Annotated in this window: 53 protein-coding genes and 2 rRNA genes (1 of these 55 running past the window's edge); 11 read left to right on the top strand and 44 right to left on the bottom strand. The window is 41.4% G+C overall.

The genetic code is table 11. The annotated features are described in order from the left end of the window. A protein-coding gene (locus tag FTU75_RS00275; RefSeq protein ID WP_180114669.1) for a hypothetical protein crosses the window boundary here: on the top strand, nucleotides 1-273 show its 3' portion. Its footprint begins 102 nt before the window's first position; only the last 273 of its 375 coding nucleotides appear in the window; its start codon lies off the left edge, out of view; its stop codon occupies nucleotides 271-273. A gap of 38 nt (nucleotides 274-311) precedes the next feature. Here FTU75_RS00275 and mscL read toward each other — a convergent pair whose 3' ends face one another. Together mscL and typA are read right to left on the bottom strand one after the other, a co-directional pair. Further along, a complete protein-coding gene (gene mscL / locus FTU75_RS00270; RefSeq protein WP_078192339.1) occupies nucleotides 312-743 on the bottom strand; it encodes a large conductance mechanosensitive channel protein MscL in 432 nt (143 codons plus the stop codon). Between the two features lie 290 nt (nucleotides 744-1,033). Then, nucleotides 1,034-2,869, bottom strand: a complete 1,836-nt coding sequence (gene typA / locus FTU75_RS00265; protein WP_078192340.1) for a translational GTPase TypA — start codon at nucleotides 2,867-2,869, stop codon at nucleotides 1,034-1,036. A gap of 173 nt (nucleotides 2,870-3,042) precedes the next feature. Between typA and FTU75_RS00260 the strand changes: the two genes are divergently transcribed. The 3 genes from FTU75_RS00260 to FTU75_RS00250 all read left to right on the top strand — a co-directional run bounded on the left by FTU75_RS00260 (nucleotide 3,043) and on the right by FTU75_RS00250 (nucleotide 6,977). Further along, nucleotides 3,043-4,413 carry a uracil-xanthine permease family protein gene (locus FTU75_RS00260; RefSeq protein WP_078191151.1) on the top strand — a complete coding sequence of 457 codons (1,371 nt, stop codon included), beginning with the start codon at nucleotides 3,043-3,045 and terminating at the stop codon, nucleotides 4,411-4,413. Nucleotides 4,414-4,479: 66 nt separating this feature from the next. After that, on the top strand, nucleotides 4,480-5,514 hold the full coding sequence (locus tag FTU75_RS00255; protein ID WP_180114667.1) for a methyltransferase: 1,035 nt from the start codon (nucleotides 4,480-4,482) through the stop codon (nucleotides 5,512-5,514). Next, the gene (locus FTU75_RS00250) at nucleotides 5,514-6,977 is read left to right on the top strand and encodes an amino acid permease (RefSeq protein ID WP_180114665.1); all 1,464 of its coding nucleotides are present in this window, start codon (nucleotides 5,514-5,516) and stop codon (nucleotides 6,975-6,977) included. Before FTU75_RS00255 ends, FTU75_RS00250 begins: the two co-directional genes overlap by 1 nt. Before the next feature lie 241 nt (nucleotides 6,978-7,218). On the opposite strand, the gene ligA is transcribed toward FTU75_RS00250, so the two are convergent. The 5 genes from ligA to FTU75_RS00225 all read right to left on the bottom strand — a co-directional run bounded on the left by ligA (nucleotide 7,219) and on the right by FTU75_RS00225 (nucleotide 15,520). Further along, complete coding sequence (gene ligA / locus FTU75_RS00245) at nucleotides 7,219-9,252, bottom strand: NAD-dependent DNA ligase LigA (RefSeq protein WP_180114662.1); 2,034 nt, start codon at nucleotides 9,250-9,252, stop codon at nucleotides 7,219-7,221. Between the two features lie 98 nt (nucleotides 9,253-9,350). After that, nucleotides 9,351-10,403: a cell division protein ZipA C-terminal FtsZ-binding domain-containing protein gene (locus FTU75_RS00240; RefSeq protein WP_180114661.1), complete on the bottom strand. Its 1,053-nt coding sequence runs from the start codon at nucleotides 10,401-10,403 to the stop codon at nucleotides 9,351-9,353. Nucleotide 10,404: 1 nt separating this feature from the next. Then, the gene (smc, locus tag FTU75_RS00235; RefSeq protein ID WP_180114658.1) at nucleotides 10,405-13,854 is read right to left on the bottom strand and encodes a chromosome segregation protein SMC; all 3,450 of its coding nucleotides are present in this window, start codon (nucleotides 13,852-13,854) and stop codon (nucleotides 10,405-10,407) included. A gap of 10 nt (nucleotides 13,855-13,864) precedes the next feature. After that, nucleotides 13,865-14,560 (bottom strand): GntR family transcriptional regulator, encoded by a 696-nt coding sequence (locus FTU75_RS00230; RefSeq protein ID WP_078191157.1) that lies wholly within the window; start codon nucleotides 14,558-14,560, stop codon nucleotides 13,865-13,867. Nucleotides 14,561-14,707: 147 nt separating this feature from the next. Next, nucleotides 14,708-15,520, bottom strand: a complete 813-nt coding sequence (locus FTU75_RS00225; protein WP_180008514.1) for a sulfite exporter TauE/SafE family protein — start codon at nucleotides 15,518-15,520, stop codon at nucleotides 14,708-14,710. 29 nt (nucleotides 15,521-15,549) lie between these two features. Between FTU75_RS00225 and FTU75_RS00220 the strand changes: the two genes are divergently transcribed. Both FTU75_RS00220 and FTU75_RS00215 read left to right on the top strand, forming a co-directional pair. After that, nucleotides 15,550-16,305, top strand: coding sequence for a biotin--[acetyl-CoA-carboxylase] ligase (locus FTU75_RS00220; protein WP_180114656.1), 756 nt, complete (start codon nucleotides 15,550-15,552; stop codon nucleotides 16,303-16,305). 23 nt (nucleotides 16,306-16,328) lie between these two features. Next, a complete protein-coding gene (locus tag FTU75_RS00215; RefSeq protein WP_180114653.1) occupies nucleotides 16,329-17,060 on the top strand; it encodes a type III pantothenate kinase in 732 nt (243 codons plus the stop codon). A 1-nt stretch (nucleotide 17,061) separates the two neighbouring features. Here the strand turns inward: FTU75_RS00215 and FTU75_RS00210 are convergent, their stop codons facing one another. From FTU75_RS00210 to ffh, 3 genes are all read right to left on the bottom strand, one after another. Further along, the gene (locus FTU75_RS00210; protein ID WP_180114651.1) at nucleotides 17,062-17,628 is read right to left on the bottom strand and encodes an alpha/beta hydrolase; all 567 of its coding nucleotides are present in this window, start codon (nucleotides 17,626-17,628) and stop codon (nucleotides 17,062-17,064) included. 390 nt (nucleotides 17,629-18,018) lie between these two features. Beyond that, nucleotides 18,019-18,114, bottom strand: a complete 96-nt coding sequence (locus FTU75_RS18635) for an alpha/beta hydrolase (RefSeq protein ID WP_180114649.1) — start codon at nucleotides 18,112-18,114, stop codon at nucleotides 18,019-18,021. A gap of 470 nt (nucleotides 18,115-18,584) precedes the next feature. After that, entirely contained in the window at nucleotides 18,585-19,988 is a 1,404-nt protein-coding gene (gene ffh, locus FTU75_RS00200) for a signal recognition particle protein (protein ID WP_180114647.1), read from the bottom strand. A 138-nt stretch (nucleotides 19,989-20,126) separates the two neighbouring features. Between ffh and FTU75_RS00195 the strand changes: the two genes are divergently transcribed. Further along, complete coding sequence (locus FTU75_RS00195; protein ID WP_078191164.1) at nucleotides 20,127-20,936, top strand: inner membrane protein YpjD; 810 nt, start codon at nucleotides 20,127-20,129, stop codon at nucleotides 20,934-20,936. Between the two features lie 134 nt (nucleotides 20,937-21,070). On the opposite strand, the gene FTU75_RS00190 is transcribed toward FTU75_RS00195, so the two are convergent. Continuing rightward, entirely contained in the window at nucleotides 21,071-21,280 is a 210-nt protein-coding gene (locus FTU75_RS00190) for a cold-shock protein (protein ID WP_067761877.1), read from the bottom strand. Between the two features lie 449 nt (nucleotides 21,281-21,729). Between FTU75_RS00190 and FTU75_RS00185 the strand changes: the two genes are divergently transcribed. Further along, nucleotides 21,730-22,662: a tRNA-dihydrouridine synthase gene (locus tag FTU75_RS00185; RefSeq protein ID WP_180114645.1), complete on the top strand. Its 933-nt coding sequence runs from the start codon at nucleotides 21,730-21,732 to the stop codon at nucleotides 22,660-22,662. 92 nt (nucleotides 22,663-22,754) lie between these two features. Here the strand turns inward: FTU75_RS00185 and FTU75_RS00180 are convergent, their stop codons facing one another. From FTU75_RS00180 to rpe, 9 genes are all read right to left on the bottom strand, one after another. After that, complete coding sequence (locus tag FTU75_RS00180; protein ID WP_180023108.1) at nucleotides 22,755-23,123, bottom strand: SseB family protein; 369 nt, start codon at nucleotides 23,121-23,123, stop codon at nucleotides 22,755-22,757. Nucleotides 23,124-23,185: 62 nt separating this feature from the next. Beyond that, nucleotides 23,186-23,839, bottom strand: coding sequence for a nuclease-related domain-containing protein (locus tag FTU75_RS00175; RefSeq protein WP_180048993.1), 654 nt, complete (start codon nucleotides 23,837-23,839; stop codon nucleotides 23,186-23,188). A gap of 39 nt (nucleotides 23,840-23,878) precedes the next feature. Continuing rightward, the gene (locus FTU75_RS00170) at nucleotides 23,879-24,361 is read right to left on the bottom strand and encodes a methylated-DNA--[protein]-cysteine S-methyltransferase (RefSeq protein ID WP_168378519.1); all 483 of its coding nucleotides are present in this window, start codon (nucleotides 24,359-24,361) and stop codon (nucleotides 23,879-23,881) included. Nucleotides 24,362-24,398: 37 nt separating this feature from the next. Continuing rightward, nucleotides 24,399-24,716 carry a quaternary ammonium compound efflux SMR transporter SugE gene (gene sugE / locus FTU75_RS00165; protein ID WP_078191206.1) on the bottom strand — a complete coding sequence of 106 codons (318 nt, stop codon included), beginning with the start codon at nucleotides 24,714-24,716 and terminating at the stop codon, nucleotides 24,399-24,401. A 55-nt stretch (nucleotides 24,717-24,771) separates the two neighbouring features. Beyond that, nucleotides 24,772-25,089 carry a multidrug efflux SMR transporter gene (locus tag FTU75_RS00160; protein ID WP_078191168.1) on the bottom strand — a complete coding sequence of 106 codons (318 nt, stop codon included), beginning with the start codon at nucleotides 25,087-25,089 and terminating at the stop codon, nucleotides 24,772-24,774. A 302-nt stretch (nucleotides 25,090-25,391) separates the two neighbouring features. Further along, complete coding sequence (locus FTU75_RS00155) at nucleotides 25,392-26,330, bottom strand: copper resistance protein B (protein ID WP_180114643.1); 939 nt, start codon at nucleotides 26,328-26,330, stop codon at nucleotides 25,392-25,394. Beyond that, complete coding sequence (locus FTU75_RS00150) at nucleotides 26,317-28,299, bottom strand: multicopper oxidase domain-containing protein (protein WP_180114641.1); 1,983 nt, start codon at nucleotides 28,297-28,299, stop codon at nucleotides 26,317-26,319. The genes FTU75_RS00155 and FTU75_RS00150 overlap by 14 nt, the downstream gene beginning before the upstream one ends. A gap of 46 nt (nucleotides 28,300-28,345) precedes the next feature. Then, complete coding sequence (locus FTU75_RS00145) at nucleotides 28,346-28,861, bottom strand: hypothetical protein (RefSeq protein WP_180114639.1); 516 nt, start codon at nucleotides 28,859-28,861, stop codon at nucleotides 28,346-28,348. A gap of 614 nt (nucleotides 28,862-29,475) precedes the next feature. Further along, nucleotides 29,476-30,162: a ribulose-phosphate 3-epimerase gene (gene rpe / locus FTU75_RS00140; RefSeq protein WP_078192356.1), complete on the bottom strand. Its 687-nt coding sequence runs from the start codon at nucleotides 30,160-30,162 to the stop codon at nucleotides 29,476-29,478. Between the two features lie 245 nt (nucleotides 30,163-30,407). Here rpe and FTU75_RS00135 point away from each other — a divergent pair, with 245 nt between their 5' ends. After that, the gene (locus tag FTU75_RS00135) at nucleotides 30,408-30,704 is read left to right on the top strand and encodes a DUF2218 domain-containing protein (RefSeq protein ID WP_180114637.1); all 297 of its coding nucleotides are present in this window, start codon (nucleotides 30,408-30,410) and stop codon (nucleotides 30,702-30,704) included. Between the two features lie 31 nt (nucleotides 30,705-30,735). Here the strand turns inward: FTU75_RS00135 and FTU75_RS00130 are convergent, their stop codons facing one another. The 9 genes from FTU75_RS00130 to FTU75_RS00090 form a co-directional block, all read right to left on the bottom strand. Further along, a complete protein-coding gene (locus FTU75_RS00130; RefSeq protein ID WP_180114635.1) occupies nucleotides 30,736-31,797 on the bottom strand; it encodes a M48 family metallopeptidase in 1,062 nt (353 codons plus the stop codon). Nucleotides 31,798-31,811: 14 nt separating this feature from the next. Continuing rightward, entirely contained in the window at nucleotides 31,812-32,918 is a 1,107-nt protein-coding gene (locus tag FTU75_RS00125) for a YjgN family protein (protein WP_180114633.1), read from the bottom strand. Between the two features lie 130 nt (nucleotides 32,919-33,048). Then, on the bottom strand, nucleotides 33,049-33,894 hold the full coding sequence (gene fghA, locus FTU75_RS00120) for an S-formylglutathione hydrolase (RefSeq protein WP_180114631.1): 846 nt from the start codon (nucleotides 33,892-33,894) through the stop codon (nucleotides 33,049-33,051). A gap of 28 nt (nucleotides 33,895-33,922) precedes the next feature. Continuing rightward, a complete protein-coding gene (locus FTU75_RS00115) occupies nucleotides 33,923-35,314 on the bottom strand; it encodes a C13 family peptidase (RefSeq protein ID WP_180021433.1) in 1,392 nt (463 codons plus the stop codon). A 125-nt stretch (nucleotides 35,315-35,439) separates the two neighbouring features. Next, nucleotides 35,440-36,258 (bottom strand): class I SAM-dependent methyltransferase, encoded by an 819-nt coding sequence (locus FTU75_RS00110; protein WP_218948292.1) that lies wholly within the window; start codon nucleotides 36,256-36,258, stop codon nucleotides 35,440-35,442. After that, nucleotides 36,252-37,076, bottom strand: a complete 825-nt coding sequence (locus tag FTU75_RS00105; protein WP_078191179.1) for an undecaprenyl-diphosphate phosphatase — start codon at nucleotides 37,074-37,076, stop codon at nucleotides 36,252-36,254. Before FTU75_RS00105 ends, FTU75_RS00110 begins: the two co-directional genes overlap by 7 nt. Nucleotides 37,077-37,088: 12 nt before the next feature. Next, entirely contained in the window at nucleotides 37,089-37,754 is a 666-nt protein-coding gene (gene tsaB / locus FTU75_RS00100) for a tRNA (adenosine(37)-N6)-threonylcarbamoyltransferase complex dimerization subunit type 1 TsaB (RefSeq protein WP_180114629.1), read from the bottom strand. 162 nt (nucleotides 37,755-37,916) lie between these two features. Continuing rightward, a complete protein-coding gene (locus tag FTU75_RS00095) occupies nucleotides 37,917-38,447 on the bottom strand; it encodes a gamma carbonic anhydrase family protein (protein ID WP_180114627.1) in 531 nt (176 codons plus the stop codon). Between the two features lie 35 nt (nucleotides 38,448-38,482). Beyond that, nucleotides 38,483-39,091, bottom strand: a complete 609-nt coding sequence (locus tag FTU75_RS00090; RefSeq protein ID WP_180114847.1) for a CoA pyrophosphatase — start codon at nucleotides 39,089-39,091, stop codon at nucleotides 38,483-38,485. 126 nt (nucleotides 39,092-39,217) lie between these two features. Here FTU75_RS00090 and FTU75_RS00085 point away from each other — a divergent pair, with 126 nt between their 5' ends. After that, nucleotides 39,218-39,766: an NUDIX hydrolase gene (locus FTU75_RS00085; protein WP_078192366.1), complete on the top strand. Its 549-nt coding sequence runs from the start codon at nucleotides 39,218-39,220 to the stop codon at nucleotides 39,764-39,766. A 67-nt stretch (nucleotides 39,767-39,833) separates the two neighbouring features. Here FTU75_RS00085 and FTU75_RS00080 read toward each other — a convergent pair whose 3' ends face one another. The 6 genes from FTU75_RS00080 to FTU75_RS00055 all read right to left on the bottom strand — a co-directional run bounded on the left by FTU75_RS00080 (nucleotide 39,834) and on the right by FTU75_RS00055 (nucleotide 48,172). Further along, nucleotides 39,834-41,849, bottom strand: a complete 2,016-nt coding sequence (locus FTU75_RS00080; protein WP_180114625.1) for a hypothetical protein — start codon at nucleotides 41,847-41,849, stop codon at nucleotides 39,834-39,836. A gap of 22 nt (nucleotides 41,850-41,871) precedes the next feature. Then, complete coding sequence (filE, locus tag FTU75_RS00075) at nucleotides 41,872-43,221, bottom strand: putative pilus assembly protein FilE (protein ID WP_180114623.1); 1,350 nt, start codon at nucleotides 43,219-43,221, stop codon at nucleotides 41,872-41,874. Between the two features lie 14 nt (nucleotides 43,222-43,235). Continuing rightward, a complete protein-coding gene (locus FTU75_RS00070) occupies nucleotides 43,236-44,900 on the bottom strand; it encodes an OmpP1/FadL family transporter (RefSeq protein ID WP_111884775.1) in 1,665 nt (554 codons plus the stop codon). A gap of 12 nt (nucleotides 44,901-44,912) precedes the next feature. After that, nucleotides 44,913-46,112, bottom strand: coding sequence for a hypothetical protein (locus tag FTU75_RS00065; protein ID WP_111884774.1), 1,200 nt, complete (start codon nucleotides 46,110-46,112; stop codon nucleotides 44,913-44,915). A gap of 60 nt (nucleotides 46,113-46,172) precedes the next feature. Next, the gene (locus FTU75_RS00060) at nucleotides 46,173-47,006 is read right to left on the bottom strand and encodes a C39 family peptidase (protein WP_111884773.1); all 834 of its coding nucleotides are present in this window, start codon (nucleotides 47,004-47,006) and stop codon (nucleotides 46,173-46,175) included. A gap of 197 nt (nucleotides 47,007-47,203) precedes the next feature. Continuing rightward, nucleotides 47,204-48,172 (bottom strand): DUF6160 family protein, encoded by a 969-nt coding sequence (locus FTU75_RS00055; protein ID WP_111884772.1) that lies wholly within the window; start codon nucleotides 48,170-48,172, stop codon nucleotides 47,204-47,206. Nucleotides 48,173-48,427: 255 nt separating this feature from the next. Between FTU75_RS00055 and FTU75_RS00050 the strand changes: the two genes are divergently transcribed. Then, nucleotides 48,428-49,768 (top strand): anthranilate synthase component I family protein, encoded by a 1,341-nt coding sequence (locus FTU75_RS00050; protein ID WP_180114621.1) that lies wholly within the window; start codon nucleotides 48,428-48,430, stop codon nucleotides 49,766-49,768. Between the two features lie 104 nt (nucleotides 49,769-49,872). Here FTU75_RS00050 and hisC read toward each other — a convergent pair whose 3' ends face one another. The 9 genes from hisC to FTU75_RS00005 form a co-directional block, all read right to left on the bottom strand. Beyond that, nucleotides 49,873-50,970: a histidinol-phosphate transaminase gene (hisC, locus tag FTU75_RS00045; RefSeq protein ID WP_111884770.1), complete on the bottom strand. Its 1,098-nt coding sequence runs from the start codon at nucleotides 50,968-50,970 to the stop codon at nucleotides 49,873-49,875. Between the two features lie 181 nt (nucleotides 50,971-51,151). Continuing rightward, complete coding sequence (hisD, locus tag FTU75_RS00040; protein WP_162689747.1) at nucleotides 51,152-52,453, bottom strand: histidinol dehydrogenase; 1,302 nt, start codon at nucleotides 52,451-52,453, stop codon at nucleotides 51,152-51,154. Between the two features lie 201 nt (nucleotides 52,454-52,654). Next, entirely contained in the window at nucleotides 52,655-53,356 is a 702-nt protein-coding gene (gene hisG / locus FTU75_RS00035; RefSeq protein WP_111884768.1) for an ATP phosphoribosyltransferase, read from the bottom strand. After that, nucleotides 53,356-54,612: a UDP-N-acetylglucosamine 1-carboxyvinyltransferase gene (gene murA / locus FTU75_RS00030; protein WP_180114619.1), complete on the bottom strand. Its 1,257-nt coding sequence runs from the start codon at nucleotides 54,610-54,612 to the stop codon at nucleotides 53,356-53,358. The genes hisG and murA overlap by 1 nt, the downstream gene beginning before the upstream one ends. A 6-nt stretch (nucleotides 54,613-54,618) precedes the next feature. Further along, nucleotides 54,619-54,870, bottom strand: a complete 252-nt coding sequence (ibaG, locus tag FTU75_RS00025; protein WP_078191194.1) for a BolA family iron metabolism protein IbaG — start codon at nucleotides 54,868-54,870, stop codon at nucleotides 54,619-54,621. Between the two features lie 135 nt (nucleotides 54,871-55,005). After that, on the bottom strand, nucleotides 55,006-55,338 hold the full coding sequence (hpf, locus tag FTU75_RS00020; RefSeq protein WP_078191195.1) for a ribosome hibernation-promoting factor, HPF/YfiA family: 333 nt from the start codon (nucleotides 55,336-55,338) through the stop codon (nucleotides 55,006-55,008). Nucleotides 55,339-55,507: 169 nt separating this feature from the next. After that, nucleotides 55,508-56,962 (bottom strand): RNA polymerase factor sigma-54, encoded by a 1,455-nt coding sequence (locus FTU75_RS00015; RefSeq protein WP_180114617.1) that lies wholly within the window; start codon nucleotides 56,960-56,962, stop codon nucleotides 55,508-55,510. A gap of 290 nt (nucleotides 56,963-57,252) precedes the next feature. Next, nucleotides 57,253-57,367 (bottom strand): 5S ribosomal RNA (rrf, locus tag FTU75_RS00010). Nucleotides 57,368-57,563: 196 nt separating this feature from the next. Continuing rightward, nucleotides 57,564-57,671 (bottom strand): 23S ribosomal RNA (locus tag FTU75_RS00005); the annotation flags it as partial.

Genomic DNA, 57,671 nt, shown 5'->3' with positions numbered 1-57,671 from the left:
GATCAAGATATGAACCCTCATAGTGAAGTCCAGTTGGCACTAGATTTAGATGGGAATCGTAACGATGAATCAAAATGGTATGATGCGATACAGCAAATTAGCAAATTATCCAAAAATCACCCTTTAGTCTTATTTATATTAGGTCAACAAGCCTGCGCACCCGAATCACCTGAAGAAGCAAATGAAGTATTTACAGGCATTCGAAATGGCATTGTTTTTTCGACATCAGAACCTAAGTTTATGAAAATGACGCCTCAACAAAATTCACAATAAAAAACGGCGCTTTAAGCGCCGTTTTCACTGCTAAAGGATTAACCTTTACGTTTTAATTCATCACGAATTTCACGAAGTAATTCGATATCTTCTGGAGTCGCCTCTGGAGCTGGCTCTTCAACTTTTTGACGGCGCAATTTGTTCATCAATTTCACTAACCAGAATACGACCCATGCCAAAAGCAAGAAGTTGATTAAGATAGTTAAGAAGTTACCGTAAGCCAACACATTAAGGCCTGCATCTTGTGCAGCTTTGAGCGTGGTGAGGTTATTTGGATTATCGCCCAATACTAAGAACCAATTTGAATAATCAACGTCACCACCAAGGATCCAAGAAATAAAAGGCATGATAATGTCTTTTACCATTGAATCGATGATTTTACCGAAAGCACCACCAATGATGACACCTACAGCCAAGTCCATCACGTTGCCTTTTACGGCAAATTCTCTAAATTCTTGAATAATACTCATGTGATCTCCAGAAATTTTTTCAGCTTTAATTTTGTGACGAAGTATACATTATATCTGTATAACTATTTCCACCTAATTTACTTGGTTTTTATTAGATTCTAAATGCCATGTATAAAAATTCACACAAAACATTTTTGATTTTGGTAATACATTCTATTAAAAAGGATTTATCAAAATTATGCATGTCGAATTAAATGAATAAAGTCATTCAATTTTTGCATTTTTATTCAAAACGCCCATGCATAAAAAAACCGCTAACCTAAGTCAGCGGTTTTTTTGAAACTGTAAAATTAAACGTTACGGTTACGTTTACGTTCGTTTTCAGTCAACCAGCGTTTACGGATACGGATTGACTTAGGCGTTACTTCAACTAATTCGTCGTCTTCAATAAATTCAAGCGCTTGTTCAAGCGTAAATTCAATGTGCGGAACAAGAGTCAACGCATCATCAGTACCAGAAGCACGTACGTTAGTTAGCTGTTTCGCTTTAGTTGGGTTAACAGTCATGTCGTCTGAACGTGAGTTAATACCAACGATCATACCTTCATAAACTTCTAACTGAGGTTTAGCGAATAGACGGCCACGGTCTTGTAAGCTGAATAGTGCATAGCCCAAGCAAGTACCTTGAACCATAGAAATCAACACACCGTTTTGACGTTTCGCAACAGTACCTTGTTTCATTGGACCGTAGTGCGAGAAGCTTGAAGTCATGATACCTGTACCTGAAGTCATAGTTAAGAATTCAGAACGGAAACCAATCAAACCACGTGAAGGAACTGTTGCTTCAATACGGATACGGCCTTTACCGTCAACTTCCATATTGGTCATTTCACCTTTACGGTGACCCATTTGTTCCATTACAGCGCCTTGGTGCTGCTCTTCAACGTCAAACGTTACGTTTTCGTATGGCTCTTGTTTTTCACCATCAATTTCTTTGATGATTACTTGTGGACGTGATACGCCCATTTCGAAGCCTTCACGACGCATGTTTTCAATAAGAACTGAAAGGTGAAGCTCACCACGACCAGATACTTTGAAACGGTCAGGACTGTCAGTATCTTCAACACGTAATGCTACGTTGTGAATCAATTCGCGATCTAGACGTTCACGGATATTACGTGAAGTTACGAATTTACCTTCTTTACCAGCAAACGGTGAGTTGTTTACTTGGAAAGTCATCGATACTGTAGGTTCGTCTACAGAAAGTGCAGGTAAAGCTTCAACTGCTTTTGGATCACAGATTGTGTCAGAGATATGAAGTTCATCAATACCCGTTACACAAACAATGTCACCAGCAGAAGCTGATTCAACATCGATACGCTCTAAACCATGGTAACCCATGATTTTTAAGATACGACCGTTACGTGTTTTACCGTCTTTGTCGATTACAGTTACAGGAGTGTTTAATTTCACTGAACCACGTTGAATACGACCAACACCGATAACACCTACGAAGCTGTTATAGTCAAGTGAAGACACTTGCATTTGGAATGGACCGTCAACGTCAACCGCTGGTGGTTCAACGATGTCTACAATTGTTTCGAACAATGGAGTCATGTCTTCAGCAAGTTCTTCTGGAGATGGACCAGCCACACCACGAAGACCTGAAGCATATACGACTGGGAAGTCTAACTGTTCGTCAGAACCACCAAGGTTGTCGAACAAATCGAATACTTGGTCAATTACCCAGTCTGGACGAGCGTTTGGCTTGTCGACTTTGTTAATAATTACGATTGGTTTCAAACCACGTGCAAACGCTTTTTGCGTTACGAAACGAGTTTGTGGCATTGGGCCTTCTTGAGAGTCAACAAGAAGAAGTACGCAGTCAACCATTGACATTACACGTTCTACTTCACCACCGAAGTCGGCGTGTCCCGGGGTATCCACGATATTGATACGGTATTCAGTGTTAGTACGCTTGTCTAACCATTTGATTGCAGTGTTTTTTGCAAGAATGGTAATACCACGTTCACTTTCAATAGCGCCAGAATCCATTACACGTTCGATCTCGCCTGCGCGATCGCCAAGAGCACCTGATTGCTGTAAAAGTTTGTCTACAAGAGTAGTTTTACCATGGTCGACGTGCGCGATGATGGCAATGTTACGGAGAGTTTTAATATCTGACATGTGAATTCGATACGCCTAAAGTTTGAGGGCAAATTATACAGAAAAAATATAGATTTTAGTAGTGACAGTTTATTGACAATCGCATTTTTTTTGACGACTGGCACGCTTTTGGTTTTGTAAAGCTGTGTAAACAGATTAGAATAGCGCCACCTAGCCTTAATTTTCAGTGCCGCATGTCTGATTTAAACCAATCTCCCGAAGCAAAAGATCAACTCGATTTAGTCTATGGATTGAATGATCGACCAAAACCTTTTATTGCTTTTCTCGCTGCGTTCCAACATTTATTGGCCATTATTGTCCCAATTGTGACGCCGGGTCTGCTGATCTGTTTGGCACTTGGTGTGTCAAAAGAAGACACCAATATGATTCTGTCGATGTCATTGGTGATCTCTGGTATCGCAACCTTTTTACAATGTAAAAAAGTCGGTCCATTTGGTGCAGGTCTCCTGATTGTACAAGGAACCAGCTTTAACTTTATTGGTCCTATTATCGGTATTGGTTCTGCAATGGTTGCGGCAGGTACACCTGTAGAAGCAGTTATGGCATCTATCTTTGGTGTGGTGATCGCGGGTTCATTCATTGAAATGGGTGTATCACGAATCTTACCGTGGGTGAAAAAACTGATTACCCCATTGGTAACAGGTATTGTGGTGCTATTGATTGGTCTGACTTTAATTAAAGAAGGCCTGATCAGCATGGGTGGTGGTTATCAAGCCATGGGCGATAAAACATTTGCCAATGCAGACAACCTCATCATGTCATGTACCGTTTTGGCACTGATCATTTTATTGAACCGTGTGCGTATTACATGGGTAAAAAGTTCTGCCATCCTAATTGCCTTAGTCGTGGGTTACATCCTTGCAGGCTTTATGGGTCATTTAAACTTTGATGGTTTAAAAGATGCGCCACTGGTTCAAATTCCAACACCGATGCACTTTGGCTTAAGCTTCTCGTGGAGCTTGTTTATTCCAATGGCATTTATCTACCTTGTGACATCTTTAGAAGCGATTGGCGATATTACCGCGACTTCTAAACTTTCAAATCAAGCTGTAGATGGCCCTGAATGGATGAAGCGTATTAAAGGTGGTGTATTGGTGAATGGTGCAAACTCATTCCTTGCCGGTATCTTTAACACGTTCCCTAGTTCTGTATTTGCGCAAAACAACGGTGTTATTCAGTTAACAGGTGTTGCAAGCCGCTATGTAGGGATTTGGATTGCTGCCCTCTTAGTTATTTTAGGCTTACTTCCTGCTGTAGCAGGTGTCATTCAAGCGGTTCCTCAAGCTGTACTTGGTGGGGCTGTAATGGTAATGTTCGGTGCTGTGGCTGCATCAGGTATTAATATCTTGTCAGGCATTCATTTAGACCGCCGCGCACTATTAATCATTGCGATTTCATTGGCATTGGGTCTAGGTGTTGCACAAGTACCACAAATCCTTGAACATCTTCCTGAATTGTTCCGTAATATCTTCAGTTCAGGCGTTGCCACTGGTGGTATCGCTGCCCTTATTTTGAATATTGTTCTTCCTGAAGTGAAGAAGTAAGTTCATTTGTCAAAGAACACTGCCTAGGTTCCGCCCTAGGCAGTGTTTTTTATGATGGAGAAATCTATGGATCTCACAAGTGAAGTCGTTATAAGACAGATCGATTTATTACAAGATCGCGTGCTTTTCGTAAATGCACCGACAGATGACTTACTCAGTCAATTGAATGACAATATTAAGCCATCGATTTGGTGCTGGAATTTTAATGATTTTCAGTACTTTCAAAATCAACAGTCAAACGTCCATTTTGGTGTCGATTATCCTGAAGGTCAGTTTGATCAAGCAGTTATTTTTGTTCCGAAATCAAAAGAGCTGCTAAATTATTTATTACACAATGTCGCAAGTCACCTTGCTCAAGGTGCGTCTATTTTCCTCGTGGGTGAGAAAAAAGGCGGTGTTGAACGCGCTGCAAAACAATTACAGCCCTTTGGTAAAACCCTAAAAATTGATAGCGCGCGTCACTGTCAAATGTGGCAAACCCTCTTAGAAAAAACTGTAACACTCAAGCCACTACAAGATTGGGTGCAAAAATATCCAGTTGAGACTCCAAATGGTGAGCTTACGATTTGCGCACTGCCGGGTGTATTTAGCCAGAACCGTTTAGATGTGGGTACGGCTACCTTATTGCCTTATTTATCACAGGTGACTTCGGGCAAAATTGCAGATTTTGGCTGTGGTGCGGGTGTTATCAGTGCTTATTTAGCCAAACTAAATCCTAAAAATCGTATCTTTGCCATGGATGTAGATGCCTTTGCACTGGCGTCTACACAAATGACATTTGAACAAAATTTGCTTGAACCTGAACAACTTGAGATTAAAGCGGTCACAGGAATCGAGGATGCTCCATTATTTTTACATGCCATAGTCAGCAATCCACCCTTCCATCAAGGGATTCAAACCGACTACAATGCCAGTGAAAATCTATGCAAAACTTCGCGCAGACATTTGAAGTCTGGGGGTGAGCTTTGGATTGTTGCCAACCGATTCCTCAATTATCCGACTTTAATTGAGCAACATTACGGTCAATGTACAATCAAAGCCGACCAACAAGGATTTAAAGTCTTGTTTGCGAGCACGCAAAAAAATCTTAAGGAACAATGATGAGCGAAACTCAAAAACCAGCTCAGCTTCAGCGTAAGTTGGGTGCTCGCCATCTCAACATGATTGCAATTGGTGGATCAATTGGTACAGGTTTATTCCTTGCCTCAGGTGCAACCATTGCCAATGCAGGCCCAGGTGGCGCCCTGCTTGCATACTGCTTAATTGGTATCATGATTTACTTCTTGATGACCAGTCTAGGTGAGCTTGCAACACATAACCCAACTTCGGGTGCATTCTTTACCTACGGCACCAAATATGTCGAGGGTGGTTTCGGCTTCGCTTTGGGTTGGAACTATTGGTATAACTGGGCAATTACCGTGGCATTTGAATTGGTTGCAGTCCAATTCATTATGAAATTCTGGTTTCCAGATATTCCGGGCTTCTACTGGAGTGCGATTTTCCTCGCAATCGTCTTTGCCATTAATGCGCTGACCGTAAAAGGCTTTGGTGAATCAGAATTCTTCTTTTCCCTAGTTAAAGTGCTCGCAATTGTTGCCTTTATCATTATCGGTTTGTTTATGATTGGCAAAATCATGCTGACACCGGGCGTAGAAACATTTGCCAACTGGACCAAGGGTGAAGCCCCATTTGTCGGCGGTTTATCTGCCTTGATAGGTGTGGCCATGATTGCCGGTTTCTCTTTCCAAGGGACTGAAATGGTTGGTGTGGCTGCAGGTGAATCGAAAGATCCTGAAAAGACCATTCCTATTGCCATCAAGCAAATTTTCTGGCGTATCTTGTTGTTTTATATTGTGTGTATTTTCATTATCGGCACTCTCATTGCCTATGATGACCCACGTTTATTACAAGCAGCATCTACTGAAAATATTGCACTATCACCATTTACCTTACTGTATGAAAAAGCAGGTTTTGCTTTTGCTGCATCGGTGATGAATGCGGTGATCTTGACTGCGATTTTATCAGCGGGTAACTCTGGTATGTACTCCTCTACTCGTATGCTCTTTGATATGGCACGTAAAGGCAGTGCGCCGAAAGTCTTTGGTCGCTTAGATGCACGTGGCGTACCAATGAATGCGCTTTATGCAACTACAGCGATTGCGGCACTGTGCTTCTTAACCACATTTATCGGTGAACAAGCGGTCTTTAACTGGTTACTGAACATGTCAGGTATGTGTGGCTTTATTGTGTGGCTCGGTATTGCAGTTTCACATTATCGCTTCCGTAAAGGCTACTTGGCTCAAGGCAATAAATTAGAAGATCTTGCTTACCGTGCAAAATTCTTCCCATTTGCACCGTGGTTTGCCTTTGTTTTGTGTGCCATCGTGGTCCTTGGTCAGAACTATCAAGCCGTTTTAGATGGTGAGTGGTTAGCCGTTGTTTCTACCTATATTGGTATTTTCTTATTCCTTGCCATTTGGTTCGGTTATAAGTGGAAACACAAAACTAAGTTTGTTTCATATCAAGAAATGGATGTAAAACCGATGAAAGTTGATCAAGAATAATGTGATCACTGAATAAAAAAAGCAGCTCCTAAGCTGCTTTTTTTATGGCTAAAATTGTATCTCAATACATTCACGCTTTAACAAAATATTTCGTGAGTGATGTTGAGGAATGATGTCTGATCTATCATCAACAACTGATAGGCTGACGCAATCATGTTAAGCAGCAAAATAAAAATGCCCAATGCAATGCATCAGGCGTTTGTTCAAAAGTAACTACGTTTTCAGGTTTGATTTTCAATACTTAAGAAGCATTATGCTGTTGTACAAAGGCAATAAACTCGTCTTCGCTCATCACAGGTACACCCAGCTTTTCAGCCTTTTCTAATTTAGAACCTGCCTTTTCACCTGCAACTACACATTTGGTTTTACCCGAAACACTACCACTGACACGTGCGCCTAAGGCTTGAAGCATTTGCGTCGCTTCATCACGCCCCATGGTACTCAATGTTCCAGTAATCACCCAACTCTCGCCATTCAGCGGCTGACGACTTGGTGCAACAGGTGCATCCCAATGAATCCCAGCTGCCAACAAACGATCAACCACTTCGAGGTTATGCGGCGCTTGGAAAAAGTCGACAATCCATTCAGCGGTAATATCACCAACGTCTGGCGTTTTTTTCAAGGATTTGAGATCTGCATGACGAATCGCATCAAAGGTTTGGAAGGTATTGGCGAGCATGCGTGCCGTGGTTTCACCCACGCCTCGAATGCCAAGTGCATAAATAAATGCGCCTAGTGTCGTTTTCTTACTATTTTCAATAGAATCGATGAGGTTTTGAACCGACTTCTCGCCCATTTTTTCAATAGTCAGTAATTTTTCACGATGCGCATGCAAGCTATAAATATCAGCAACATCTTTGAGCAGATCCAAATGTAAAAGTGATTCCGCCCAACGGTCGCCTAAGCCCTCAATGTCCATAGCTTTACGCGATACAAAGTGACGAATCGCCTCAATACGCTGTGCAGCACAGTACAAACCACCTGAACAACGTGCCAAGGCTTCACCTTCGGGCATCACCACTGGAGATGAGCAGACTGGGCAATATGCAGGTAACTGAACTTCTACCGTATCTACAGGACGGAATTCAGGCCATACTTTTTCCACTTTTGGAATCACATCGCCACTACGGTAGACACTGACTGTATCACCCACACGGACATCTAAACGGTGAATTTCACCAATATTATGTAGAGTGACATTGGAAACCGTTACGCCACCGACTGCAACAGGATTTAAACGTGCGACTGGAGTTAAAGTCCCTGTACGCCCCACTTGCCAATCAATATTTTCAACCGTCGTGAGCGCTGCAACTGCAGGGAATTTATATGCCGTTGCCCAGCGCGGTTCACGACTTAAAAAGCCCAGTGTTTGCTGCTGTTTCAAACTATTCACTTTAATCACCATGCCATCAATTTCAACACTCAGGCTTGGTCGATCAATGATCATTTGCTCATATGCAGCTTGTACGTCCTGAATGCTGTCACATATAAAGTGACGTTCACCGACAGCAAAACCAAACTGTGTCAGCCACTCAAGACTTGCAGACATGGTGGTTTGCCCATGATGTGGTTCACACTGTGCAATGCCATAGGCATAAAAAGCCAAAGGACGCGAAGCCGCAATTGCAGGATCGAGTTGACGTAAGCTTCCTGCTGCTGCATTTCGTGGATTGGCAAAGGTTTTTTCACCTTTGGCTTCATTTTCAGCATTAAGCTTTTCAAAGCCTGACTTTGGCATCAGGACTTCACCACGGACTTCAAGCAGACTTGGAATTTCAGTCTGTGTAGAAGTCAGTACTTTAGGTAAATTACGAATGGTTTTTACATTTTGGGTAATGTCTTCCCCAGTTTCACCATCACCCCGTGTCACACCACGGACTAAAATGCCATTTTCATACCAGAGAGAAATGGCCAGTCCATCAAATTTTAATTCGACATCATATTCAATTTTTTGATTCGGTAAGCGCTCTTCCGCACGACGCGCAAAGGCAAATAAATCTTCTGCATTAAACACATTACCTAATGACAACATAGGCACTGCATGGGTTACAGATTCAAACTTAGATAAGGCCTTTCCACCCACTTTTGTAGTTGGTGTATCAGGTTGTACTAAATCAGGGTATTGCTCTTCTAAAGCTTTTAATTGGTGAAAAAGTTGATCATATTCACTGTCCTCAATTTCTGGCGTGTCCATGACATAGTAGGCATGGTTATGCTTCGCCAAGAGTTGAATCAGTTGTCGCATCTGTGCAACGACAGTGGATTGTTGTGTCATACATTCACCATAAAAAAGGGCGGTTCATGCTCCGCCCTCAAATTTCATTATCTGTTGCTATTATAGAAACCCACTCGGTGAGTTTCAATCAAAGACACTTAGACTTCGATGGCTTGACCTTGACGATAATCAATCGCTTGATGACGCCAATGTTCACGCATCTGCGGTGTAAATTCTTGGTTATTTTGATCATACACAGTACCGTCAATTTCACGGGCAATTAGACGTGAAATGCTATCCATGGTATCAAAGGCATTTTGTACATCGCTGTGTGGCAGCGCTAAGAAGAAAGCCAAACCTTTTACTTCTTCAGTCGATAAAGTTTCAAGATCAAAACCTTGCGCAGCGCCATCATTATTCATTTGCAATACAGAGAATAATAACTTTGTACCTTCTTCATCATAGCGATGGAAACAGGCCATTTCGCCAAAACGCAGGCCGTATTTGAGTAACACTTTTAATGCTTTTTCCCCCGACAAGGCACGGCTATCCGGGAACACATTTAAGGCGATATAAGTTTCCGCAGTCGCTAAAGCACTTTCTTCATCAACAATTTTTTGTTCATGTAAATGCGCATCCAAAATACTGCTTTCTTCATCAAAATCGCTGATTTCAGCTTTTTCAATTGCGCTATTTACACTAAACTCTGGCGCTTTTTCAGCAGGAACAGCATCAGCCTGAACTTCCGTCGCAGCAGTCGATGCATGATTGGCATCGGCGGCTACAGATGCAACCGTTGTAGAGTCAGTTGCTTCTGTAGACAATGTACTGTCTTCTGTTGCAGTTTGAGCGTTTTCAACTGAAACGGGATCCGTCGTTGTCGTCTCAGTCTTTGCCGTAGCCTCAACGCTCTGCTCTGCTTGTTCCGTTGCCGTTGCTTCTGGCGTTACATTTGCTTGAACAGCTTCAGTCGTTTCAACCGCTGTGACTTTTTCCTCAGCCAAAGTCGGCTCTACACGTGGCGTGATTTCAGGTGTATTTAACTGATTGCGTACATGGCGCGGAATAACAGGTTGCTGACTATCAGGATCAATATGTAATTCGGTGTCAAGTGATGGCGCTGCATCTGCAGGTTTACGAAACATCATTCGAATGCCCACAACCATGATAATTACAGCGATTACAATCCCAACTATAGTGGTGATTTCCATGTTATGCCTCCGCAGCTAAACCGTATTCTTTGGCTTGCTCTATATTCACAGTCACTAATTTTGAAGTTCCTGGTTCTGGCATGGTCACACCAAGTAAGTCAGTTGCCATTGTCATAGCCAGTTTATTGTGTGTAATGTAGATAAATTGCACTTGTTCTGAAAGCTCTTTTACAAGATTACAAAATCTTCCTACATTTGCATCGTCTAAAGGTGCATCGACTTCGTCTAAAACGCAAAATGGTGCAGGATTTAGGCGGAAAATCGCAAAAACCAAAGCCAATGCGGTCAGTGCCTTTTCACCACCCGACAATAATGCCAAAGAGCTATTTCGTTTACCCGGTGGTCGTGCCATCAGTTTTACACCCGATTGCCAACCATCTTCAAGGCTTAAACTTGCTTCACCACCATTAAATACTTTCGGAAACAACTCTTGAAGTTCTGCATTGACCTTATCAAAGGTGGTCATAAACAACTTTCGCGTTTCCTGATCAATGCTTTTCATCGCAGCTTGCAGTTGCTCAACAGTCTTTTGCAAGTCATCGATTTGGTGGCTTAAATCATCAAAGCGTTTAGAAACTTCAGTATATTCTTCTGCCGCAGCCAAGTTGACTGCACCCAATTTATCAAACTGCTGCTGTGCTTTTTCTAGTTTTTGCTGATGGGATACCACATCAATGCTTAAACCTGTCAGCATTTCGCTGTTCATTTCTTTCAGCTGTTCAGAATAATGCTGTAAATCAGACTGCGCGGATTGCCAAGCCAGACGCTTTTCTTCCAATTGCGTACGCAATTTTTCATCTTGCTGTTGATGTGAATGGCGTTGTTCCGTCAATGTCTGTTGTTTGCTCTGAACATTATTGAGTTCAAGCTGCCAGTCATTCCAGGTTTTTTGTAAACGTTCAGTGACTTGGGCCTGTTCAGAATACTGTGACTCAAGCGCAGGCAATTCTAACTGTACTGGATCGACAAATTTCTTCGCCTGCTCCATCTGTCCAATAATTTGCTGAGTTTGCGCTTTTAAAAAGACCGTGTCTTTTTCTAATAATTCAATCTGTTGTTTCGTCTGTACAGACTGACGACGCACGATTTCCAATTCTTGCTGACTGTGTAATGCCACTTGCTGAGCACTTTCCAGCGCTAGACTCAATTCCTCAACTTGGAATTGCAAGGTCTTATAATTGGGCAAAGCTTGCTCAAGCTTCATCGTCAGCGCATGCAAATCAATTTCCAAATCGTCTTTTTGCATGGCATCTTCTTCAAGCTGTGCTTCAAGTTGCTGTAATTGATCTTCTAACTGCTGCTTTTGTAATGCAAAAGCCTGATTGGAACTTTGTACCTTCGCAATGGCAACATCAGCATTTTGAATGTCTTTTTGCCAATTTTTTAATTGGCTATGTTGCTGTTGCAGATTTTGCTGTAAAGCTTGTACGGCATTTTGCAACTCAGGCAATTGGCCTTCTAGTTGCGTTAGCTTTGGCTGCTGCTCTGCAAGTAATTCAGTCAATTCATCTAAGCGAATACGGTGGCTCAATGCACCTTGCCCTGCTTGGCTGTCCTCATCATAATCTAGACCAATCACCCAATCTGCACCGACATGATAACCATCGAGCGTGAGTATTGACTGACCTGCGGCCAGTTTAGCCTGATGGCTCAATGCCACTGTCAATGTTTCAGCAATCGCGACCTGCTGCCAGATCGAAAGTTGAGGGGCTTCAATCCACGTCGCCAAAGCGTCTAATCCAACGATTTGTACTGCGGTGTGGTGATTGCCTTTGACCTGACGTGCAATACTGTCTTGAAAATTATCACTGTGTCCCAAGACTTGGGCACTCAGCCATCTAGACAAAAATTTTTCGACCAGTTGTGCATGCTGTTTACCTTGTGTGCTCAACTGCAACTGCTGCATTAAATGTTGACGCTGGCTTTGCTGCTTTGGACTGGCTTTAATCATCAATTGATTTAGGTTTTTTTGCTCTGACAACAACACCTGTATTTCTGACTTTAGCTGCAGCACCATATTTTTATGCTGTGCCTGCTGTTCTTGTGCAGCTGCAAGCTGTGTCTGCGTTTCGGCAATCACCTGCTCTTGTTGCACAATTTGTTGTTCGAGCTGTTGCTTATTTTGCTGATACTGCTCCAACTCATCTTGCTGCGCCTGATGCTGAATTTGACCTCGTTGCTGTTGCAGAGTCTCACGTTGTTGCTCAATACGACCAATATTTTTGGTCAATTGTTCACTCTGCGCCAACATCTGTAGCTTTTGCTGTTGCTGCTTTTCGACTTGCCCACGGCATTGTTCAAATTGTTGAACCGCTTGTTGATGCTGAGCTTTCAAATCGGCTAACTGCTGGGCCTGTTCCTGACTACTGCTTTCTTGGCGCTGTAATTGCTCAACAAATCCATCTTGCTGTTCTTGCAGCGTTTCCAGTTGTAACTCCAATAACTGTAAACGTTCTTTGGTTTGAGCTTTTTGCTTTTCAAGCTCCACCAAACTTGCCGAATTTTGTGCAAATAAACCCTGCTTTTGCTCCAGCGTCATTTTCAACTCAGACAGTTTCTTTTCCGCCTGTTGCCATTCACTTTGTAAGGGGGTGGACTGTTGAATAAGCCGTTGAAATAAAGCACTGGTGGAAGATAAGTCATGTTCTAAGGTGTTCAGCTCAGAACGCACCAGTTTGAAAGTTTCCCCAAGCTCATTCATCTGAAGCGTGTATTCTTGCTGTAAACGCATACTTTGTTCACATTGGAAAGACAGCACTTCAATTTTAATCGTGCGAATTTGGGTTTCTAATTCTTTGTATTGCACCGCCGTTTCAGACTGACGTTTTAAGGTTTTCAACTGAGACTTCAGTTCTGATGCAATGTCTTCGAGGCGTTCTAAATTTTGAGTGGTGTGTTCCAGATGCTGTAAAGTTTCACGACGACGGGCTTGATAGCGAGAAACCCCAGCGGCTTCTTCAATATACACGCGCATTTCTTCAGGTTTGGCATCGACCAAACGGTTGATCATGCCCTGTTCAATAATCGCATACGAACGTGGACCTAAACCGGTACCTAAGAAAATATCGGTAATATCACGACGGCGGCATTTGGTGCCATTGAGGAAATATTCGGATTTACCATCACGATTGACCTGACGACGAACTGCAAGCTCAGTATAGGCATTATAAGCGCCACCTAACTTGCCATAGGTATTATCAAAACGCAGCTCAACACTCGCCATCCCGACTGGTTTACGCTTTGCCGTTCCGGTAAAAATAACATCTTGCATGGTGCCACCACGCAATTGACGGGCACTGGACTCCCCCATAACCCAACGAATGGCATCAATCACATTGGATTTACCACAGCCGTTCGGTCCAACAACCGCACTACGGTTGCCTTCAAATTTTAGAGTTGTGCTATCGGCAAAAGATTTGAAGCCGGAAAGTTTTAAACTGCTTAAACGCATAATGTCCTGATCAGCGGCGTGAACGTCTCGCCCACGCTAATTCGATTTGTTTCATCCGTGTTAGTGATTCCAACACAAGGTTGCGTAAGTGTCGACAAAAATCTTCCATAAATAAAGTGGCTTGATGTGATTTTCTGATTAAAACTGCATCAGTCACTAATTTAAACAAATCAAAAGATTCTTGCAGTTCACGTCGTGAAATATTCAGTGTCAGAAAATAACTGCGTCTGAGTGATGGCAACAATTCTTGGTAATAACGCATCAGGTAGGTATTTCCCACCATTTCATGCTGACGAGCCATGCCCTGAAAAATCAGATCATAAAACTTTTCGGTATTGCCTTGGCGAGTTTCTACATCTAATTGTTCAAGTAATAACTGAATACGCTCAGCTTCATGGCTGCGCCACGTTTCCGCCATACGATGCACAATTTGGCCCAACAATAATGCTGCAATATCAAATAATGAGCGCACTTGTAAAGCCGACATTTCAGAGACTAAGGCGCCACGTCGCGGGTAGATTTCAATGAGCTGGGTCCGTTCTAAAATCAATAAAGCTTCACGAACAGAGCCACGGCTCACATCCAATTCGGCCGCGATTCTGAGTTCCTGAATACGCTCGCCTTCAACCAACTCACCGCGAATGATTTGTTCACCGATGTGCTTGGCAATTTGTTCTGACAAACTGTCCGCTTCTTGTTGTTGCATACTGTTCCTATCTTTTTTTTATAAGATGCAATGTTCAGATTTACACTCAATCTATTTGCATTAGAAACGATAAGCAACCTAATTGAACATGACATTGTCTGACAATCTTGTGTCAACAAAGCCAATTTTTTCAGTCAAAACGGACAATCATGCGCCAAAGGCTTGCACACCTTGATAAATAAAATAGCAGCCGACTGTTGTTAATAAACATGCAAAACAACGCTTTAGCATAAATGGCGACAACATATGAGCCACTTTCGCACCCAATTTCGCAGTGATGAAGCTCATTACACTAATCCCGATAAATGCATAAATATGGATATAACCAATGGTATTGGGAACCACGATATCGGCTTGATGACCAAACCACATAAAGCCGAGTGCCCCAGCAATCGCAATCGGTAAACCACATGCAGCAGACGTTGCGACTGCTTTTTGCATAATGACGCCATTTTTATTCAAATACGGGACGGTTAAGCTGCCACCACCAATACCGAAGATCGCAGAGGCAATCCCAATGCCACCGCCTGCTGCCATTTGCATGGCTTGTGAGGGTAAATGTTTATTCGGATCGACAGGTGTCGCAGCACCTCGAAACATTTTAAAGGCCACCCAGACCGCAAAAAAGCCAATTAACAGTTGCAAACCCTGCCCTGATAAATAATCTGCAATGCCTGCACCGAGAAATGAACCGATCACCAAACCTGGTGCCAAATTCCGAAAGACATTCCACAGCACAGCACCTTTTTTATGATGCGCCGAAACCGAGCTGAGTGAAGTCACAATAATCGTGGCCAAAGAGGTGCCCACCGCCATGTGCATAATCACACTGGGGTCATACTGAAGTTGGGTAAAAACGATGAATAAAATCGGCACAATAATCAGGCCACCGCCAACACCAAATAGCCCCGCAGCAAAACCAGCGATTGCACCAATCAGTAAATATATGATTAACTCCATCAATATTATTCCACAACTCTCAGATTCAAATGGATTTAGAGACTAGACACTTACAGCAATTGCTGAGCACAGTACCTCAACCGCCTGAAGTTTTATTACTGAAGCCCATTACTACATCGACCAATGACGATGTCCGTGAGATTGCCAAAAAAGGCATTCAACATGTTTTGGTATGCAGTGAAGAGCAAACTCAAGGCCGTGGGCAACGCGATCATCAATGGGTCTCACCCGTTGGTAATATCTATTTAAGCACAATGCTGAATTTACAGACAGCGATAGATGGGCGGCTTGCACTCGAAATAGCCTTAAATATCTTACAAATGCCAAGTTTGAAAAATCTCGCATTACAAGTGAAATGGCCCAATGACCTATATAGCCCACAAGGCAAATGGGGCGGGATTTTGATTGAACCAATTTCGCCACATCAAGCGATTGTCGGCGTGGGCATGAACTTATTTCCGATTCCATCCACAGGAATTGAGCAACGCGCAACGTCGTTATCTGAACTCGGACTTCACTCGCCAAACCGTTTACAGTTAATCGCTGAACTCTATGCAGCGATTCAACTTGCAGGTGAATGGTTCGATCATAACTGCTATAACCTCGCTGCACGATTCAACCATTATGCTGCATTTATGCAACAGCCCGTTGAGCTTGAACACCTGCAAGGCAAAAGCCAAGGCCGCTTTCTCGGTATTGAAAATGATGGTTCGATCAACATCCAAACTTCGCAGCGCTTAGAAAATCATTTCCAAGGTCGCTTACGTTTAGCAGATCAATCATAAAACAGGATTGCAAAGGCCTACTGATGAAAAAATTATGGCTCGATGTCGGTAATACTCGGCTGAAATACTGGATTACTGAACACGATCAAATCATAGAACATGCTGCGGAACTGCATTTACAGTCGCCTGCCGAACTCCTACTCGGTTTAATCCAGCACTTTAAAAGTTTGAACTTAGATCAGGTGGGAATTTCCTCGGTACTCGACAAGAAGAATAATGATCGGATTCAAAAAATTCTTAAATTTTTAGCCGTTCCTGTCACCATTGCCAAAGTTCATGCCGAATATGCGGGCTTGCGCTGTGCCTACGAAGATACCAGTAAATTCGGGATCGACCGTTGGCTGCAAATGCTGGCTGTGGTCAAAGACCCTACACAAAAATACTGTGTGATTAGCTGTGGAACAGCACTCACCATTGACTTAACGGATGGATTACAACATTTAGGTGGCTATATTTTGCCAAATTTATATTTGCAACGTGATTCGCTCATCCAAAACACCAAAGGCATTAAAATTCCAGATGCCATCTTTGACGAGCTGTCTCCTGGTAAAAATACCATCGACGCTGTTCATCATGGCATATTGCTCAGTTTGGTCAGCACCATTGAAAAGGTGCTTGATAAATATCCCAGTCGCTTAATTTTAACTGGTGGCGATGCTGCGCTATTTGCCAAATACCTGCAGCGCTTTACGCCTGAAGTCCATAATGATCTGCTGTTAAAAGGCCTGCAAAGCTATATTGGCCAACAACCGTAGATTAAGCGCGGATCAAATACGGCTCCACAGCATCCCAGACTTCGGGCAATTCGGTACAGCCTTCAGAGTCAATAAAATGCCCCTGATGACGCGCTTCAATCACCTGTGCATCTAGGCTTTTTGCCTGAGCCAAGCTGAATTCAGGTTGCACTCGCTCATCACCTTTTGAATAGATCACTACCCGATGCTCAACCTTCTGTTTTAGCAAGTCAAAATCTATTTTAGCCGCATCAATAAAAGGATTCACCTGCTCTAGACGTCCCAAGCGGCCATTAAAACCGGCCGCAAGCACAAGAGCTTTTATGTTCTGATGCTGCAGTTTTTGCGACAGATAATGCAGTGCAGCGATACATCCCAAACTATGGGCAATTAATATAGAGTTTTCATTTAATGCGTCAATCTGCGTATCCATTTGCTTCATCCACACATTTAAGACCGGTGTTTCGGATGGATCAAGCCGAAGCACCTTGAGGCTGACGCCCGCTTTTTTTGCCTTTTGCGCGATCCACGGAAACCAATTCTCTTCAGGGCTCGCGGTATAGCCATGCACCACAATTACTTGCGCCATTTCATACTCCATTCCTCTTTTTGAATTCAGTCTGAAATAAAAATTAGAGATTGAGGGTAAACAATTGTGAATTTTTGCAAAGCTTGACTATTTGCTAGAACACTTTCATGAGCTGATTCAAAATATCCAGCAATTCTGGAAACATTATGAAGCCGTAAAAGTCCTGTATTATCCCTTCAGTGTTCTACCTTTGGATCACTATTGATAACTTCAGCGTGAACGGTGGTGGAACAAAAGGATCATTACTGGACAGCATGCGCACGGCCAACGGCAAATGCTGATGCAGCATATGACGGTTCAATTAGCATTTTAAAATAAAGCTGCCAAATTCAGAAAAAAATTAAAGGAATACACAAATCCAGAAATAAAAATGCCCGCTTAAATCTTGCCTTACCGCTGGCTGAAATGTGCTGTCAAATAATGCAGCACTGTCAGACAGCCTAAACTGTGCGCAATAATAATTTTGTTTTCATCGAGCTTAGGCATTTGCAGGAAAATAAATTTCTAACAATGGTCAAAATCTGGTTGTACTGCATTTGCCATATCAATGCGCCAAGAATAATGTCCTACCCCTTGCTGCTTTTGTCTCAATAAGGAAACTAATACTCATTCGGCGATGCATCATGACTATGAACCATATAGATGTTTTGGCTTTCGGGACTATGCAGTATATTTATTACTTGAATCTTATTTTGGGTGATTATTTTTAGTAAAGCTTTCAATTTGCAGTTCAGCAAATTTTCACCTCTGTTTTAAACCTGTCACCTACACGCTCTCAATGTCAATTTGGCATCTTTTTGTAATAATTTAGCTCAGTTCGGAATCTATCGGCTCATATAGTCAAATTTTTCCAGCATTTACTATCAAATACACTCGATCACTTTGCTTAAGCGCACAGTCTCGTCAAATTGCAGCCATAAAAAAAGGCGCTGAATGCGCCTTTTTTTAAGTCCAAATTACTTCGGATCTTTACTGCCGAACAATGGACCCATGCCACCGCCGCCAAATTGTTTTTGCATATTGCCCAATGATTTCATCATTTTTGCCATACCCGTTGGGTTGGCAAATTTCTTCATCATTTTCGCCATTTGCGCATGTTGCTTGATGAGTTTATTCACTTCTGCAACATCCATACCACAGCCTGCTGCAATACGTTTTTTACGGCTTGGATTCATCAAGTCTGGGTTACGACGTTCTTTAATGGTCATCGATTGAATAATCGCTTCCATTTTCTTCACTTGCTTTTCAGGATTTGCTTGTGCAATTGCATCTTGAATCCCTGAGTTGCTCATGCCTGGAAGTTTATCCAAGAAGCCCATCATGCCGCCCATTTTGTTCATTTGTTCAAACTGCATAAGCATATCTTCAAAGTTGAAGCTACCGCCTTTTTGCAGTTTTTTCGCCATTTTTTCGGCTTTTTCTTTGTCGATTTTACGTTCAACTTCTTCGACCAAAGAAAGTACGTCACCCATACCCAAAATACGCTGTGCGATACGTTCAGGATGGAATGGCTCTAGGGCATCGAGTTTTTCACCCATACCCAAGAATTTAATCGGCTTGCCAGTAATGGCACGAACAGAAAGTGCTGCACCACCACGTGCATCACCATCCGTTTTTGTCAGGATCACACCCGTCAAAGGTAAGGCATCATTAAAGGCTTTTGCCGTATTCGCCGCATCCTGACCAGTCATGGCATCAACCACGAACAATGTTTCAGTCGGCTTAATCGCTGCATGCAGCTCTTTAATTTCATCCATCATTTCGTCGTCTACATGTAAACGACCTGCTGTATCGACAATCAAGACATCAGCAAATTGAATTTTTGCTTGCTCAATCGCACGATTTGCGATGGTAATTGGTTTTTCTTCTGCGCTTGATTCAAAGAAAATCGCGCCAACTTCACCTGCAACCGTTTGTAGCTGCTTAATCGCTGCTGGACGATAAACGTCGGCAGACACCATTGCTACTTTTTTCTTTTGACGTTCTTGTAAGAAACGTGCAAGTTTTGCCGCAGTGGTTGTTTTACCCGCACCTTGTAAACCTGCAAGAAGCACAACAACTGGTGGTTTTGCCGCTAGGTCTAGGCTTTCATTCGCCTCACCCATCATTTTGGTCAATTCGTCATGAACGATTTTGACGAAAGCCTGCCCCGGTGATAACTGAGTCATCACTTCTTGGCCCAATGCTTCTTCCTTAACTTTCGCGATGAATTCACGAGTTACAGGTAACGCAACATCGGCTTCAAGAAGTGCCATACGTACTTCGCGTAACGTATCTTTAATATTGTCTTCGGTTAGCTGCCCTGAGCCAGTAACATTTCTTAAACTCTGCGTGAGTCGTTCTGTTAAGGTATCAAACATTGCAAAATCCGCTTAAAATAGCCATGAGCAAAAAATTGTTTCTTAAAATAGAAAATTTATGCATAGAATGCTATAGGATACTTTAGTTATTGCAGAATTTATATAAATGAATATTCAACATCCTGAAAAAGGTTTGACATGATCAGTCTCCCCTTGGTTTACACGATCCTAGCATTAATCGCTTATACCACGTCTTTTTGGTATTTATTCAGCCATTTAATGTCTAAACGTGCGCCGAACCATTGGTTTATTGGTGTTGTACTTGGTTTAGGCATGTTATTGCATGCAGGTGTTTTATATAACGACATGTTGACGCCTATGGGTGTCAACTATGACGTGTTCAACCTGATGTCATTTACTTCAGGTCTCATGCTATTACTCAGTGTGTTATTTAGTACCTATCGACCTGTGCTTGCGATGAACCTATTGGGCATTCCTGTGGCAGCGACGGGATTGATTTTGGGCTTTGCATTTAGTCGACAAAATCAATTTATAGAACAACATTCACTGGGTTTAGACATCCATATTATTTTGTCACTTTCCGCATATGCCGTCCTGCTGATGGCAACAATTCAAGCGGTTATTTTGCGTTTACAAGACCGTGAACTAAAAAACAAGCAGAAAAAGCGTGTATGGGTGAGCCTGCTTCCATCCTTCCAAGCCATGGAATCTTTGCTATTTGATTTATTGATTGCTGGATTTGCACTACTGACCGTGGCGCTTGGGTTTGGTTTCTTCACCATCGATAACTTCTTTGCACAGCATTTGGCGCATAAAACAGCCTTTAGCATTATTTCATGGTTCGTCTATGGAGCTTTGCTTATTGGACACTATCGATTTGGCTGGCGTGGTCAAAAAGCTATTCGCTTTACCATTATTGGTTTTTGTCTTTTGGCAGTCGGCTTTATTGGATCTAAGTTTATTTTAGAAATGGTTTTGGGCCGCTAAGTCGACGATGAAACGATTTTAAGTTTTATTAAGAAGGGAGCTACAGCTCTCTTTTTTATAGCTTGATTATTCATATAAAAACAACAGGCATAAAAAAAGCGCTATACAGCGCTTTTTTTTTCATTACGTCTAAATTATAGAGCAACGATGTTTACAGCATTCGGGCCTTTTTGACCTTGAGCGATGCTGAAAGAAACTTTTTGGCCTTCTTGCAAAGTTTTGAAGCCAGAACCAGTGATTTCGCTGAAGTGAGCAAAAACGTCAGGACCGTTGTCTTGTGCAATAAAACCGAAACCTTTAGTTTCGTTGAACCATTTAACTGTACCAGTAACTGTATTAGACATAATAATACCTATTAATTTGTTGATTTAGCCATTGGATGATGACTGACTATAACTTGGAAAATAATAAAGAATTGAACTTCATTTCTGTAAAAAACGAAGGATTATGACTAACACTGCGATACTTAAAGAAAATTTACGAAACAATACTTTTTTTCTAGTTGCAGCCATCATACATGAAATCTTAAAAGATTCAAGCACAGTATATGTTGTTGATTCCATTAAAAAACAACAGTAAAAGCCATCTTCTTATTATTACTATCCATATGTATTTACTCATTTTATTGTTAAAGTTTTATGTCAGTCAATACTTTACGACTTTGGTCCTAATTTCACCAAATAGTTACATAAAATCTTGTCATTTCGTATTCCGCGTCACCTTAAGCACAAAACCTAGACATCCCTTTCAAAACCACGTATAACTCCGTTTTTCAATTTTTGGCTGTATGACCGTGAAACTTGTTCTTGCGCCGATGGAAGGCTTAACCGACCCAATTATGCGAGATGTGTTGACGCATGTGGGGAGTTTTGACTGGTGTGTAACCGAGTTTATCCGTGTCACGGACTCTGTCCTGCCCGATCATATTTATCATAGCTATTGTCCTGAACTAAACAATGAAGGCAAAACTGCAGCAGGAACACCGGTTCATGTGCAGTTCTTAGGTAACAATCCCACTATGCTCGCGGCAAATGCTGTACGCGCGGTAGAACTTGGTGCCCCTGCGATTGATATGAACTTTGGTTGCCCTGCAAAAACCGTCAACCGCCACCGTGGTGGTTCAGTTCTGCTAGATGAGCCTGAAGTGGTGTATGAGTTAGTCAAAGCTGTGCGTGATGCTGTTCCGAGTCATATTCCTGTATCAGCAAAAATGCGTTTGGGTTATATGGACCGTAACTTCACTATGGAAAATGCGCATGCCATCGAAGATGCCGGAGCTGCATGGGTTACAGTCCATGCGCGGACTAAAGCCGATGGTTATACCCCGCCTGCCTTTTGGGATCAGTTGCAACCCATTCGTAAAGCATTGAAAATCAATGTGATTGCCAACGGTGAAATTTGGAATAATGCCGATGCCAAACAGTGCCAACTCGAATCCGGTTGTGAAGACCTAATGATTGGTCGTGCTGCGGTGACCACTCCTGACATTACACAGTGTATCCGTCGTAATACCGATGAACCGCTGATTACATGGCATGAACTACTTGGATTACAAATTCGTTTCTTAAATGGCTCGTATAAAAAAGAAATGAATATGGTCGGTCGTTATAAACAATGGCTCGGCATGATGTCGAAGCACTATCCAGAAGCCAAAGTCCTTTGGGATGAAGTAAAACGTGTCAAACCACTTGATGAAATCGTGCAAAAACTCAAAGCCGGTATGTAAGTTTTAAAGCACATCGCCCAATATGAAAACGAAAAAGTGTGAAAACACCTATCTAAGCGTAGCCGCAGAGCCTTTGATTATACCTACAGTGTTCAAAGGCTCTGTTGTTTGGCAAACTCTAATATTGCGTCGATCTCATCTGCCAAGAACTCTTTAGGATGTTCCGAAGTCGGGTTCATCACCAAGCTTGCGCCTTTGGTAATCGCAAATAATTTTTCAGCACTGATCATGACAAACTCTGCATCTGCACCAACATCCTGTTGAAGCATCGCAAGACTCAGAAAAAATGGAATGGCTTGCTCGCCTTGCTCCGTTTCCATCAATTGAAAATGTAAATGCTGCTCTGTATCACGCTCACCCAAACAATATACTTGGCTGGCTAAAAGTTGCTGATAAAAGTCTTGGTATTGCTCAGGATGATCTAAAGTCGATTCATAAAGATGTTGAAGCGTGTCGTTCATTGTTATTGTCCGTCTATTTTTATCAGTCAGATACTGTTCACAATCCACAGCATACAGGAAGTTTATGAATTATGCCGTTGATTTAAATCTTCAACGTGCTGTCGATTTGTTTTCCACGATTTTTCTAAAATTTCTTTTTCTAAACGCAACTGTATTCGTTTAAGTTTCATTTCAGAGACCACGGGTTGCTGAAAGGTTTGAACATAGTCCACCCAAGCTGTACCCCGAAATACATTCGACGGCATCTCTGTTTTAAACACTGCTTCAGGCATAAAAACAATCACAGAATGCATATTGTCTTTATCCACAATATCGCTCAACACCTGTTCTAACACTTTCATATGTTTATAATTTTGGTGAATTGGATTTTGAAATTTAAAACTTTTTTTATAAATCTTTTGCGTCCATTGTTTTTGTCTCTCGCTCCCAAAAATCCAGCCCTTATAGTTTTTAGTTTCAATCACAAACACACCAAATGGGCTTAAAAGAAGATGATCAATTTGAGTTGTAGCTCCTTCGCCATCTGGTAAGGTCAAATCATTTAACAAGATATAATGGTCTTTCAAATAAAGTTTGACATGAACGGCGACAGCAAACTCCCCCATTTTCCCCTTTAAATAAGGTTTAAATGCTTTGATTGCCCCCACAATCAGTAACAATGGAATTAGCCACCACAACGTCGAAATGAAGGGTGCAAAGATTTGAGAAATATTCATTAATTTGATTCATTATTTTAAATAAGTATATTTTCTATTTTATTGTAATTTCTCAATTTTTAACAATATTTCTTTATTTTCTAGACCACCCGCAAAACCCACTAATTTTCCATTTGCGCCCACGACACGATGACAAGGTGCAATAATTGAAATTGGATTTTTACCATTGGCTGCACCGACAGCACGTACGGCTTTGACATTGCCGATCTGCTCTGCAATTTGTTTATAACTGCGAGTTTCTCCAAAAGGAATCGTCAGTAAAGCTTGCCAAACTTGTTGCTGAAATGCGGTGCCTTCAAAGTCTAGCGGCAAGTCAAATTGCTGTCTTTTACCTGCAAAATATTCATTTAATTGCTGTGCGGTTTTGAGCAAAATCGGGTGTTGCAGATCTTCAACCAAAGCCGCCAATCGCACACGATTAGGGTTTTCATTTTCCCAAAGAACAGCCACCAATGCGGTTTCATGTGCAACAAGTTTTAATTGTCCAACGGGTGAATCTAAAAACTGATAAGAAAGTTGCATGACATACTCCAAGCTCAAAATCGCAACACTTCATTATTCAGGAGGACGATAATTTCATCAAGACTAGTCCTGAAATAATCAGGACCGCAGCTAGCATACGCATGGCATTGGCAGGCTCACCCAATACAACGATGCCGAGGATAAATGAACCCACTGCACCAATGCCTGTCCATACTGTATAGGCTGTACCCAGCGGTAAGGATTTCATTGCATAAGACAATAAAGCAAAACTTGCGATCATGAAAACAATGGTCAAAATACTTGGCGTCAGTTTGCTAAAGCCTTCAGAGACTTTCATACAATATGCCCAGACTACCTCAAGCAATCCCGCTACAATTAATAAAACCCAAGCCATATTTTTACCCATAAAAAAAGCACAGGGGTCAATGACCGCTGTGCTTTAGAACATATTAACTTGAAGATAATTTCATCAAGATTAGACCAGAAATGATCAGTACTGCGGCTAACATCCGCATGGCAGTTGCAGGCTCACCGAGTATAAAAATACCCACGAGGAAAGAGCCAATCGCGCCGATTCCTGTCCAAATGGTATAAGCCGTTCCTAGAGGCAACGTTTTCATGGCATAGGCCAATAAACCAAAGCTCAGGATCATAAAAAATAAAGTGACTAAACTTGGGCCAAGTTTTGTAAAGCCTTCTGAGAGCTTCATCGAATAGGCCCAAACGATTTCAAAAATACCAGCGAATACTAGAACAACCCAGGCCATGATGCCTTCCTCCATATTAGTAGAGTCAGGTCGTCCTGACGATTTTTCTTACTGGCTTTGAACAAAGATGTAAGGGAGGTCGTTCCTCCGAATATCGTCTCAGTATAGCAAATATGCTGAATTTTAGTGCATTCTTTACATTTTTTGACCAAATCTAGGCCGTTATTCAGTTAAGGAAAAAACTTGTGCAGATGAATTGCACCAAAACATGGCATGTCTGTTCAAAGGATAGATTCAGACATAAAAAAAAAGCATCACCAAAACCTATTGATGATGCCCTCTTTATTTGGTCTATTGGCCGATTAGAACTTCAGACGAAGTCCTGCGCCATACCACCATTGTTTTTCACTTCCAGTTTCAGCTTGCCATGCCGTATGCTGATTTCCTTTTTCGTAGCTGTAAGCAACATCGATAAAGGGCATTAACTTTTTATTGATTTCATAGCGTGTTTCTAGCCCTAGCCATACAGAACTGAGTCCTGTTTTTTGTGCATAGGCGGAGTCATCACTCAGCACTACATCTAGGTTTAGATACGGTTTTAAAATCAGTTTTTGGGTCAGCAGCAAATCACGTTCGGTTTCTAAAGAAAAACTGACCTGTTTATCTGCACCAAGATATAAATAAGCATCGGTTTCAAAGAAATACGGTGCCAGACCATGCAGACCCACCGCAGCATCTAACTGTTCTTTGTCCGTCACTTGATGTTCATCGACCCGATAACGGGCACCAATTTGCGCATCCCAAAAGTCGGAGATCATACGGCTATACATCAATTGAGCCGCATAATCAGCATCTTGAGATTCTGCTTTATCCGCATGTAATTTGATGAAGAGCTTATTTTCATCAGTCCCGATTCGACTCTCAATTTCGGTCTTTAAACTTCCACTGCCATCGGCATTATTGAGCCATCGACTGTCGATCTCAGTCGCTTGATAAATCTGTCCACCATGTTCACGCTTATGATCAACAGGATGCTGCGCAGAAGCAGCACGTGACGCAATAGATGATGCATTTGCATGTTCTGCATGTTCTACATGTTCTACATGTTCTACTGTATGCTCCATCTGGCTCGATTTAATCCCTGTTTGCATCACTTGATGCGACGAATCATGTGAGGAATGCGACTCATGTTGAGCTAACATCGACATGCTGTGATGTGCATCTTGCGCCATGGTCATTTGAGTGACCGATGCCAAAGCTAAACTTAGAACCGTATATATGCATGGTTTAATGATGCGCATGAGACACCTCCTTTTTCGGCACAGATGCTGTTTTCGTATTCTCTGCGACATTTGCGACCACAAGTTTATTCATCATCCCTGCGGACATGTGATACAGCAAGTGACAATGAATCGCCCATTCCCCTAATTCATTGGCCGTTAACAGAGCAGTCACTGTTTTCCCTGGCGGCACAATCACCGTATGTTTATTTGGCATTTCAGAAGACATTTGCCCATTTTCCAATTGCATAAACATGCCATGTAAATGCATCGGATGCGCCATCATGCTGTCATTGACAAATTTCAGGCGAATTCGCTCACCATATTTCACTTGTAGTGGTTCGGCTTCGCTAAATTTTTTGCCATTCATGGTCCACATATAGCGTTCCATCGTTCCACCCAAATGAATGACCAAGTCTTGCGTCGGTTCACGTGTATCAGGCTGCGGGGTTAACGCTTTTAAATCACTATATTGCAGTGCCTTATCACCGACAGGTGTTGAAGCATTGGCCCAGCCCATAACCATTTCTGAATTTTCAACTGCCTGCTTCTCCTCTTTAGACTGTGCATGTTCCATCGCTGTATGCATATCATGTTTCATGGATGAATCCATTGAAGAGTGGTTCATAGAGGAATGATCCATCAAACTATGATCCATATTGGCATGCGTTGAATCAGACATGTTCTGTTTATGCATGTCTGGATGCCGCATAGCAGTATGTGCAGGCATTGGGGAATGCTCCATGTCATGCCCCATTGCAGCATGATCATGAACTTGATTCGGCTGAATATTTGACGGATTGACAGTATGCGTGTTGTGCTCATGAGCATTCGCTTGTTGGCTTGCTGAAGTTTGGGTTGAACCTGTAGCCATATGTCCCATGTTGCTATGGTCCATACCTGACATTGAACCATGCCCCATATCTTCCATGGTCAGCAAAGCGCGTGGCCGTGCTTTTGGTATACGAATACCTGAGTGCTGAGGCTGCGTTTCATCATGTAAAGTGCCAATCGCAAATCCAGTCCGATCAATCGACTCAGCTTCAATCTGATAATGCGCAGATTTAGGCTCTACGATCACATCGTAGGTTTCCGCAGCACCAATGCGGAATTCATCAACATTGACTGGTTTGACCGCTTGACCGTCTGCACTCACCACCGTCATTTTGAGCTGAGGAATACGCACATCAAAAAACGACATGGCCGCAGCATTTACAAAACGAAGTCTAACTTTTTCGTTAGGCTTAAATAGACCTGTCCAGTTTTGTTCTGGAGTTTTACCATTCAATAAGAACGTATAACCCGTGACATCAGACAAATCCGTTTTCAGCATACGCATCTGATTCCACATCGAACGGTCTTGCCAAGTGTTTTTTAAACCTGTTCGTTGAATTTGCGTCCATACATCTGAAAACGTTTCACGCTGATTTTGATAGTATTCGGCAGACTTTTTCAGATTTGCCATAATCTGAGCGCTAGATGATTCATGAAAATCCGACAACATGACCACATAATCACGTTGAGTCTGTTCATGTGCGGCAAGTGCTTGTTTACCTTTCGGATAAATTACCAAAGCGCCATACAATCCGTCTTGTTCTTGGCCTTTGGAATGCGCGTGATACCAATAGGTTCCGCTTTGACGGACTTTAAATTTGTAAGTAAAGCTACCGTCGGGCTGAATTTCATTGAAACCATTAAAACCGGGTACACCATCCATTAAACCGGGCAGTAATAGACCATGCCAATGCACCGAGGTATTTTGTTTTTTGAGCTGATTATGTACATGGATGACCGCATCATCGCCTTCTTCAAACTCCAGTAAAGGCGCTGGAAACTGACCATTGACACTGATTTTCTTGACCGCTTTACCAGTCAAATTGATGGTCTTTTCATCAATATTCAGATGATATTCTTTAATGGCTGCAAACGCCCACGTTGGAGACAGCAGACATACCCCGAACACGAGGCCTGATTTAAATAAATTAGACATGACTTAACCTTTATAAAATAACGAAAAAACGTATTTAATACTCAGGTTAAGCTTGCGGAGGTCTTAGAATTTCTTGCCAAAAGCCTTTTAAATGCTGTCCAGCAAAAATGAAACGAGGAGGTTCTGCATAGTGATGCACATGGAAGGTCTGCAATGCGACCAAGGCGCTATCGACATAAGAGGTACTGATTTGGCAATGTGCGAGTGTACAGTCCTGACAGTCTGTGTTTTGTATCGATGCATGATGCACCAGACCATCTTGCTGTGCAGATGTCACATCTAAAGATTGATGACAATCCATCATTGAAATGACTTCAGGTGTCGTCTGCTTGCCATGATGTGCTGCATGCTCAGGAACAGCTTGCCGCTGATTTTGATGGCAATTTGTCATATTTAAATGCGAAGGATCAGCATGTGCTGCATGAACTGATGCCTGATGGGCATTTGCGTTCATCATTTGTTGATGTTGAAAATTTTGCTGAGCACTGACCACACTGCTCCACCCCATGACAAACGCCATGAGCCAAGCAAAGCCAAGATGCTTACGCAAAAAATTGAACAATTTAGTATCCTAATTCAACCCAATGATGCACTGTGACAACATATCCCTATTAACACATCTTTAGAAACATCACGCGATCGGCTCAGCCGAAATCCGCATGAAACACCATGATGATATTATTTACGATTCAAATGCAATCACATGACATTCGTATCAACATGACATGCAGCTCGACCGATTTATCCATCATGAACGATACTTTCAGAAATATCTAAAAGCACTATCCAGTGCGATCGATGATGTGTTTTGCCAGTCGCAGCTTATCTCAATACTTGCTAACAGCATAATTAATTGTGCAGTTATTCACAACAGTTTTAAATTTATTGCGCTGTCATAAAAATCAGCGCATATCGTCCAGTTAAAACATAAAAGTTATTTTTTAAACTGATTAATTATTTACCACAGATTAATAAATACACAGTATTTCAAATACTTTGACCCATAAAAAAAGGACTCAATTGAGTCCTTTTTATACTTAATACGTCTAATTATTAAACCATTGATGCACAATCGTTTATAATTTATTCAAGTTATCCATATAGTTATCTACACAGATATCCATACGGTTATCCATATAGTTATCCACAAGCCATGAATAACTTATACCCAAAGGCTTAAGCCTCTTGAGCATGCACTTTTGCCAACTCAGAACGCATGTCATCAATCACAGCTTTATAATCAGGCTTACCAAAAATCGCTGAACCTGCAACGAACATGTCTGCACCGGCTTCAGCAATGTCACGGATATTGGCTGGGGTAACACCACCATCCACTTCTAAGCGAATATCACGGCCTGAAGCATCAATAATTTTTCGTGCTTGACGCAGCTTTTCCAAGGTCATTGGAATGAACTTTTGACCACCAAAACCTGGGTTCACACTCATCAACAAGACTTGGTCAACTTTATCTAAAACGTAGTCTAAATAATGCAGAGGTGTCGCAGGGTTAAACACCAAGCCCGCTTGCGCACCGCCAGATTTGATTAACTGTAAAGAGCGGTCAATGTGGTCAGTCGCTTCTGGGTGGAAAGTGATGATATCTGCGCCAGCTTCCAAGAAATCACCAATCATACGGTCTACCGGTGAAACCATAAGATGAACATCAATTGGCGCTTTAATGCCATATTTTTTCAATGCCTTACAAACGCCCGCACCAAAAGTTAAGTTCGGTACATAATGATTATCCATGACATCGAAATGAACAACATCTGCACCTGCTTCTAGAACATTTTCAACTTCTTCACCTAAGCGCGCAAAGTCTGCTGACAAAATTGAAGGTGCGATTAAGAATGGCTTGGACATGAAAAACCTAGCTTTGAAAAGGGAGTGATTGACGCATTATAGCAAATTGTCCCCCTATTCGCTGCCCATGCCCTTAGTCGTTTTTTCGATGCCGATGATTGAGATAGCTAGGATGGAAAAGTTCTTGAATAAATATGGATAAAGATCTCAGGGATAGAAACACAGCGTTGCATTTTTAGACTTAACGGGCATCTATGTACTTTGCTAAGTTAAAGGACTGACAACTTAACAATAAAATTGCATCTATGAAAAGTTCAACACACATCACCACCGCCCAAGCAGCACGTGTTGCTAAGCGCTTAGTCAATCATTGGAAACATAAATTTGAAGTCAATGAACAGCTCATTGGAGAAAATACTGCATTCAAGATTCAGCTACCGTCTGCAGAGGTCAACCTTCTACCACAAGCTGCATTTTTAGATGTCGTGATTTCAGCCCAAGATCCAAGTGCAAATCTAGATCAATTGGAACATGTGGTTTTAGATCATTTAATCCGCATGGGACAAGAAGAACTCAGTGCAACATGGCAACGTGAACTGTAGTCTACGTTGCCATATTGCCAAAGCCTTTCACTCAATGCTGATGTGATTGATAATTTCTAACTGCATCAATACGAGCTTTCGTCGCTGGATGTGACTCAAAGAAGTCTGTCCAAGATCTCTGATCTTTGGCAGTTTCATCCTTTGCACCTTTCTCTTTTGCTGCTTCACCATCAGCTTCATCTTCCATACGCTGTAAGAAGTTTGCAAAATGTGCCGTTGGAATTTGATGTTTTGAAAGTTGTTTTAGGGCATATAAATCTGCTTCAGATTCAAAGTCTCGTGAGTAACTCGCACCCACCGCAGCCACCGGCAAACTGGTAAGAATGTCAGAGCCATCCCCTGTGATCATCAACAAAATAATACTGATGCCTAAACCTGACAAACTTTGCTGCAAACTATGGCGTTGAACTAAATGCCCCTGCTCATGTGCAAGTACACCAATTAACTCATAATCATTTTTCGCTAATTTAACCAACTCATCTGTCACGATAATGGTGTTATTGGGTATCGCCAATGCATTTGCACCGATGCTGCCACCACCGCGGAATAACAACTTCGCAGGACGATTTTCAGCCACCAATTGTTGATATTCTTGCTTTAACTTCTCTTGGCGTGCTTGTGGCAATTTTGTGGGTTCAGTGATATCGATAATATATTTTTCCGCCTGATCGCCCCAACTCTTTAACGCTGTCTCAGGCAGTTGATTGGCCACCACATGCGACGCCGCAGGTATGCCCCATTTAATCAATACAAAAGCAAAAGCCACCACGAAAATCACACTAAAAATGATTAGAGAAGGTGACCGTTCTAACTTCCAAATCGAATGCCAACGCGACTTTACGTCGAGATTAAACCACTCTGGCAAAGGTTGATGAAACTCTAAACGAGCATCGTCCTTTAACTCGATCACCGGCTGAATATCCCCTAAAGCACCGATCAGCGTCATATCTTGATAGGTATAATGCTGCGTTTGTTCTAGGTCTTGGCCATAACGCACAATCACAGCATGTTCCCCATCTGCGCTGATTTGAGCAACAAAGGGTTTTGACACTTTCCCATCATAATAGGTTGCATTCACTACTGATGTTTTCATGTAATTCACCTGCGTTATAAGGAAATATCTAGGTCAAAAATATCGGATAATTCTTCAGCAATCGCATTGTGATCTTGCTGCATTTGATTTTGTAATTGGTCTGGATCATCGACCAACATTAAGTGCAAAGATTCAGTCTGATATTTATATAGTCGTACAACTGCCCATGGTGTCAGTAAACCGAGGCTAACCACTTTAGCCAACCAATTGCTCAAGACAATCCATGCATAGCGCCATTGATTACAGTCCGTATGAAACTGACTGCGGCTCAACGTGGTGTTATTCCAGGTGGTAATAAAAATACGCGCAGCTGTGAGTGGCCAAATAAACATGTAGCCAATCAAATACATACCAAAAATAATGAAGACATAAGATGCGTCATTTAAACCATCTGAACTACCAAACAATATCGCAAAGATTACTGCCAGCAATGCCCCAAAGCCCATAAACAGAAATAAAGGCACATACATGGCACGCATATAATCGCCCCACGTATTATTCAGATTAAATTTCAACTGCCCCAGATACAAATGATTCAGACATTCACGTTTATATAGCCAGACCGCAACTGGTGTAAACAAACCAAGGGTAAAGACAACCACCGCAAGACATTTAACAAAGCACCAATACGCGCTTTTATTCGTCCCAGAAAAAAAGAATCGGCTATTACTAAACTTACTGTTACGGGCACGGAAGCGAATCGTAGATCGAATAAGCCAAGGAACCGCAAAGAAGATTAGGACAAAGCCCGCTAAGAAAGCTTCCCAAGAATAATTTATAGCAAAAGAGAAACCACCATAGACCACTAGCGCAATGATTCGCCCGACTAAAATTTTTGTAGGCAAACCGGTAAAGTCAAAACGACGCTGAAACACCCAAGTATTACCATAAAAATAACGTAAACGGCGGACCTTTGCCCAAGGCGCATAAAGTCCAAGCGTGACAATCGTCAGTAAGATATTCACGATCCAAATACCGAAATATTCAGACGCATTACCTTTAAACCTAAAATGATAATTTCTTCCCAAAATATCAGCCTGTTCTGTCTCACCAAATAGACTCGGTGGATTCATTACGGGCAGCTCTGGCGGAAGCGGCGTTTCCATCTGTGAATTTTGCATAAGTACCCTAAATTATTTTTTTTGGTATGTCGAATTTATTCATTTGCATGGCAATGCTTATCACCATGCTTTATTTATACGTATATCAAAGCAAGCTATGCCTCAACACTTTTAACCACTGGCTTTAGAATTAATGAACTACTGTTTGCAATTGGACAGCGTGAAATTGCAAATGATCATCCATAAAACTTTGAATAAAATAATACCCATGATCATAGCCTACATGTTCACGCAGTTCGAGTGGCTGTCCAACTTGCTCACACGCTTGCTGAAACAACGCCGGATTTAACTGGCTATAAAATTGATCATCAATGCCTTGGTCAATCAAAATGGCTTTAAACAAAGCCCCTTTTGTTTGCACTAAAGCTGTTGCATCATGCTGAAGCCACTGCTGACGATCTGAACCTAGATATTGACTAAAGGCTTTTTCACCCCATGGACACTGACTCGGCGCACAAATCGGTGCAAAAGCAGAAACCGATTTAAACAGGTCCGGATGCTTCAGCGCTAAAGTTAATGCACCATGACCGCCCATACTATGTCCTAATATGCCAATCGCACCTTTTTGTAGCGGAAATTCAGTCTGTACCAGCGAATACAATTCTTCAGTAAGAAAACGTTCCATTTGATAATGCTCGGCCCACGGTTGTTCCGTTGCATTAATATAAAAGCCTGCGCCTTGCCCAATATCCCAATGATCGCCTTGCGCTACCTGTTCCCCACGTGGAGAAGTATCAGGACTGATTAAAATCAGGCCGAGCTGCGCAGCTAAACGCTGTGCATGCGCTTTAATAGCAAAGGTTTCTTCGGTACAGGTTAATCCCGCCAAATAAAACAATGCAGGACACGCTTGGCCTTGCAAGGCTGCTTCTGGCAGAAAAATACCAAACTTTGTTGGGGTTTTTAGACTTGAAGAATCCAATTGATAAATGCGCTGCTCACCCGCAAAACAAGTATTTCGTTGTACTAATTCCATGATCTTTATCCTAAACTTTTTTGATCTTTTAAGGCGTAACCGTCGTAGCCGGTGCAGTAGTTGTCGGCGGGAACAATCGTTGTTCTAATTGAGGCAACATTAATGCCATGTTTTTCCCCATCGACCACTGTGGTTCAGAAGGTTCGAAACCTTGCGCTGCTTCCCATTTTGCTACAGTCGCTTTGGTTTCATTAAATGCAGCTTGAATACTGGTCTGCTCACGCATCGCCTGATCAAAGAACGCACGACCAAAATAGGTGTATTCAGCTTCATTCGAACAGCCAAAAGACTGTCGATCAGCTGCCGATGCTGTAATGATTAAAGTATTATCATTTTGCAATGCTGGAATAAAACTGCCTGAATAACATGAAGAAATCACGATCACTCGCCAACGAATTCCGGATGCATCCAAGGCTTCTTTTAACCATTTAGGATCGACTTGCGCCAAATCCAAAGGTGCATTTTCCATTTCAAAGACATTAGGTAAACCGTGTGAGGTCATATATAAAAATAAGACGTCACTTTCTCGGTTCATCTGCTGACCAATACGACGCAGTGCCAACTCCATACTGGTTTTAGATGCCAGCGGAATTTCAGTGCGCGTTGCAGGGTTATTGATAAGCTCAACCGAACGCCCATAGGTGCCAAAACGTGTATCAAACTGTTCTTTAATCCGTTCAATTTCCAGTTTAAAGACATCTTGATAACTCGCACCTGCCACCCCTAAGAAGTACCAATGGGATTGGGCAAATTCACCATATTCCACTGCGTCTAAAGATTTATTGAGCAAACGGCTTTGTGCATAAAATGCATCTTCAGCAAAGCTTGGAGGAACTTCTTCTACTTTCCAAATCGGCTGATCTTTGACTGAGACTTGCCACACGACCAAAGTAAATAGCGTCGCACCCATAATCAGTGCTCGCTCCCACCATGGCCATTTCAGCTCACGTGAAAACACCCAAACGACAGCCAAACTTTGCCAAACAAATAGAATAATGAATAACGTTGGAATGTAGTCATACAGAAAGTATGGGAGAAAATCGAGATCTCCCAAATATTGAATCAAACATTGAAACAACATGATGTGCGTATCAAGCACCAACCAAAGCAATGCAGGGACCAACATTAACCGTGGATTATTTACACGTTGTGATAGGAAAATCCCCACAATTAAAGCAATAAATGGCCACAAGGCATAACTTATAAGACCTTGAGCGTTAAATTCACCAATACGCCCCGTGCTCAGCCAACTAAATAAACTGTTAGCACAACCACCTAAAATCCCCCAAAACACCAATTGTAAAATCGATGGACGAACGATTTGTAAAGAACGACGAGACCCAAAAAATAACCACATCCCCGCAGTTTGGTTGCTTTTAAAATCATGCCAAAAATTGATGGAGGGTTTGAAATCAATCATAGAGTTCTAATGGTGGCCTTGGCTCGCTTAATTGCACAAATAATTTTATGCCTGATGTCGTTTTTAGCAATGCTATTTTTTAACTATATAACAAATCTTTGAACAATATTGAAGCAAATATCATTTTAAGTCACAAGATCATGTTGGAAATATGCATCAAAGCGACAAGCATCGCCTTGCCACTGATGTTGCGGCTCTTGATTCGCTAAAAAAACTGCCAATCGTGGACGTTTAACCACGACACGTTTAGCAATTTTTTGTGCTAAATCCAGTAAATTATCACCTAAATCCATCTCACCATCTTCAGGTAACAGCAAATGCAATAATTGCATTTGTTTTTTGACCTGAGCTTGCTTTTTGACGGCTTGCTGGTTTTGATCTCGCTGCGGAAACATCGGATCGAGATAAACCACATCAAAGATTTGATTGGTCGTCGACAAATGTTTCAAAAAGTCTGCCGAATCTGAAAAGACCAATTCAATTCGAGCTACAACCGAACTTAAAAATGCATCTTGCTGCGCGCGTTGATGTGAGTCTTCCAATAGGGTAAATAAAATTGGATGACGTTCCACAAGGGTCACATGCGCACCCAGATGTGCCATCAATAAACTATCGTGCCCTAGCCCTGCGGTTGCATCCACAAGCTGTGGCTTTTCAGCCAAATTACACGCACGTGCAATCATCTCAGACTTTAAAGATGCTCGCTTTAAACGCCCCACTTCTGCTTTCCAATCGGGTTGCATCTTCATGCCATTGGCCGCTAACCACAAACCATCTGCATCGACACACAAACTGAGTTCAGGGTTTAAACGTAAAAAACGCGCGTTTAATTTTTCAATTAATTCAATATTTACAGATACGCCACGTGAAGAAAGCACAGCAGAATACTGCTGTGCTTTCTCATGAAACTCTTGTTCTGTGTATAAGCGGATTTCGCTTACCATAATTTCCAGCCTGTAAATGCGAACAATAAAATCAATAAACCTGAAACAATTCGATACCACGCAAAAATCATAAAATCACGTTTTGCCACATAAGCGACAAGCGCACGAATTAAAATCAATGCAGAGACAAATGAAACGATTAAACCAACGGCGATCACAGTCCAATCTTGAGTGCCTTGAAATACATCATAGCTTTGATATAAATCCAGTAAACCTGCACCGACAATAACCGGAATACCCAAAAAGAATGAAAACTCAGTGGCTGCTTTACGGGAAACCCCTAAGAACATGGCACCAATAATGGTTGCACCTGAACGTGAAGTCCCTGGAATTAAAGATAAAACTTGAATTAAACCAATCCAAATCGCATCTTTAATGGTTAAATCTTCTACTTCTTTGGCACGCACCTGCGGTGGATTTTTTTCGATCCAAATAATGATCAAACCACCGATAATCAACCCCATAGCAATCGCAATGTTATTGAACAGCAGTTCTTTCACCGTCTGACCAAACGTCAAACCAATCAACACGATTGGAATCGAAGCGAGAATTAAGCCAAAACCTAAACGGCGACCTTTTTCTTCACCAGTCACCATACCGGTTGCTGCGCCCCACAGGCGGCCCCAGTATTCATAAATCACCGCCGCAATCGCACCCATTTGAATTGCGATCACGAAAACATCACTTTTTTCTTTGGTCCAAAAGTTCATTAATTCTGAAGCCAGAATTAAATGCCCTGTACTTGAAATCGGTAAAAATTCGGTAATACCTTCAACAATACCCATGATTGCCGCTTTGAGCAGCAGTAGAAGATCCATATATAACCCTAATTATGGCTTGCCTTGTTCTGAAATTTTCTTCCAGGCGTTATCTCGTAAATATACGGGCAATGCAAGTTCAGCACTCACCCATGCTTTTCTTTGCGCCGCTTCGCGGGCAATAGTAGCAATATCTTGTGCTGTTGCACTTAAGTCTTTGTATTGTGTTTGTTCTGATTGAATGAGCTCACTACCAGAACCCACGACAGTAAATTTGATCTGTGGTGTGGCATCTGCGTAACTTAATAGTTGTTCTTCATCTACAGCTTGCATAATGCCATTGGCATCGAGTTGATAGCTTGCGATATACACTTCTTGCATGCGAGCATCAAGGACTGCTGTTACTTCAGTCAAACCATGTAGACGATGCGCCGCTTGAGCCAAAGCTTGCAAAGTCGAGACTGGAACAACAGGTACGTCATTGGCCCATGCCAAAGCCTGTGTTACCGCTGCATTAATACGAACACCACTAAATGAGCCAGGCCCACGACTAAATGCAATTGCAGTTAAATCCGCTAACTCAATAGCAGTTTGATTAAGCCCTTGCTCAATCATTGGGAGAATGGTTTGCGTCTGCGCTTTTGCCCGTAAATCGAGTTGAAAATAAAGCTCTTGAGTTTCATCTACAATCGAGACGGAACACTGCTCATTGGCAGTTTCCAATGCCAGTAATTTCATGCGCAACCTTAATTAAATTTAATCTTAAAAAACGTTGAATATGATACTCCACTCCACCGCAGTTCGCGAGATTTTCCACCTCAGACTCAGCGCTTTCTGTATTTAATCCATAAAAAAGCCTCGACAAACGTCGAGGCTTTTTTGCTTGCCATGTATAGCGTTTTAAAGTTCAGCGACTTCGAGTTGAGTAAAATGTTTAAAATGAGCAGCATAGTGCAAGGCACTCATTTTTAGACGTGCTTCCGCTTGTTCATCTAAAGTCTTGACGACTTTACCCGGTGAACCCATCACAACAGAATTATCCGGAATCACCTTCCCTTCGGGAATTAAAGCATTCGCACCTATGATGCAATTTTTACCAATCACGGCATGATTTAGGACCACGGCATTGATTCCAATCAGACTATTATCACCTACAGTACATCCGTGTAGCATGGCTTGATGCCCAATCGTGACATAATCGCCAATGGTCATTTCAATGCCCGCATCGGTATGCAGAACCGCATTTTCTTGTACATTGGTAAAATCACCCAGTTTGATACGACTGTTGTCCCCTCGAATGACGGCTCCAAACCAAACACTCACTTCTCGGCCTAATTCAACTTGGCCAATGACCGTTGCATTTTCTGCAACCCAACCATCCCAAGGTTGATGCGTGGCTTTCGGGCTATATCCTTGAAACTTGTACAACATGATCAAACATCCTATTTTGACTTTCTAAAAATGATTTATGGCTCACGGACCAAATGAAATGAAGGAGAGTTTAATAAAAAAGGCCATTCTTTTTGATAATTCAGACCATATTGAAATAAGGAAATCAGCATCCGTGCAGTCAAACCCCAAACGATTTCATTTTCAACTCTTAAACTGGGGAAATATAGTGATTGCTGGGCAAAACGAACTTCATACGGCGTTGGTGGAGTTTCTAAAAGCTGTCTTAATGATGCAAAAAAAATACGGTCAATTTCAGTGGGTTGAGGTATTAAATTTACGTCAGGCGGGATCAACCCCACGATCGGTTTAACTAACATTCCATTCCGTGCTTTTTGCATCGGTAAATCACCCAAAAGCTGCACATCAAATGGATTTAGAGCGGTTTCTTCTTGGGCTTCTCTTAACGCCACCACGATATTACTGGTGTCTTGGGCATCACGTTTGCCACCGGGAAAGGACACTTCACCGGCATGATTATTCATATAGAGTGAGCGGCGGGTCAATAAAATACGTGGATTATCTTCTTGGGTAATCGCAATCAATACAGCAGCATGCGCAGGTTGAATACGCTTAGAAAAACGTAAACTTTGCTGCAATCGCTGAGTCAATAAACCCTCATCCATCCACATTACATCCTTATAATTATCTTGTTTTCATCATAGCTGAATTTCGGCCAAGCTGGTTAGAAATGATGCCAAAGTTTTATTTTTAAGTTATTCTGACGGTTCACCCAATCCATGACGATGAATATGAACTTTTGCTCAAACTGCGGACAAAAAACAAAAGAAGCGATCCCGCTTGGAGATCATCAGATACGCCGTATTTGTACCGCATGTGGGTTTATTCATTATGTGAATCCTAAAGTCATTTGTGGTGCTTTAGCCGTTTGGGACAATCAAGTTTTACTTTGCCGTCGTGCAATTGAGCCACGTTATGGGCTGTGGACATTACCCGCTGGCTATATGGAACTCTATGAGACGATGGAGCAAGGTGCAGCACGTGAGACTCGCGAAGAAGCTGAAGCAGAAGTCAATATTGAGCAACTGTATTGCATGTATAACATTCCACGTATTGGGCAAATTTATGCCTTGTTCAAATCTGAATTAATCAATGGTGAATTTGGTGCGGGTGATGAAACCATTGAATCACGATTATTTAGTGAAGAAGATATTCCATGGGATGATTTAGCCTTTCCTAGTGTGGAAAGAACGCTGCGGCATTATTTTGCTGACCGCAAAACAGGTCAGTTTGAAATGCATCTCGAAACCCTTGGTACGCGACTCGATCACACAGGTTAATTTGCTGGCCGCATGATTAAAAAAGCCCATCAAAGATGGGCTTTTTTATTTTTCTAAGATTTAACTACTATTTAGCCTTGATGGTGTAACACGGGGCCAATTCTAAAGAAATATCACCACCGCTTAACTTCGCCGTTTGAGCCGCAGCAGTATCATTTGGATTTTTTAAGCTATAAATATAACTAAAGCTGGCCAAACTATTCCCCCACTTCACCACTTTATTATCCGAATCTGTCAAAGCAACGCCAGAGGGACGTGTGCCTGCATTGGCATTAATCATATTGTGTAACTGCACTAAAGCACCGCCTACAACCATTGATGTATCCGCTGAAGTTTTCACACTTGAGTTCATTCCAATCAGCGCGCCATCAAGCGTATGGAAATATGGGTCAGCTAAAATCATACGAATCGAAATGGTATTTGGATTGATATTTCCTTCAGGCGTAAAGGTACGGGTTGTCGTTCCGATACGATATTGCTGTACACCTTTGTCATCTTTCATTAACAGTGGATCGAGCACATCTTTTCCACTACAGCCTTCCGTCGCGTGTGTAGACAAATCGACAATTTGACTATCTTGACGAGTAAATACATCATCTGGCACGCCAGATTTTATATTTGTGCGAATATCACCATTACGGTCAATCACCACACCCAATTTCACTGTTTTGATCGAGGGATCGGTAAATTTAAAGGTTAAATCTGCATATAACGGGAAGATATAATTTTGTCCAGCAGCAACATTTTCAACAGACTTAAAGACTTTTTTGTCTAAATACGACAGCGGATAAAGCTTGTATAAATCCATCGTGCCTTTAAATTGCACTTGGTTAATGTTTTGCTCCCAAAGACCTAATTTTTTCTTATCATCGGCCGTCAGAACATAATCATCTTTTTTAGCCATTAACGTTTTATATAAACTTCCACCTGTACCGACCACCATTTTGTCGGCAAGTAGCGTCCCTTGTTTAATAATCAAAGGGCCAGAGTTGGCTTCTTCTGCATCAAAACGGAAACCCAGAATGCCAGGTTTATCAATTTGCTTGGTAAGCGGATCGATCCAATTGTCCTGTGGCGTTGCTGTTAAACGTGTTGGTCGAACCTGCGTCAAGAGCAAGACATTCACACCACCAATGGTACTCAACTGTTGATCAACTTTGCCCTTCCACTGTAAACCACTACCAAACGTCATACCTTGGCGGTCCGTCATTAACATGAAATGACCAAATAAATTGACTTTTGAACTATCGGTCGGCAAACATTCATTTTTGTCACAGCCGACCAGTCCATTTGAACCACTGGCATTGGTAATCACGCCATCAGTTGAAAACAACGCAAACTCTGGCTGGTAAACCGCAGCCGTTGAGATATTCATGAGTTTTGAAACTAAGGTAAATGCATTTTCATTGCTGACTTCGGACAGGTCTAGCCAAGGTGTAAACAGGTCATTAAATTCCGTATCTGAACTGATACTGAAATCTGCTGTCGCGACATTCCGAGTGATTTGATCAATCAATACTTTGTCTGCATTGTTGATATAAACCGCTTGGATATCTGTAGCTGTAACTGCGCTATTATTTTTCAAAGCCAAGGCTTGAATAATTTTAGCCAAACGCATGGCCACTTTAACCGTTGCGTCGGTATTTGCAATCGTTGCAGCAGGTTTACCCGCGATGCCAGCTGCCAAATCCAATAAGGTCAAGCGTGGAGGTGTCGTACCACTGGCTACATTGGAAATTTGCTTCAAATCTACTTTACCCAAATCAATTCGACGTGATTTTTCACCTTGGACAAAGAAAGTTACCGTATCGCCAATCTTACAAGCACCTGTCGAAACACCTTCTTTTAGATCAAATAAAGTAATGTAGGTATTTTTAACGTCGCTCGAACAATTAAAATTCAGACCTTCAATTGGATAATCTAAAACGAACTCAACACAGCCTTCGGTATTACTTTTACAAGTACCATTGGTTGTACTGGTATCATAAATTTCAGGATTCACATTTGCACTTTCACCGCCACAGCCACTGAGCGCTGCAACCAATGCCGTTAAAGCAAACGGTAATAAAATTTTATTTTTCATCCTAATTCTCTTTTTTATGTCCTTAACGGATTGCTGTTAATTTAAGTTGGCCTTGATTGGTTAATACGCGACCATCGACGTCAATTGCTGTTGCTAAAGGCGTTAAAAATAAATACTGGCTACCTTTAGGCACTTGAATCACGCCTTCAATTTTTTCATGGTAAAGATGATCCGCTTCACCTTGGTTATTTTTGAATCCACCTGCGCCTTCCATGACACATCCATTTTTGTCTAAAAATACCGCAAATGGCCAATAAAATGTAGGATTTTGTACTTTGGATGCAAATGAATGTATACGAATATTTTGTAATGGTGATTTTAGTTTTACGACTTCATAGTCAAATTCGTCTGATAAAGGCGCTCGAGGCCATAAGTTAATATCTTGAGCTAAGTCGAGCTCTTTGGCTTTCTTCATTTTTTTATTCGAAAAACATTGCTGACCTAAACCTTGAATGGTGTCAGCTTGTGAGACTCGATAATACGATGTGGCCAAAGTGATCGGGCCTGTATCTTCGGGTTGATTACGTTTAAATAAATTATCAATGACGGAGCGACTGACACCTTTTTCACGTTCAATGGTTTGCATCCGCGTTTGCCCCATCTTGCTGTCAATAACGCCTTCGGGCATGGTGTAAAAGCGCTTTTTGCCTTCTAAGTTAAACTCTTTATCTTCAAGATATTCATTATTGACATACTTTTCACCAGCCAGGGTCGAAAAGCCTTGCTCTTGTTTTGCCTTGGCCGATTGTTTTGAAGGATTATTTTCTAAGTTTTCACCTGAAGATCGTACGGATTGATCAGTACTGACTACTTTCTCAGCAAGGATGTTTTTCTCAACGACAGGTTTATCTTTTTCAGCTAGAATTTTGGGCTGATACGCTTCACGAGGTTGGGTTAGCTCTGATTGCTGTAACTTTTCTGCCCATGCTGTTGAAGGTACCACTTTTGCTGAAATATCTGAAGCTTGTGCTGACTTTTCAGATTTGCGAACTTTATCCCCTGAGACGTCTTTAATTTTATCTACTGTGACAGCTTTAATTTCATCCCGTTTTTCCGGCTCGCGTATACTTAAATGTTGAGAATTCACCGGTCCAACAGCCTGTGCTGTTGGACTCGTTTGACGTGTCATCGGTGTCTTGGTTTGAGACGGACTAATGCTTACGGATGGTTGAATAATTTGTTGTACAGGTTGAGAGTCTATCGTTTTAGCAGTTGGACTTTCTTTAGGTTTCTTTGCTGGTTTTTCTTGCACTTGTACCACCATTGGGCGCCCATCTGGCCCAATAATGGTATGAAACGCCCCAGCGTTGGTATACGACACTTGCACCACAGACAGTGCAAGTAACGTTTTTATGAATAAAATCCTTTTCATTCTGTCTGCTTATCCTACCAACGAGTTCTGTAATTTAATCCTAGGATGGTGATTTTCGTATCGGTTTTTACATTCAGTCCAGCATATGGGTTTAAAAGTAAGTTATTCACACCGGTTAAGTTTGCAAGACTACTAGTATTCGCTGGAATGTTATCTTTACTGCGTAAAAAGCCGATTGATAAATCTAAATCCGTATCTGCATCAAAACGATATCCAATCCCCATACCAAAGAGCTGCGCACCATTAATCGGGACCATGGTATTTCGCTTACCATCAGGAATAGACGTACTCCTTGGTTCATAACCTGCACGTAATTTCAAACGATCTGTTGCAGAATATTCAATACCAATACCCCAGTTCCAAGGCGATGTAAATTTCAAAGGTAAGGCCAAAGAATTATCGGTCACATTTTCAGATAATAATTTTGCAATTTTCAGCGCTGAAATTTGACGGTCGAATTCAAAACGGAATTTGTCCCAAGCACGATAATCGGTCCAGCCCACATCAAAATTAATTTGTAAATCAGGCATAACCTTATATTTGATCCCGGCCTGTACGTGCTGTGGATATTCAAAATCCATCGAAACCAAACCCGACTCCGAGTTAGGCACGGCATTTGGGAAACCCAAAATTGCAGCTAAAATTTGACCTGTTGGTGATGACATTAATCCCTTAATCATCTCCTGAGGCGCTTTTGCATTATGAATGCGATAACGACCTTTCATGCGCATTTTCGCAGCGCTTTGGTACACCATACCAAAACTAAAATCTTCGCGTGGCTCCCACAAAACCCCTAAGTTATAACTTGGGCTCAGTGACTGCTCTAAAGCCAATTCCATCTGACCAAATTTGCCAAATGGATTCATTCCTTCTTCGGTATTACACATCCCCAATAGCAAGATGTCGGTAATAATGTCCGAATTTTCCTTGAATGGCGTACAGACGACTTCATCAATCATCCTTAACATGCCGATCAACTCATTGGGAAATCGTAGATCTGATTTCAATCCAATGGCTTGATAGGACATCCCTACACCACCACCAATCGATAACTCATCACTAACTTGATAACCCACAGTTGGCGATAGATAAGTAATACGCTCTAGAGCAACTTGTTGCCCCATGAAATTACCTGGGTTGCCATTTTCAGCACCAAAACCCGCAATCAAAGGCGCATAAACGGCGGATGCAAATGTTGCTTTAGAACCTGGTGGATTATAGGCAATCCCCATCGTTGGTGCGGCAATGGGTTGGCCAGCACCAAAATCCACCATCTTTTTTAAGACAGGTACATATAGGGATGCATATTCAACATCACCAGAAACCTTATCTTTAAAGTCCGTACAAATATCTGCCGTTACTTCAGGGCCATCATTACAGACCATTGGGTCATCTGAATAACCAAAGACGTTATAACCCGCAGGGACGGTAAATTCACGTTGAATATCAAAGTTTGCAATGATCCCCTGCATATCGGTTTGCAAACCTTCAATTTTAGTTAATGCTGCAGGGTTAAAATGCACGGCACTAATCCCCGGAGGATCAGCAGTTACTGCATTCCCTAATGCAAGTGACCGTACATCAACTGAAAGGTTGGTACCCAATTGTGCAAAAGCAGCACTAGAACAGCCCGTTAAAACGATCGCACTAAAAAGTGGGCTGAGTCGAATTTTACGCATACGACAGCCCTCTTAACGAAGTTTTTTTCCAAAACCTAGAATATCTAACGGGAAAGAAAGTCCTAAAGACACATCTGGTGCATCTTCAGTTAAACCTAGCCCCACCGTACCGTTCACAATCGTATCTGGAGATACACGTACACCTAAAGAAATTGCTAGAGTTGAACTGGTTTGGTCTGCAGGTGAATAGGATTCGCCACTGCTATACGTAAATTCTGCGCCAGTGTTGAAACTTTGTTGATATGACATGGTGAGGGAAACATCGTAGTTAAACGAGTATGCAAAACCGAATGCAAAACCACCACTAATTCCCGGTTCAAACTCTTCAATGACACGCGTACCACGACGTTGGTTTAAACCCGTTTCTTTGAAACCATAGTTAGCTGAAACAGATGCAAACAACACAACAGGGTCAATATATTTACGCGTACTCGCACCGATACCTGCCGAATAGTAACCTTTACCTGTTGCTAGATCATTTACTGCATTGACTTCGTATGGACTATCACCTGTTTTCGTAGATAAATTACCAAATAAAATCAGTGGCAAACGACCTTGCTTCAATGGGAAGGGTTCCCAACGTGCGCCTAAAGAAATATCCCCTAAACCCGCGGTTGAAGTATCTTTTAATAAGTCAGTTTTCGCTACTAAAGGCAGAGATGCAGAGAATGTCAAATTGTCCATTACACCGTATTGCACGGTAAATGTATTGGTCATTGAGTGTGTTGCATTCTCTTGTACACGGAGTTGATAAAGTTGGCCTTGTGCCATTTCCATATCAAGTTGAGTATCACGGTAATAGGTATAATCGATATCGTAAAAAGATGATATTTCACCTTTTTTAATCAATGAATACTGACGTTCATTCGAGCTAAATACTTCCTGTAAGTTAGCTTCTTGACTCGCATCACCCTCTTGCTGTTGAAGTGCTGTCGATGCCTTTTCAGTGGCAGTAGCACTTTCGACTTGTGGTGCCTCAGATTGTACTGGCTCTTCAACAGATTCATACTGTCCAATTTCAGGCTCGGCAGCAGCTTCTTGTGCATTATCAGCTTGGTTTACAGTAGCAGGAGATACAGACTCTTCTACGACTGTCTCTTGTTCAACTGGATCATATTCTCCAAGGCTTGGCTCTTCAGCTGCATAGGCAACCCCCATCACCACCTGAATACTCATGGCTAGTAGTGTTTTGTTCATCCATTTACGATTCATGTTCCTTCCCACCGTTGTTATTTTTTTAATCCTGACACTTTGTTATACGCTTTCATCTAATTATTTACTCTTGTAGTAAAGCCTTAGAAAGTTGTAATTCGATTTACCATAAGACTCCGACTCTTCATTCATGTTTTTATCAAGTCGTATCGTAGATGCCTTGTCTGCAATTTTTTCCATGTAAAACTGCGGATATTGAATATCAACCAATGCATAACGGTTGACGGTTGCATCTTCAACATGTCGCAAGTCTGAATCTTGCAAAGCTAATAAATTTTTACGTTGCTCAGGCGCAACGTTGATTAAGAATAATGTGTTGTTTTCCCATATTTCTTGGAATCTAACTTCATCGAAACTGATATTGCCCAGTGCTGGATCTGCAACATAAACACGCCCATCTTTATAGGCTTTAAAAACCACAAAATGTTTAAAACCAGCATATGAAATGGGAACAATCGCAGGCTGACCTTGCTTAACTAGATCTGAAAACTCACCTTTGTAGCCCCCACTGTCTAGCCCCACAGCAGCGACAAAACGTTTCATGTCTAATAAGGAGAAACTTCGACGTTCGATGATTTTTTCAGTTTCACCAAATTTCAGCAAACCATTCATGGTCTGTTGTTCAGTTAGCTGTGTCCCGACATAACCATTTAATAAAGTGGTTAAGGCTGCTGAACCACAACTGTAGTCATAAGCTTGCCGAACGATGCCTCGAAATTGATCTTCTATGGCAGGTTTAATTTTTACAGATTCACGGTGCATCCGAGTAAAGGAATCATTTCGTGAATCCAATGTTTCGGTATAGTGAACTGTTCCGACTGGCTTTTCTTTTAAATCAAAGGACTCTTTGGCAAAGTAATACATCAATGCCGAGCCTACTGCTATCTCTAACATATCTTCTAACTTTTAGTTATCGGCAATGATGTGCCTTTTTTCATTATTTTTTAGAGCTATTGCTCTACATCCATGTATTATGCAAGATACCTTTTTTTTTATAAAAAAACAGCATTTTTTTATGCTTTATTGGGTCATTCCGCACTTTTTTGTAAAAAAAAGCGCGTGATCAACACGCGCCTTATTTTTATGCTAAATTACTTACTAGAAATTGTAATTACAGAACCTTGGTTATATACACCCATAGCTGGGCTGTAGAACGTTTGTAAACCTTGAACTTCGATATCACCAATTGAACCAGCGTCTTTACTTCCTAGATGAACACCTTTCACATAATTATCAATTGGACCAGAGTTACTTACCATTTGAATATAACCATTATTTGTGCCTTCTTTACCATAAATACGAACATCTTGATTAATTGTTAAGTCAGTTTTACCAGCATCAGCAACTTTGATGCTTTCGATAAAGATTTCACCTGCTTCACGTGTAGCGGTTTTAGTTGATGCATCAAGGATACCTAGATCTTTAATTTCTAAACCACCCTTCATAGTTGTACTCAGTTTAATCATAGCCCCTTGTGGAGCAGCACCTAACTGAACATTAGCAGTCATTGGTCCAGTTTTTAGAGAAAGACCAGATAAAATTGCATTGTAGTTTGCATCTGTACCTTCAAGCTTACCACCACGGCGAATGCCTGTAGTACCAGCTGTACCAGATGCTGTTACACCAATTTCACCAATTTTAATATCTAAACCAGAAACATCAGCTGCGATGTTAATGAATGCACCATTTGCACCAGTACCAGCATCAGTATCAATACGTAAATCAGCTAAATTGCGAGAAGGTAGAAGATAAGCTCCACCGTTATCATAGTTTGCACCAATAACGATACCTTTATTTTCTAAAGGATCACCAGCTTTCTTGTTACCTTGAATAACGATCGCACCAGCAGTACTTGTACCGCCCTTAGCTGTATCCGTTAAACCGTCGTTATCGTGAATGAAAAGTTTTTCAATTTCAATTTTAGAGATACCAATCCCGATGTTAATACCATCTTGACCAGTGGTTGAACTAAGTGCAGCATCGTCCATTGCTTGCATAGCCATAGCATTCGCACTAAATGCGATTGAAGAAACTAGAGCTAATTTAGTGAAATTTTTCATACGGTACTCTCCCAAGAGTATTTATTTTTTTTGATTTTCAACCACTCGATTTATTCAGCTGTAATATTATTTTGTGACAACTGCTAAATCTTTCCTTGAGTTGTTTGCTCGCTCGATTAAATTATATCCAAGCTGAAATTTGTTCAACTGTTGTTGGTCGCAATCTAATTCTTACCGATAAACGGTATTTGCAAACCAAATGAATTAGGAATGGTATAAAATCCATTTTAGTCTTTAAAGTTAATTTTTCTGTTGATGCAAAAACCAATTTCTTTTAAAAAATTTATTCTCAAACAAACTGTTAGTGCTCAAAAAATTTTGCAAGCGCTTGCGCCCTTGTCACATGTGATTTTTTTAGAAGATCAAAACCAACCTGTTATTTGCTTTTTGGCAAATCAATATCAACAATTGAAGAATGATGAACTTAAAGCTTATGTCCGTACCAATTTAGATCAATATGAGGAATCTGATACTCAGCCCTTGCAAAATATTGCCTTCCAAGATTTATGTTCAAACTTAGGCAGCGGGTTTTCTGGGGGCTGGGCTGGTTTTATTAGCTATGATTATGCAGCGCAGCAACAGATTTCCTTGCACGCCAAAGCGCAACCTCGCTTGTTTTTAGGACAATTTTCCAGTTTTTTAAAATTAGAGAATGATGGTTGGTATTTTTATAGTTCAGATCATTCTGCAGCTAAGATTTACGACTATATTGATCAGTTCATTCAAACAGAGATCACTCAGAATCAATTTAAATTAAGACAAAAATGTACTGCAAGATGGTCTAAGTCAGACTACACGAAAGCCTTTGATCAAGTGCAGGAATATATTAAAGCGGGTGATTGCTATCAAATTAATTTAACACAAGAATTCACAGCTCAAGCAAACGGTTCACTCTTAGATACCGCTCAAGAATTTTGGTCACTGACTGATGCATCATATTCAGGCTACTTACGTATTGATGATTTTGAAATTTTAAGTTGTTCGCCTGAACTTTTTATAGATTTTAAGCCTAAACGCAAGATTATTACTAAACCAATCAAAGGCACGATGCCTCGCTATGAAGATCCAGTTTTAGATGCGCACTCAAAACAACGATTAAAATCATCTGAAAAAGACATGGCCGAGAATGTCATGATTGTCGACTTACTACGTAATGATTTGAGTGTTTATGCTGAAACGGGTTCTGTAAAAACACCTAAACTTTTTGATATTGAAAGTTTTAACCAAGTGCATCACATGGTCAGTGAAGTTGAAGCCGTGCTGAAAACAAATGTAAATCCTTTTGAGGTTCTGATGTCGGCACTGCCGGGCGGTTCGATTACCGGCGCGCCTAAAATTCGTGCGATGCAAATCATTGAAGAACTTGAAGGCTCCCCGCGCGGCGCCTATTGCGGCTCGATGGGTTATTTTAATCACGATGGTACAGGCTCTTGGAATATTTTGATCCGCTCTATTCAAAAATACCAAGATCAGGTTTCGCTGTGGGCAGGCGGCGGAATCACCATCGCGTCAGATTGCGATGCTGAATATCAAGAATGCTTTGATAAAGTCGAAGCCATGCTGGATTTGTTAAATACCTGGCATAAACCTGAATAACAAAAAAGCGATTCTATTGAATCGCTTTTTTGATCTATCTATCCCAACTTCCTTTTAAAAAAGGAAGATTAGGCTAGATTTACATTTCGCGGAGATTGCAAAGATTAAGCCAAAATATCGTTTTTCAAAGTATCTACAAGGCGCTGATTTTGTTCATCTGTACCAATGGTGATACGAAGGAATTGATTAATCCGCGGCTTATTAAAATAACGCACGATAATTCCGCGTTCGCGCAAATCAGCAGCCAACTCACTTGCATCTTTATTAGGCAATGATGCAAAAATAAAGTTTGCCGCAGACGGCAATACCTTAAAGCCCAGCTCAGACAGCTGCTCTACAAGCTTTTCACGGCTCGCAATCACCTTGGCATTTTGCACTTCAAAATACGCTTGATCCTCAAATGACGCCACGGCTGCTGCAATCGCAAAACGATCCATCGGATAAGAGTTAAAGCTGTTTTTTACCGCTTCAAGCGCTGCGATTAAATGCGGCTGCGCAATCGCGAAACCAACGCGCAAACCGGCAAGTGAACGCGACTTAGACGTCGTTTGACAAACCACAAGGTTTTCATATTTCGCAACCAAAGCCACAGCAGATTCCGCACCGAAATCGACATACGCCTCATCAATCACAACCACTGAATTCGGATTGGCTTGCAACACTTCCTCAATTGCAGACAAACCTAAAGCAATACTCGTAGGCGCATTCGGATTGGTAATAATGATGCCACCATTAGGTTGTTTATAGTCATCCACCACAATTTCAAAGTCATCGTTCAGGGGCAAAATTTTAGTATTGGCAGCTATACCAAAAAATTGGCTATATACCGGATAAAAACTGTAGGTAATGTCAGGATACAGAACCGGCAGTTCTTGCACAAAAAAGGCTTTAAAAATGTGCGCCAGCACTTCGTCCGAGCCATTGCCGACAAAGACCTGCTCAACAGGTACTTGCTGCTGTTTTGCAATCGCTTGCTTTAACTCAGACGCATCTGGATCTGGATATAAACGTAAAACATCAGCAGAATTTGCCAACACTTTTTGTACTGCTTCCACCACTTTTGGCGATGGCGGATACGGATTTTCATTGGTATTGAGTTTTAAAATATTTTGGATTTTAGGCTGCTCACCAGGTGTGTACGGTTCTAATTCACGTACATCAGGGCTCCAAAAACGCATTTGTTCAGAGGTAATATTTGGCATTTTATTTTGCTCTTTTTCACCCTCTCCTAACCTCTCTTGCACTTCGCTTTAAAGGAATCCTTAAAGCTAGTTCAGGGAGAGGAATACTCATTTTATGAGATTTCCCCTCTCCTTTCAGGAGAGGGTTAGGGAGAGGTTTATAGTTTTGGAAAACTAAGTTTTTCACCTAGTCTATATTTAATTACTGATAACGATAGCGTGCTGAACGCGCATGTGCATCTAAATTTTCCTGCTGCGCTAATGTATCAGCCGTTTTCGCTAAAGTTTTCACGCCAGCTTCAGAACACATGATTAAACTTGAGCGCTTTTGGAAATCATATACACCAAGCGGTGATGAGAAACGCGCTGTGCCAGAAGTAGGCAACACGTGGTTTGGACCTGCACAGTAATCACCAATCGCTTCCGGTGTATAACGCCCCATGAAGATTGCGCCGGCATGGCGGATATCTTCAGCCATTTCCTGTGCTTCATCTAAGCACAGCATCAAATGTTCAGGCGCAACTTGGTTAATCAATTCGGCGCCTTCCGCTCGGTCTTTGACTAAAACCAATGCGCCGCGGTTTTCGATTGAAGTTCGCGCAATATCTGCTTTTGGTAACGCTTCTAAATGCTTTTCAATCCATTGCTCAACTTGATCTAAAAGTTCTGCATCTGGCGTAATAAATACCGCTTGAGCCACAGTGTCATGTTCCGCTTGTGACAATAAATCCATTGCCAGCCATTCAGCATTGTTTTGACCTTCGGCATAGACCAAAATTTCGGATGGCCCTGCAATCATATCAATACCGACTTGACCAAATACTGCACGTTTTGCTGCAGCAACAAAACGGTTGCCCGGGCCAGTAATTTTGTCCACAGATGGAATAGTTTCTGTACCATAAGCCAATGCTGCAACCGCTTGCGCGCCGCCAATGGTAAATACACGGTGTACGCCGGCTAAGTAAGCTGCTGCCAAAACCAATGGATTCAAATCACCATTCGGCGCAGGCACCACCATAATAATTTCAGGCACGCCAGCAACATGCGCAGGTACAGCATTCATCAATACAGAAGACGGATAAGAAGCTAAACCGCCCGGCACATAGATACCCACACGGTCCAGCGGTGTGACTTTTTGACCAAGCGTATTTCCTAGAGCATCAACATAGGTCCAGCCGTCTTGCTTTTGTGCTTGGTGAAATTCACGAACACGGTTCGCAGCAAGTTCTAAGGCTTCACGCACTTCTGAACTTAAACCATCAAATGCTGCTTTCAGCTGTTCTTGTGTCAGCTCTAATTCTGAGAATTGATGCGCTGGATGTCGATCGAACTGCTGTGTCAATTTAAGAACATGAGCATCACCATGCTGACGAACATCAGCAATGATTTGGTCAACGGTTTTTAAAAGTTCTGGATCATTCACAGTTTCAAAAGCCAACAAGTCAGCAAAAGCTTGCTTGAAGTTTTGATCTTGAGTCGATAAACGTCGCATCAATTTACCCACAAGGTAATCTATTGGAAAAGATTAGTTTACCTGTTTTACAGCAGCTTGTGGACATCTATCGCATGTGTTCATGTGGAGTTTTATTGAAAATAACTTTCGTTAAAATTGATGAAAATACAGTTTTATCATTATTTTTCAGTTTTCATAAAAAAACCGCCCAAATTTGAGCGGTTTGATCAGCATAGTTAGCAACTCAACAAATTATGCTTTCTTTACTTGCTCGCGTTCTTCCACGGCTTTTTCTAGCTGTGCAAGAATCGGATTCAACAAAGTTTGTTTACGTTTAAAACTTGCTTTGTTCACGATTAACCGAGAAGACACTTTACAAATTTCTTCCAAAGGCTCTAAACCATTGGCACGTAAAGTGTTCCCTGTATCCACAACATCGACGATGTAATCACCTAAACCAACCAAAGGTGCAAGTTCCATAGAACCATACAGTTTGATCACATCAACTTGCTCGCCTAAGCTTGCATAATATTGACGGGTTAAATTGACGTACTTAGTTGCAATCTTTAAACGACCTTTCGGACGTACCATGCCGACTTTACCAGCCGTCATTAACTTACAGTTGGCAATTTTTAAGTCCAATGGTTCATACACATTTTGTGCACCATGTTCCATCAGCACATCTTTACCTGCCACCCCAATATCTGCAGCACCATTTTCAACATAAGTTGGTACATCAGAAGCACGTAAAATTAAAATACGTACGTGCTTATGGGTCGTTGGAAAAATTAACTTACGAGATTTATCCGGATCTTCCAATAAGTTAATGCCAGCTGTCTCCAACAATGGCAAAGTTTCTTTTAAGATACGTCCCTTACTTAATGCTAAAGTTAAACCATGATCAAAATTGCCCATTACGTCAAAATTGGGATCATCGTTTCTCATATCGCTCATTAACTTACTCGCTTAATTTGGGCACCTAAACCTTGTAACTTCGCTTCAACATCTTCATAACCACGGTCAATATGATAGATACGGTCAATCAACGTTTCCCCATCAGCGGCAAGTGCTGCTAAAACCAATGAGAAAGAAGCTCGTAAATCAGTTGCCATCACCGGTGCAGCAGATAATTTCTCTACACCTGTAACAACAGCATCATTACCTTCAACCTGAATATTAGCACCCATACGTGCTAATTCAGGTACATGCATGAAACGGTTTTCAAAAATCGTTTCTGAAATTGTGGCAAAACCACGACCAATCGCATTCACCGCCATCAGCTGTGCTTGCATATCGGTAGGAAATTCTGGGTGTGGTAAAGTCTGGAAACTTACTGCTTTTGGGCGTTTACCCATCATATCCAGTTCAATCCAATCTTCACCGCGAGTAACTTCCGCGCCCATTTCTTCAAATTTATCTAGCACAGACTCCAACAAGTTAGGATCTGTATGTGTAGTTTTGATTTTACCACCTGTGATCGCTGCAGCAGCTAGATAAGAACCTGTCTCGATACGATCTGCAACAACGGCATATTCACAGCCATATAGGCTTTCAACACCAGTAACAACTAAAGTATCAGTGTCCAAACCTTCGATTTTTGCACCCATCTTGATCAACATATTAGCAAGATCGGTAATTTCAGGTTCACGAGCCGCGTTACGAATGGTCGTTACACCGTCTGCAAGAACCGCAGCAGTTAGAATATTTTCAGTACCACCAACTGTGACCATATCAAAGACAACTTCGCCACCTTTTAGACGACCATCCACTTTGGCATGCACATAACCTGCTTCAACTTCAATTTCAGCACCAAGTGCTTCTAAAGCTTTTAAATGTTGATCTACAGGGCGTGAACCAATTGCACATCCACCCGGCAAAGACACTTTTGCACTACCATAGCGCGCCAATAACGGGCCAAGCACCAAAATAGATGCACGCATGGTTTTCACGAGTTCATATGGTGCAAATTGGTTATCTAAGCTAGAAGTATCAGCCTTAACCGTATCACCTTCATAACTGATTTGAACACCTAAACCTGCAATCAATTTCACTAAGGTGTTCACATCTTTAAGATTTGGTACATTGGTTAATGTAATAGGTGTATCCGCAAGGATAGTTGCAGCGAGTAATGGCAATGCAGCATTTTTCGCACCAGAAATACGAACTTCACCTTCGAGCTTAGTACCGCCCTGAATCAGAAATTTATCCATTAATTATTAAGCTCCGAATAAGCTTGCTTTGCGCCATTCTTCTTTGGTCATTGCACGAATTGTTACTGCATGTACTTCACCGCTGGCAATGTAGGAGTTCAAAGGTGCATAAACAGATTGTTGACGAGCAACAGGACGTTTCCCTTCAAATTGATCATCGACGATGCGTAGATCAAATTTGCCGCCTTGCCCACTAACTGCAACCTCAGCTTCTGGAAAAGCAGCTTTTAAAATTTCAGTGAGCTGTTCACTATTCATCACAAGACCCCATATAGGACTAACGGTGTAAAACCTGTCATTTTACTATAAATCTAAAAAATAATTCATTAGTCACATACATTATATATATAAAAAAAGAGGTTATAAAAAACCTCTTTTTGTACAATGTACAATCTAAACCGTTAAAGGCATATAAATGAGCTGCATTTTTCGATGTTTATGCAATTGTTTTTTTAATTTTTCAGATAATTTTTTGATCGAGGTATACATATCATCAGCGCAAGCTTGCGCAAAAAGTTCGGTCCCGGGTAATCGTATAATCGCTTCTGCAATATGATTATCACTGCCTTTTTTTGAACGTTTATCAACTTGATGATCTTTGGTCAATTTAACTTGCATACTATTGACCTGATCTAAATGTTTGGTCATTTCCGCAAATTTAAGACGAATATTTTCTTCTATTGCTGGCGTAATTGTTAAATGGTGGCCACGAATTGTAATCTGCATAATTCTATCCCTCACCTTCTTTCAGGACTGGAAAAGTTCAAGCCGAATTATCCAACTCAATATGCGAAGCATACATTTACACGATCAGATCATTTCGGCTATTCCTTATATAAAAAAGAGATTCATTATTTCGTCATAATGAATCTCTAGAATAGTCAGATTTTCAAATTTAGATCAACACTTTTCGCTCTGAAGATGATGGAATATGTAACGATTCACGATACTTCGCAACCGTACGACGAGCAACATCAATACCTTCAGCATTAAGTAAAACTGCAATTGCATTATCAGACAAAGGTTTACGTGTATTTTCTTCTGCAATCAACTTTTTAATTTTTGCACGGATTGCAGTCGAAGACGCTTCCCCACCAGACGATGTCCCAACATGACTTGAGAAGAAATATTTCAACTCAAATAATCCACGTGGTGTGAGCATATATTTATTTGTGGTTACACGGGAAACTGTGGATTCATGGAGTTCGACTTCTTCGGCAATGTCTCGTAGTACCAAAGGCTTCATTGCCTCAGGACCTTGTTCAAAGAACGCTCGTTGATGCTCCACAATACATGTCGCTACTTTTAATAATGTTTTATGTCGTTCATCAATACTTTTAATGAAATTCTTTGCTTCAAGCATTTGATTTCGTAAATATTGATTATCGTCACTTTGATCTGCACGCTTGATCATATTGGCATAAAAAGAATTTACCCGTAGTTTTGGCATTACATCAGGATTTAATTGAACCAACCAATGTTCATTCTTTTTTAAAACCACAACATCTGGAATTTGATAGTCTGAATCTTTATCTTCAAATTCTTGCCCTGGATGCGCTTTTAATGTTTTTAGCAAAGAAATGGCTAGTTTGAGCTGTTCTGTATTTAATCCCGTTTGCTTAATCAACTTGGGTAATTCATTACTAATCAGCAACTCATAATTTTTCAATAATAAAATAGCTTCATATCGATATTCGACATGCTCAGGAAGATTTTCAACTTGCACCATTAAACATTCGGCAAGATTGCGTGAGCCCACACCAACAGGATCTAGACGCTGAATATGCTTTAAAACTACTAAAACTTCGTCATCTTCGACTTCTTCTTCATAATCCATAGAGTCTAAAAGATGCTGAACTGATTGGGTAATTTCATTTAAGTCACAATCTAAAAAACCTTTGTTATCTAAGGCATCGATAATACAGTGCGCAATTAATTTATCGAACATAGAAAAGTGTAAAAGATTAACTTGCTCAAGCATATGCGCTTGTAAACTTTGATGACCCTGCCGATTATCTTCGCGCTCTTCAAATTCAGCAGCGCCTAAACTTGTTGGTTGATGCGTATAAACATCATCCCACTCCGTATCCACTGGTAATTCATCAGGCAAATGATCGGCATTTAATTCATTGGTTAAGTCTTTATTTTCCCTTTCTTGTTCTTGTAAGCTATTTAAACTTTCAACGGTATTTTGTTCTTCAACTTTCTCTAATAGAGGATTACTGTCGAGTTGGATTTGAATTTCTTGTTCCAATTCCAAACTTGAAAGCTGTAATAAACGAATGGCTTGTTGTAATTGAGGTGTTAATGATAAGGAATTGGCAACCTTTAACCCCATCGCTAATTTCATTAATAACTCCCCCTATAATTAACCGCACTTTATAAGCAATTTTTATGCCGTTTTATTTTTTATAGCATAATTTCGAAGAGAACGCCCGATTTTTTGTCTTTTTTAGACTCATTATTCAGCTAATTCATTCTTCTATTAGGAACAATTCGCCTTATAAATTAACTATATAATTAGATTTCTTATTCATTTTACTCCGGCTGTCACTGTATTTTTTGTTTTTCATTGTTCTTATTATTTTCCCCCACATAAAAAAACACCCCCTGAGATATCAGGGGGTGTTTCGAATAATGAGCTGGCGATGACTTACTCTCACATGGGTAACCCCACACTACCATCAGCGCTAAGAGGTTTCACTTCTGAGTTCGGGAAGGGATCAGGTGGTTCACTCTTGCTATTGTCGCCAGCACAACTGTTATGGATACTTGCTTAGTCTAATCTCAGAGCAGTGCTCTTCGTGCTAAGTTTTCTACCAAATGAGTTATTAACAGAAGTACTTGAGTTAATTTAAGGTGTTCATTGTATCTAGCTTTTGAACTAAATCAAGTTTGATTGATTATATGTGAATCAATTGATGCTTTACATACAACTGTTTGGGTGTTGTATAGTCAAGCCTCACGAGCAATTAGTATTGGTCAGCTTCATGCGTCACCGCACTTCCACATCCAACCTATCAACGTCGTAGTCTTCAACGGCTCTTTAGTGGACATAA

The sequence above is a fragment of the Acinetobacter sp. YH12140 genome (assembly GCF_013418475.1).
In the GTDB taxonomy this organism is placed as follows: domain Bacteria; phylum Pseudomonadota; class Gammaproteobacteria; order Pseudomonadales; family Moraxellaceae; genus Acinetobacter; species Acinetobacter amyesii.
The sequence above is the reverse complement of the archived record's forward strand: the minus strand, read 5'-3'. Positions and strand labels throughout refer to the sequence as shown.

Bases quoted from the DNA above. Each gene is read 5' to 3' on its own strand.
- hisC (WP_111884770.1), bottom strand. From the start codon at position 50,970: ATGCCAAATATTACCTCTGAACAAATGCGTTTTTGGAGCCCTGATGTA.
- ligA (WP_180114662.1), bottom strand. From the start codon at position 9,252: ATGACACAACAATCCACTGTCGTTGCACAGATGCGACAACTGATTCAA.
- FTU75_RS00220 (WP_180114656.1), top strand. From the start codon at position 15,550: ATGGATTTAGAGACTAGACACTTACAGCAATTGCTGAGCACAGTACCT.
- FTU75_RS00170 (WP_168378519.1), bottom strand. From the start codon at position 24,361: ATGCAACTTTCTTATCAGTTTTTAGATTCACCCGTTGGACAATTAAAA.
- FTU75_RS00015 (WP_180114617.1), bottom strand. From the start codon at position 56,962: ATGAAATTAGCGATGGGGTTAAAGGTTGCCAATTCCTTATCATTAACA.
- FTU75_RS00210 (WP_180114651.1), bottom strand. From the start codon at position 17,628: ATGGCGCAAGTAATTGTGGTGCATGGCTATACCGCGAGCCCTGAAGAG.
- FTU75_RS00070 (WP_111884775.1), bottom strand. From the start codon at position 44,900: ATGCGTAAAATTCGACTCAGCCCACTTTTTAGTGCGATCGTTTTAACG.
- FTU75_RS00260 (WP_078191151.1), top strand. From the start codon at position 3,043: ATGTCTGATTTAAACCAATCTCCCGAAGCAAAAGATCAACTCGATTTA.
- FTU75_RS00175 (WP_180048993.1), bottom strand. From the start codon at position 23,839: ATGAATATTTCTCAAATCTTTGCACCCTTCATTTCGACGTTGTGGTGG.
- hpf (WP_078191195.1), bottom strand. From the start codon at position 55,338: ATGCAGATTACAATTCGTGGCCACCATTTAACAATTACGCCAGCAATA.
- FTU75_RS00055 (WP_111884772.1), bottom strand. From the start codon at position 48,172: ATGAAAAATTTCACTAAATTAGCTCTAGTTTCTTCAATCGCATTTAGT.
- FTU75_RS00090 (WP_180114847.1), bottom strand. From the start codon at position 39,091: ATGGATGAGGGTTTATTGACTCAGCGATTGCAGCAAAGTTTACGTTTT.
- fghA (WP_180114631.1), bottom strand. From the start codon at position 33,894: ATGGAATTAGTACAACGAAATACTTGTTTTGCGGGTGAGCAGCGCATT.
- FTU75_RS00110 (WP_218948292.1), bottom strand. From the start codon at position 36,258: ATGGTAAGCGAAATCCGCTTATACACAGAACAAGAGTTTCATGAGAAA.
- FTU75_RS00135 (WP_180114637.1), top strand. From the start codon at position 30,408: ATGAAAAGTTCAACACACATCACCACCGCCCAAGCAGCACGTGTTGCT.
- FTU75_RS00115 (WP_180021433.1), bottom strand. From the start codon at position 35,314: ATGATTGATTTCAAACCCTCCATCAATTTTTGGCATGATTTTAAAAGC.
- FTU75_RS00250 (WP_180114665.1), top strand. From the start codon at position 5,514: ATGAGCGAAACTCAAAAACCAGCTCAGCTTCAGCGTAAGTTGGGTGCT.
- mscL (WP_078192339.1), bottom strand. From the start codon at position 743: ATGAGTATTATTCAAGAATTTAGAGAATTTGCCGTAAAAGGCAACGTG.
- FTU75_RS00215 (WP_180114653.1), top strand. From the start codon at position 16,329: ATGAAAAAATTATGGCTCGATGTCGGTAATACTCGGCTGAAATACTGG.
- FTU75_RS00105 (WP_078191179.1), bottom strand. From the start codon at position 37,076: ATGGATCTTCTACTGCTGCTCAAAGCGGCAATCATGGGTATTGTTGAA.
- ffh (WP_180114647.1), bottom strand. From the start codon at position 19,988: ATGTTTGATACCTTAACAGAACGACTCACGCAGAGTTTAAGAAATGTT.
- FTU75_RS00150 (WP_180114641.1), bottom strand. From the start codon at position 28,299: ATGTCTAATTTATTTAAATCAGGCCTCGTGTTCGGGGTATGTCTGCTG.
- FTU75_RS00050 (WP_180114621.1), top strand. From the start codon at position 48,428: ATGCAAAAACCAATTTCTTTTAAAAAATTTATTCTCAAACAAACTGTT.
- FTU75_RS00195 (WP_078191164.1), top strand. From the start codon at position 20,127: ATGATCAGTCTCCCCTTGGTTTACACGATCCTAGCATTAATCGCTTAT.
- FTU75_RS00125 (WP_180114633.1), bottom strand. From the start codon at position 32,918: ATGCAAAATTCACAGATGGAAACGCCGCTTCCGCCAGAGCTGCCCGTA.
- FTU75_RS00065 (WP_111884774.1), bottom strand. From the start codon at position 46,112: ATGAATCGTAAATGGATGAACAAAACACTACTAGCCATGAGTATTCAG.
- FTU75_RS00160 (WP_078191168.1), bottom strand. From the start codon at position 25,089: ATGGCCTGGGTTGTTCTAGTATTCGCTGGTATTTTTGAAATCGTTTGG.
- FTU75_RS00180 (WP_180023108.1), bottom strand. From the start codon at position 23,123: ATGAACGACACGCTTCAACATCTTTATGAATCGACTTTAGATCATCCT.
- filE (WP_180114623.1), bottom strand. From the start codon at position 43,221: ATGAAAAGGATTTTATTCATAAAAACGTTACTTGCACTGTCTGTGGTG.
- murA (WP_180114619.1), bottom strand. From the start codon at position 54,612: ATGGATAAATTTCTGATTCAGGGCGGTACTAAGCTCGAAGGTGAAGTT.
- FTU75_RS00095 (WP_180114627.1), bottom strand. From the start codon at position 38,447: ATGTTGTACAAGTTTCAAGGATATAGCCCGAAAGCCACGCATCAACCT.
- FTU75_RS00085 (WP_078192366.1), top strand. From the start codon at position 39,218: ATGAACTTTTGCTCAAACTGCGGACAAAAAACAAAAGAAGCGATCCCG.
- FTU75_RS00155 (WP_180114643.1), bottom strand. From the start codon at position 26,330: ATGCGCATCATTAAACCATGCATATATACGGTTCTAAGTTTAGCTTTG.
- FTU75_RS00190 (WP_067761877.1), bottom strand. From the start codon at position 21,280: ATGTCTAATACAGTTACTGGTACAGTTAAATGGTTCAACGAAACTAAA.
- FTU75_RS00230 (WP_078191157.1), bottom strand. From the start codon at position 14,560: ATGCAACAACAAGAAGCGGACAGTTTGTCAGAACAAATTGCCAAGCAC.
- typA (WP_078192340.1), bottom strand. From the start codon at position 2,869: ATGTCAGATATTAAAACTCTCCGTAACATTGCCATCATCGCGCACGTC.
- FTU75_RS00240 (WP_180114661.1), bottom strand. From the start codon at position 10,403: ATGGAAATCACCACTATAGTTGGGATTGTAATCGCTGTAATTATCATG.
- FTU75_RS00225 (WP_180008514.1), bottom strand. From the start codon at position 15,520: ATGGAGTTAATCATATATTTACTGATTGGTGCAATCGCTGGTTTTGCT.
- rpe (WP_078192356.1), bottom strand. From the start codon at position 30,162: ATGTCCAAGCCATTCTTAATCGCACCTTCAATTTTGTCAGCAGACTTT.
- FTU75_RS18635 (WP_180114649.1), bottom strand. From the start codon at position 18,114: ATGCCTAAGCTCGATGAAAACAAAATTATTATTGCGCACAGTTTAGGC.
- sugE (WP_078191206.1), bottom strand. From the start codon at position 24,716: ATGGCTTGGGTTTTATTAATTGTAGCGGGATTGCTTGAGGTAGTCTGG.
- FTU75_RS00060 (WP_111884773.1), bottom strand. From the start codon at position 47,006: ATGTTAGAGATAGCAGTAGGCTCGGCATTGATGTATTACTTTGCCAAA.
- smc (WP_180114658.1), bottom strand. From the start codon at position 13,854: ATGCGTTTAAGCAGTTTAAAACTTTCCGGCTTCAAATCTTTTGCCGAT.
- ibaG (WP_078191194.1), bottom strand. From the start codon at position 54,870: ATGAATAGTGAACAGCTCACTGAAATTTTAAAAGCTGCTTTTCCAGAA.
- FTU75_RS00130 (WP_180114635.1), bottom strand. From the start codon at position 31,797: ATGAAAACATCAGTAGTGAATGCAACCTATTATGATGGGAAAGTGTCA.
- hisG (WP_111884768.1), bottom strand. From the start codon at position 53,356: ATGAGCGATATGAGAAACGATGATCCCAATTTTGACGTAATGGGCAAT.
- FTU75_RS00080 (WP_180114625.1), bottom strand. From the start codon at position 41,849: ATGAAAAATAAAATTTTATTACCGTTTGCTTTAACGGCATTGGTTGCA.
- FTU75_RS00255 (WP_180114667.1), top strand. From the start codon at position 4,480: ATGGATCTCACAAGTGAAGTCGTTATAAGACAGATCGATTTATTACAA.
- tsaB (WP_180114629.1), bottom strand. From the start codon at position 37,754: ATGAAATTACTGGCATTGGAAACTGCCAATGAGCAGTGTTCCGTCTCG.